The 57,671-nt window shown below is 66.2% G+C and carries 51 protein-coding genes and 2 pseudogenes (1 of these 53 running past the window's edge); 37 read left to right on the top strand and 16 right to left on the bottom strand.

Going from position 1 to position 57,671, the window contains the following annotated elements; all coding sequences use genetic code 11:
• The 7 genes from ACWDTI_RS00265 to ACWDTI_RS00235 all read left to right on the top strand — a co-directional run.
• On the top strand, window positions 1–1,424 hold the 3' portion of the coding sequence (locus ACWDTI_RS00265) for a patatin-like phospholipase family protein (protein ID WP_449736028.1). 1,063 nt of this gene lie to the left of the window's left edge; the window shows 1,424 of its 2,487 coding nt (coding positions 1,064–2,487); its start codon lies beyond the left edge, outside the window; the stop codon is at window positions 1,422–1,424.
• Entirely contained in the window at window positions 1,345–2,787 is a 1,443-nt protein-coding gene (locus tag ACWDTI_RS00260) for a DUF3376 domain-containing protein (protein ID WP_449736027.1), read from the top strand. Before ACWDTI_RS00265 ends, ACWDTI_RS00260 begins: the two co-directional genes overlap by 80 nt.
• A gap of 802 nt (window positions 2,788–3,589) precedes the next feature.
• Window positions 3,590–4,543 carry an SMP-30/gluconolactonase/LRE family protein gene (locus tag ACWDTI_RS00255; RefSeq protein ID WP_449736026.1) on the top strand — a complete coding sequence of 318 codons (954 nt, stop codon included), beginning with the start codon at window positions 3,590–3,592 and terminating at the stop codon, window positions 4,541–4,543.
• 28 nt (window positions 4,544–4,571) lie between these two features.
• A complete protein-coding gene (locus ACWDTI_RS00250) occupies window positions 4,572–5,477 on the top strand; it encodes an SDR family NAD(P)-dependent oxidoreductase (RefSeq protein ID WP_449736025.1) in 906 nt (301 codons plus the stop codon).
• Between the two features lie 34 nt (window positions 5,478–5,511).
• On the top strand, window positions 5,512–6,762 hold the full coding sequence (locus tag ACWDTI_RS00245) for a cytochrome P450 (RefSeq protein ID WP_449736024.1): 1,251 nt from the start codon (window positions 5,512–5,514) through the stop codon (window positions 6,760–6,762).
• 9 nt (window positions 6,763–6,771) lie between these two features.
• Complete coding sequence (locus ACWDTI_RS00240) at window positions 6,772–7,092, top strand: 2Fe-2S iron-sulfur cluster-binding protein (protein WP_449736023.1); 321 nt, start codon at window positions 6,772–6,774, stop codon at window positions 7,090–7,092.
• A 5-nt stretch (window positions 7,093–7,097) separates the two neighbouring features.
• Complete coding sequence (locus ACWDTI_RS00235; RefSeq protein ID WP_449736022.1) at window positions 7,098–8,381, top strand: NAD(P)/FAD-dependent oxidoreductase; 1,284 nt, start codon at window positions 7,098–7,100, stop codon at window positions 8,379–8,381.
• 36 nt (window positions 8,382–8,417) lie between these two features.
• Here the strand turns inward: ACWDTI_RS00235 and ACWDTI_RS00230 are convergent, their stop codons facing one another.
• The 7 genes from ACWDTI_RS00230 to ACWDTI_RS00200 all read right to left on the bottom strand — a co-directional run bounded on the left by ACWDTI_RS00230 (window position 8,418) and on the right by ACWDTI_RS00200 (window position 15,893).
• Window positions 8,418–9,434, bottom strand: a complete 1,017-nt coding sequence (locus ACWDTI_RS00230; RefSeq protein ID WP_449736021.1) for a MarR family winged helix-turn-helix transcriptional regulator — start codon at window positions 9,432–9,434, stop codon at window positions 8,418–8,420.
• Between the two features lie 86 nt (window positions 9,435–9,520).
• Window positions 9,521–10,423: an alpha/beta hydrolase gene (locus ACWDTI_RS00225; RefSeq protein ID WP_449736483.1), complete on the bottom strand. Its 903-nt coding sequence runs from the start codon at window positions 10,421–10,423 to the stop codon at window positions 9,521–9,523.
• A gap of 446 nt (window positions 10,424–10,869) precedes the next feature.
• Window positions 10,870–11,556 carry a GntR family transcriptional regulator gene (locus ACWDTI_RS00220; RefSeq protein WP_449736020.1) on the bottom strand — a complete coding sequence of 229 codons (687 nt, stop codon included), beginning with the start codon at window positions 11,554–11,556 and terminating at the stop codon, window positions 10,870–10,872.
• Window positions 11,557–11,567: 11 nt separating this feature from the next.
• Window positions 11,568–12,845, bottom strand: a complete 1,278-nt coding sequence (locus tag ACWDTI_RS00215; RefSeq protein ID WP_449736019.1) for a CaiB/BaiF CoA transferase family protein — start codon at window positions 12,843–12,845, stop codon at window positions 11,568–11,570.
• Entirely contained in the window at window positions 12,842–13,942 is a 1,101-nt protein-coding gene (locus ACWDTI_RS00210) for an acyl-CoA dehydrogenase family protein (protein WP_449736018.1), read from the bottom strand. Before ACWDTI_RS00210 ends, ACWDTI_RS00215 begins: the two co-directional genes overlap by 4 nt.
• The gene (locus tag ACWDTI_RS00205; RefSeq protein ID WP_449736017.1) at window positions 13,939–15,093 is read right to left on the bottom strand and encodes an acyl-CoA dehydrogenase family protein; all 1,155 of its coding nucleotides are present in this window, start codon (window positions 15,091–15,093) and stop codon (window positions 13,939–13,941) included. Before ACWDTI_RS00205 ends, ACWDTI_RS00210 begins: the two co-directional genes overlap by 4 nt.
• Window positions 15,090–15,893 (bottom strand): enoyl-CoA hydratase-related protein, encoded by an 804-nt coding sequence (locus tag ACWDTI_RS00200; RefSeq protein WP_449736016.1) that lies wholly within the window; start codon window positions 15,891–15,893, stop codon window positions 15,090–15,092. Before ACWDTI_RS00200 ends, ACWDTI_RS00205 begins: the two co-directional genes overlap by 4 nt.
• A 128-nt stretch (window positions 15,894–16,021) precedes the next feature.
• Between ACWDTI_RS00200 and ACWDTI_RS00195 the strand changes: the two genes are divergently transcribed.
• From ACWDTI_RS00195 to ACWDTI_RS00185, 3 genes are all read left to right on the top strand, one after another.
• Entirely contained in the window at window positions 16,022–16,780 is a 759-nt protein-coding gene (locus tag ACWDTI_RS00195) for an SDR family NAD(P)-dependent oxidoreductase (RefSeq protein WP_449736015.1), read from the top strand.
• Between the two features lie 26 nt (window positions 16,781–16,806).
• Window positions 16,807–17,178, top strand: coding sequence for a VOC family protein (locus ACWDTI_RS00190; protein ID WP_449736014.1), 372 nt, complete (start codon window positions 16,807–16,809; stop codon window positions 17,176–17,178).
• A gap of 176 nt (window positions 17,179–17,354) precedes the next feature.
• Window positions 17,355–18,920, top strand: a complete 1,566-nt coding sequence (locus ACWDTI_RS00185) for an FAD-dependent oxidoreductase (protein ID WP_449736013.1) — start codon at window positions 17,355–17,357, stop codon at window positions 18,918–18,920.
• 69 nt (window positions 18,921–18,989) lie between these two features.
• Here the strand turns inward: ACWDTI_RS00185 and ACWDTI_RS00180 are convergent.
• A pseudogene (locus ACWDTI_RS00180) lies at window positions 18,990–19,786 on the bottom strand (SDR family NAD(P)-dependent oxidoreductase).
• A 123-nt stretch (window positions 19,787–19,909) separates the two neighbouring features.
• Window positions 19,910–20,695 carry an IclR family transcriptional regulator gene (locus ACWDTI_RS00175; protein WP_449736012.1) on the bottom strand — a complete coding sequence of 262 codons (786 nt, stop codon included), beginning with the start codon at window positions 20,693–20,695 and terminating at the stop codon, window positions 19,910–19,912.
• A gap of 309 nt (window positions 20,696–21,004) precedes the next feature.
• On the opposite strand from ACWDTI_RS00175, the gene ACWDTI_RS00170 reads away from it, so the two are divergent.
• The 10 genes from ACWDTI_RS00170 to ACWDTI_RS00125 all read left to right on the top strand — a co-directional run bounded on the left by ACWDTI_RS00170 (window position 21,005) and on the right by ACWDTI_RS00125 (window position 34,361).
• The gene (locus ACWDTI_RS00170) at window positions 21,005–22,045 is read left to right on the top strand and encodes a 2Fe-2S iron-sulfur cluster-binding protein (protein ID WP_449736482.1); all 1,041 of its coding nucleotides are present in this window, start codon (window positions 21,005–21,007) and stop codon (window positions 22,043–22,045) included.
• A 146-nt stretch (window positions 22,046–22,191) separates the two neighbouring features.
• Entirely contained in the window at window positions 22,192–23,403 is a 1,212-nt protein-coding gene (locus tag ACWDTI_RS00165; protein ID WP_449736011.1) for a Rieske 2Fe-2S domain-containing protein, read from the top strand.
• A 42-nt stretch (window positions 23,404–23,445) separates the two neighbouring features.
• The gene (locus ACWDTI_RS00160; protein ID WP_449736010.1) at window positions 23,446–24,630 is read left to right on the top strand and encodes an acyl-CoA dehydrogenase family protein; all 1,185 of its coding nucleotides are present in this window, start codon (window positions 23,446–23,448) and stop codon (window positions 24,628–24,630) included.
• Between the two features lie 30 nt (window positions 24,631–24,660).
• Complete coding sequence (locus tag ACWDTI_RS00155) at window positions 24,661–25,635, top strand: VOC family protein (protein WP_449736009.1); 975 nt, start codon at window positions 24,661–24,663, stop codon at window positions 25,633–25,635.
• Window positions 25,636–25,755: 120 nt separating this feature from the next.
• Window positions 25,756–27,357, top strand: a complete 1,602-nt coding sequence (locus tag ACWDTI_RS00150) for a flavin-containing monooxygenase (protein ID WP_449736481.1) — start codon at window positions 25,756–25,758, stop codon at window positions 27,355–27,357.
• The gene (locus ACWDTI_RS00145; protein ID WP_449736008.1) at window positions 27,357–28,322 is read left to right on the top strand and encodes an alpha/beta hydrolase; all 966 of its coding nucleotides are present in this window, start codon (window positions 27,357–27,359) and stop codon (window positions 28,320–28,322) included. The genes ACWDTI_RS00150 and ACWDTI_RS00145 overlap by 1 nt, the downstream gene beginning before the upstream one ends.
• Window positions 28,323–28,890: 568 nt before the next feature.
• The gene (locus tag ACWDTI_RS00140) at window positions 28,891–29,778 is read left to right on the top strand and encodes an SDR family NAD(P)-dependent oxidoreductase (protein WP_449736007.1); all 888 of its coding nucleotides are present in this window, start codon (window positions 28,891–28,893) and stop codon (window positions 29,776–29,778) included.
• A 25-nt stretch (window positions 29,779–29,803) separates the two neighbouring features.
• Complete coding sequence (locus ACWDTI_RS00135; protein WP_449736006.1) at window positions 29,804–30,685, top strand: SDR family NAD(P)-dependent oxidoreductase; 882 nt, start codon at window positions 29,804–29,806, stop codon at window positions 30,683–30,685.
• Entirely contained in the window at window positions 30,682–32,676 is a 1,995-nt protein-coding gene (locus ACWDTI_RS00130) for a flavin-containing monooxygenase (protein WP_449736005.1), read from the top strand. Before ACWDTI_RS00135 ends, ACWDTI_RS00130 begins: the two co-directional genes overlap by 4 nt.
• Window positions 32,676–34,361, top strand: coding sequence for a 3-ketosteroid-delta-1-dehydrogenase (locus ACWDTI_RS00125; protein WP_449736004.1), 1,686 nt, complete (start codon window positions 32,676–32,678; stop codon window positions 34,359–34,361). Before ACWDTI_RS00130 ends, ACWDTI_RS00125 begins: the two co-directional genes overlap by 1 nt.
• 168 nt (window positions 34,362–34,529) lie before the next feature.
• Here the strand turns inward: ACWDTI_RS00125 and ACWDTI_RS00120 are convergent, their stop codons facing one another.
• Window positions 34,530–35,345 carry a mycofactocin-coupled SDR family oxidoreductase gene (locus tag ACWDTI_RS00120; RefSeq protein ID WP_449736003.1) on the bottom strand — a complete coding sequence of 272 codons (816 nt, stop codon included), beginning with the start codon at window positions 35,343–35,345 and terminating at the stop codon, window positions 34,530–34,532.
• Window positions 35,346–35,376: 31 nt separating this feature from the next.
• A complete protein-coding gene (locus ACWDTI_RS00115) occupies window positions 35,377–36,615 on the bottom strand; it encodes an NADH:flavin oxidoreductase (protein WP_449736002.1) in 1,239 nt (412 codons plus the stop codon).
• A gap of 228 nt (window positions 36,616–36,843) precedes the next feature.
• Here ACWDTI_RS00115 and ACWDTI_RS00110 point away from each other — a divergent pair, with 228 nt between their 5' ends.
• The 3 genes from ACWDTI_RS00110 (at window position 36,844) to ACWDTI_RS00100 (ending at window position 38,624) form a co-directional block, all read left to right on the top strand.
• A complete protein-coding gene (locus ACWDTI_RS00110; protein ID WP_449736001.1) occupies window positions 36,844–37,407 on the top strand; it encodes a flavin reductase family protein in 564 nt (187 codons plus the stop codon).
• Window positions 37,404–37,664, top strand: a complete 261-nt coding sequence (locus ACWDTI_RS00105; RefSeq protein WP_449736000.1) for a hypothetical protein — start codon at window positions 37,404–37,406, stop codon at window positions 37,662–37,664. The genes ACWDTI_RS00110 and ACWDTI_RS00105 overlap by 4 nt, the downstream gene beginning before the upstream one ends.
• Window positions 37,665–37,754: 90 nt before the next feature.
• The gene (locus ACWDTI_RS00100) at window positions 37,755–38,624 is read left to right on the top strand and encodes an alpha/beta fold hydrolase (RefSeq protein ID WP_449735999.1); all 870 of its coding nucleotides are present in this window, start codon (window positions 37,755–37,757) and stop codon (window positions 38,622–38,624) included.
• 47 nt (window positions 38,625–38,671) lie between these two features.
• On the opposite strand, the gene ACWDTI_RS00095 is transcribed toward ACWDTI_RS00100, so the two are convergent.
• Both ACWDTI_RS00095 and ACWDTI_RS00090 read right to left on the bottom strand, forming a co-directional pair.
• Complete coding sequence (locus ACWDTI_RS00095; RefSeq protein WP_449735998.1) at window positions 38,672–39,361, bottom strand: Dabb family protein; 690 nt, start codon at window positions 39,359–39,361, stop codon at window positions 38,672–38,674.
• Window positions 39,354–39,701 carry a hypothetical protein gene (locus tag ACWDTI_RS00090; protein WP_449735997.1) on the bottom strand — a complete coding sequence of 116 codons (348 nt, stop codon included), beginning with the start codon at window positions 39,699–39,701 and terminating at the stop codon, window positions 39,354–39,356. Before ACWDTI_RS00090 ends, ACWDTI_RS00095 begins: the two co-directional genes overlap by 8 nt.
• Window positions 39,702–39,812: 111 nt before the next feature.
• Between ACWDTI_RS00090 and ACWDTI_RS00085 the strand changes: the two genes are divergently transcribed.
• Complete coding sequence (locus tag ACWDTI_RS00085; protein ID WP_449735996.1) at window positions 39,813–40,484, top strand: PadR family transcriptional regulator; 672 nt, start codon at window positions 39,813–39,815, stop codon at window positions 40,482–40,484.
• Between the two features lie 48 nt (window positions 40,485–40,532).
• On the opposite strand, the gene ACWDTI_RS00080 is transcribed toward ACWDTI_RS00085, so the two are convergent.
• Both ACWDTI_RS00080 and ACWDTI_RS00075 read right to left on the bottom strand, forming a co-directional pair.
• Window positions 40,533–41,309: an IclR family transcriptional regulator gene (locus tag ACWDTI_RS00080; protein WP_449735995.1), complete on the bottom strand. Its 777-nt coding sequence runs from the start codon at window positions 41,307–41,309 to the stop codon at window positions 40,533–40,535.
• A 133-nt stretch (window positions 41,310–41,442) separates the two neighbouring features.
• Entirely contained in the window at window positions 41,443–42,123 is a 681-nt protein-coding gene (locus tag ACWDTI_RS00075; protein ID WP_449735994.1) for a TetR/AcrR family transcriptional regulator, read from the bottom strand.
• Window positions 42,124–42,210: 87 nt separating this feature from the next.
• Between ACWDTI_RS00075 and ACWDTI_RS00070 the strand changes: the two genes are divergently transcribed.
• The 8 genes and pseudogenes from ACWDTI_RS00070 to ACWDTI_RS00035 all read left to right on the top strand — a co-directional run bounded on the left by ACWDTI_RS00070 (window position 42,211) and on the right by ACWDTI_RS00035 (window position 51,053).
• Window positions 42,211–43,065, top strand: coding sequence for an SDR family oxidoreductase (locus ACWDTI_RS00070; RefSeq protein WP_449736480.1), 855 nt, complete (start codon window positions 42,211–42,213; stop codon window positions 43,063–43,065).
• 150 nt (window positions 43,066–43,215) lie between these two features.
• Window positions 43,216–43,359 carry a hypothetical protein gene (locus tag ACWDTI_RS00065; RefSeq protein WP_449735993.1) on the top strand — a complete coding sequence of 48 codons (144 nt, stop codon included), beginning with the start codon at window positions 43,216–43,218 and terminating at the stop codon, window positions 43,357–43,359.
• A gap of 4 nt (window positions 43,360–43,363) precedes the next feature.
• A pseudogene (locus ACWDTI_RS00060) lies at window positions 43,364–44,060 on the top strand (LLM class F420-dependent oxidoreductase); the annotation flags it as partial.
• Between the two features lie 25 nt (window positions 44,061–44,085).
• Complete coding sequence (locus ACWDTI_RS00055) at window positions 44,086–44,322, top strand: nuclear transport factor 2 family protein (protein ID WP_449735992.1); 237 nt, start codon at window positions 44,086–44,088, stop codon at window positions 44,320–44,322.
• A 287-nt stretch (window positions 44,323–44,609) separates the two neighbouring features.
• Complete coding sequence (locus ACWDTI_RS00050; protein WP_449735991.1) at window positions 44,610–45,869, top strand: ABC transporter substrate-binding protein; 1,260 nt, start codon at window positions 44,610–44,612, stop codon at window positions 45,867–45,869.
• A 39-nt stretch (window positions 45,870–45,908) separates the two neighbouring features.
• On the top strand, window positions 45,909–48,734 hold the full coding sequence (locus ACWDTI_RS00045; RefSeq protein WP_449735990.1) for an ABC transporter permease subunit: 2,826 nt from the start codon (window positions 45,909–45,911) through the stop codon (window positions 48,732–48,734).
• Window positions 48,731–49,450: an ABC transporter ATP-binding protein gene (locus tag ACWDTI_RS00040; RefSeq protein WP_449735989.1), complete on the top strand. Its 720-nt coding sequence runs from the start codon at window positions 48,731–48,733 to the stop codon at window positions 49,448–49,450. Before ACWDTI_RS00045 ends, ACWDTI_RS00040 begins: the two co-directional genes overlap by 4 nt.
• A gap of 121 nt (window positions 49,451–49,571) precedes the next feature.
• On the top strand, window positions 49,572–51,053 hold the full coding sequence (locus ACWDTI_RS00035; RefSeq protein WP_449735988.1) for an FAD-dependent oxidoreductase: 1,482 nt from the start codon (window positions 49,572–49,574) through the stop codon (window positions 51,051–51,053).
• An 87-nt stretch (window positions 51,054–51,140) separates the two neighbouring features.
• Here the strand turns inward: ACWDTI_RS00035 and ACWDTI_RS00030 are convergent, their stop codons facing one another.
• Window positions 51,141–52,175, bottom strand: a complete 1,035-nt coding sequence (locus ACWDTI_RS00030) for a LacI family DNA-binding transcriptional regulator (RefSeq protein WP_449735987.1) — start codon at window positions 52,173–52,175, stop codon at window positions 51,141–51,143.
• Between the two features lie 209 nt (window positions 52,176–52,384).
• On the opposite strand from ACWDTI_RS00030, the gene ACWDTI_RS00025 reads away from it, so the two are divergent.
• The 5 genes from ACWDTI_RS00025 to ACWDTI_RS00005 form a co-directional block, all read left to right on the top strand.
• Window positions 52,385–53,551 carry a Gfo/Idh/MocA family protein gene (locus ACWDTI_RS00025; protein WP_449735986.1) on the top strand — a complete coding sequence of 389 codons (1,167 nt, stop codon included), beginning with the start codon at window positions 52,385–52,387 and terminating at the stop codon, window positions 53,549–53,551.
• A gap of 418 nt (window positions 53,552–53,969) precedes the next feature.
• The gene (locus ACWDTI_RS00020; protein WP_449735985.1) at window positions 53,970–54,923 is read left to right on the top strand and encodes a sugar phosphate isomerase/epimerase family protein; all 954 of its coding nucleotides are present in this window, start codon (window positions 53,970–53,972) and stop codon (window positions 54,921–54,923) included.
• Window positions 54,924–55,087: 164 nt separating this feature from the next.
• The gene (locus tag ACWDTI_RS00015; protein ID WP_449735984.1) at window positions 55,088–56,104 is read left to right on the top strand and encodes a substrate-binding domain-containing protein; all 1,017 of its coding nucleotides are present in this window, start codon (window positions 55,088–55,090) and stop codon (window positions 56,102–56,104) included.
• A gap of 24 nt (window positions 56,105–56,128) precedes the next feature.
• Window positions 56,129–57,187: an ABC transporter permease gene (locus tag ACWDTI_RS00010; protein ID WP_449735983.1), complete on the top strand. Its 1,059-nt coding sequence runs from the start codon at window positions 56,129–56,131 to the stop codon at window positions 57,185–57,187.
• Window positions 57,188–57,192: 5 nt separating this feature from the next.
• On the top strand, window positions 57,193–57,671 hold a 479-nt coding region (locus tag ACWDTI_RS00005), incomplete at its 3' end, for an ATP-binding cassette domain-containing protein (protein WP_449735982.1).

Below are 57,671 nucleotides of genomic sequence, written 5' to 3'. Positions count from 1 at the left end.
ACAAGACCGAACGGCGACTGGTCTACCTGGACCCGGAGCCGCCGGCCATGATCCGTCCACGCCTGCTGCCCGTCGACGTGAAGATCGAGGCCGGAGGGCCGGTGGCGTCCTCGGATAGAGCGGCCAGCCGCAGACGGTTGAGTCGCCTTGCGCAACAGGGAGGCTGGTCGCAGGTGATCGCTGCCAGCATCGGGCTCAAGATGCGGGAGGAGACCGCGGCCGACGAGATCGCGGCCATCCGCGAACACAACGAGTGTTCCCTGGAGGTTGCCGGCCGACTGGAGGGGCTTGCCGGACTTCTTCCCGGAAACGGGGTGATCCCAGAGGTCGACATCACGCGCTACATCGAGGCACGCAAGGCCGTCGACATCGAACGGCTCGGGTCATTGGCCGCGGCGCCCGGTATGGAAATGAACATCCGCCCGCACAGCGCAAGGCCATACCACGGGGTCAGTGCAGTGCAGGCCTTGAGCGTCAAGAACGCCGTCGACGCGGTATACGAGATGATCGTCCGTACGCCCGATCCGCAGCCTGACGTCAGTTCTGAGCAGTGCGCGTGCTGGGTGTTCCGGTGCGGCGACGTTGGTGCGGCCCTGGACACCGCGCAGATTCTGATCTCCTGGACCCAACAATTACAGCGACTCACGCCGACGGCGGTGGATTCCGTTATGCCCCTCGGGACCATCAAGAGCGGCCTGTACCGGTGTCTTACCGTGCTCGTCGAGGCTCGTCGAAAGACCGTGGACACGGCCATGGTTGAGCAGGTGCGTCGTCGAAAGACCCGGATCGAGCGGGTGGTCGATGGACTGGCCCGGCAACGACGATTGCAGATGCACTCGGCCACCGATCTGCTCTGTCCCGGGTCCGGCGTGGATGACGCGGCGTTCTACACCACCCTGTGGCCGGTATCGAAAGATGATGCGCTGTCACTCATCCCGAAAGACGACACTCCACCCGAAACCAGCTTCCTCTCGCTTATCCGGACAATCCTCGACGTACCTGCATTGTCTGCAGCGCGTGGCCGTCAGTACACAGATGCTCGACGATGTCACCCGACGAGACTGGGAGGAGTCGATATTCGCCAGACTGACGCCCGGCGGCCGTCCCGACGGGGTCGCCGAGTCCGACAGCTTCAGGCTGGTCCGGTTGCTCTCCGCCACCGGTGTCCCGGGGACCGCGTCGTCGATCGGGTTTCACGAGATCACCGGCGACACCCGCCCCGCGGAGTTCAGCGACGATTCCAGGTTTGTTGTGCTGCGCCACAGAGCAATAGCTGGCCTGTTGCAGAATTGGATCAGTGGATCCATCTCACCGATGGACGACGAGGGGCGATCGGTCAAGGATGTGCGTACCGCGATCCGGCTCGAACGCTCGGATCTCAAATTGGCCGGCACACCGTTGGCGCGGTTCGGCGGATTCCTTGATGCGGGGTGGCGGGACAACGATTGGTATTGGGGTCGGATGGATGGTGCGGCCGGCGTCGTCGAGATTCTGACTGCGCCGGCCGGGTCCGAGGGGGCGGCACGGAACAGGTCGTCGTCGCCGCGGACCGACACAGCAACGATCGTCAATCCTGAGACATTTCCCAACGAGCGCGACCCTGCTGCGAGCGTCGGCCGTGATCGCAGTGCAGCCGCCAAGGCCGCACGGACCACGGCGCAGGAACTGGCCTTCCAGGAATCCCAGCGTGGCGGCACGGCGAGTCCGCTGGAAACGGTAGGGGCCGAGTCACTGGCCGACCTACCCGCCGGGTATCGGTACGGAATCGTTGCCCGAGTCGCGCCCCTCGCACTGCGAGCGGTGAATCCCCGGGACACCAAGAGTTTTCAGGTATCCCGCTGGCTGGTGAAGGCAGGACTTCTCCTTGCCCGGGTTGTTGTACCGCCGCTCGTGCTCGCGGTCGATCCGATGCGCGCGGCACTGGTCGGCGGTGTTGCCCTCGCGACCGCTGTGATGCTGGGTGTCGGCGCCGCCGACATGGGTTGGCAGATCGGATTCGCTGTGGTGCTGTTCCTTTCGGGGACGATCATGGCGCTGCGGGGGCTGGCCGTACCCCGGCGCTGGCAGCCGATCGGGGACTTTGCCGAGGCCTATCGACCGGATGGCGACCCGGTGTGTTGTGCGGGTGTCAACTGCGTGCGCGAGACCTATGACGTGTCGAGGGCTCGGGCCCGTATCTGGTGGACCACCCAACTCTTCGTCGGCCTTGCGGCGGCGATCGGTGGAATCGCGATGGTGTTCTGGGCAATCGGGCATCCGAGTGCCCGGCAATTCGGCTGGGAGGTCATTGTTCTTGCGCTCGCCGTCGTCGTAGCGGGTGGGGTGTGGCTCAACAGTCGGTGCTTGACGGTGAAGTCGATGCCGCCCGAGCAACGGAGTCGGTGGCGGCGACAGTCGCCCCTCCGGATCGTCGGCGCGATCGCTGTTGTGGTGCTTGTCATTCTCACGTGCCTCGCGACGTGGTGCCGGGTGGGCATGCACGTCCCGCACGGCATCGACTCCGGTGGTGTGTGGGCGGGTGTGGTCGCCGGCCTGGCGGTGGCGCTGATGACGGCAACCTCGCTGGCGAGCTGGACGTCGTGGGATGTGCTGATCGTCGTGGCGATCTGGTTCGGTGTCAGCGCGGGCGTGTTGCAGTTCTTGCTCGATCACGGCTCAGGATGGGCAGATCTGCTGCCCGTCGCCGTCTGGGCGGTCGCGGTCGGACTGATCCTGCCGGTGATTCCACCGATGAACACCTACGCGTGGCGGGTCTCTCAGTTGCCGGTGGGCACCTCATCGGAGTGAGCGCCGGATGCAAGTGCGGCTCCGACCTTGTCGCGGATCGAGTTGTGCAAGTTCACATGAACTCCTTCGAAATGCGGTGTGTTCGACGGTGTTGCGTCAACCGCGTGACGTCGGGTGATCGGCGGCGGCTGACGGCGGTCGGGCGGCCGAGAACCTGCCCGGGTGCTGGTTCTCGAAAGTGCCGGCCACAGTGGGTGGTACCTCGGCGATCGCCGGCGGCCGGTTTCATCTCGGCGGTGAGACGGCCGCGCAACAAGCGATCGGACAGTCCGATTCGGTCGCCGAAATGGAGAAGTACCTCACCGAGCTGGCTCTCGATCCCGAGCCGGAGAAGATCCATACGTACTCGCGGACAGCGTCGAGCGTTTCGCCTGGCTGGAGCGACTGGCCGAACTCGGGTCGAGGTATGGAACGAACACTTTGCGCGACAACTGATCACCGACGACGACACAAAGGTAACTGCCGGGCCGCCGCGCAGGACCGGGTGTCCGCTCAATGGGACGGCCCCGGGAACTCCGTCGGAACAGAATCTATTGTCCGTGTCAGAGCAGGATCGTGTGACTCAGTTCACGGGCAGTCCCGCCGAACCGGACCCGGCATCCGGAGGGCGGACGAGTGTCATCCGATCTAGTTGACAAAGAGCATATATAAGTTACTGTGATCGGCATCACGAGTAGTTCGTAAACGACTGGTACACAAGAACATACGAGTTTCTCGACGCGACACCCGAGTGTGCGTCGACGATGGCGTCCGCCCGTCGAACCCCAATCCCCAACCCGGTCAGCACCTGGAGGACCCGAAGATGACATACCCATCACCCGATGCCGCTGCCACCGCCGTCGCCGAAGCGGGTGCTCGCAACCTGGCCGGGCGCAAGATCGCCGACGGCTTCTCGTGGCCTGAATGCCCGCGCTGGCATGACGGCGCCTTCTGGTTCTCGGACATGTACACCGCGACGTTGAAGACACTCGACGCCGAGGGCAAAGCAACCGTCGTGGTCGATGCCACGGCCCGTCGGGCCAACACCGATGTGCCGATCGTGCTCGGTGGCTTCGGATGGCTGCCCGACGGTCGGCTGATCGTGGTTTCGATGCACGAGCGCCTCGTTCTGGTCCACGGCGGCACGAGTCCCGACGATCTCAGCGTCTACGCCGACATCTCCGAGCACTGCCTCGCCGCGGCCAACGACATGGTCGTCGACGCCGACGGCCGGGCCTACGTGACGCAGCTCGGTTTCGACATCTTCGCCGGCGAAGCACCTGTCCCGTCGCCGATCATCGTCGTCGAGCCCGACGCGACCACGCACACCGCCGACAAGGTCGGTCCGCTGATGTGCGCCAACGGCATCACCATCAGCTCCGACGGCTCCAAGGTCTACACCGCGGAGGTCATGGCCAACAAGATCACCGTCATCGACCGTGACTCTGAAGGGAATCTGTCGAATCCCCGCGAGTTCGCCGCCTGCCCGTTCCTGCCCGACGGCATCGGTCTCGACGAGCAGGGCGGTGTGTGGGCCGCGATGCCCGGAAGCGGTTATGTCGCAAGGTTCGTCGACGGCGGCACCATCACCGACGCGGTGGCGATCCCACTCGAGAACGGCACCGCATCGGCCTGCATGCTCGGTGGCCCCGACCGCTCGACGCTGTACATGACCGTCGGCGTGGAGGTCTTCGATTTCGAGAAGTCCGCGCGTGAGGCGCAGGCCACCATCTGGGTTGCCGACACCGGCTACCACGGTGGCGACACCCGTCCGTGACCTGACCGAATCCCCGAAGGAAACAACAATGACAACACTGGATTTCACTGACCGCGTGGTGATCGTCACCGGGGCCGGCCGCGGCATCGGACGCGCACACGCGAAGCTCCTCGCCGCGCGCGGCGCCTCGGTGGTCGTGGGAGACCTCGGCGCCCGGATCGACGGCTCGGGTGTCGAGTTGGTGAGCCCCGCCGATGAGGTCGTCGCGGAGATCGTCGCCGATGGCGGCAAGGCCGTCGCGTCCACCGCCGACATCTCCACCGACGAGGGAGCCCGTGCACTCGTCGAGACCGCCATCTCAGCCTTCGGCCACCTCGACGCCGTGATCAACAACGCCGGCATCGTGCGGACCGCTCCGTTCCGCGAGGTGCCCGACGAGGAGTATCAGCGCCATCTCGACGTGCACTATTTCGGGGCGCTACGCGTGCTGCGCGCCGCCTGGCCGTACCTGCTGGAGTCTCCCGCCCCCCGGGTGGTCAACACGATTTCCCAAGCGATGCTGGGCAATCCGGGAATGGCGCACTACGGCGGGTCGAAGGGCGCACTGTTCGGCCTGACCCGCAACCTGGCCCTCGAAGGTCTCGAGGCCGGCATCAAGGTCAACGCCATCGCCCCCGGTGCCGGAACCCGGATGGCCGAGGCGGCCGCCGACACGCTCTCGCCGGAGATCATGGAGTACATGCGCACGTCGCTGTTGCCGGAACACGTTGCGCCCGTTGCCGCATACCTCGTGCATCCGAACTGCGAGGTCACCGGTGAGGTCTTCAACGTCGCCGGCGGAATCGTCAACCGGCTCGCCCTGGTCAACACCGTGGGGATCCATGATCCGTCACTCACCATCGAAACCGTTGCGGAGCAATGGGATCAGATCATGGCCATCACGCCGGAGGCAATCCCGCAGATCGTCGCGCCGGCGCAGATGCCCGTCTCCTGACCCGCCCGTCCACACAGCCCCGGAGTTGTCCACGATGAGTACCGAAACCACGGCAAACCCGCAGGGAACCGCCGAACCCCTCACCCAGTATCCGTTCTCGCCCGTCTCACCTGCCGAGGCGTCGCTGCGCTACCAGGCGATCTGTGAGGATCGTCCGATGACCAAGGTGCCGATGCCATTCGGTGGCGACGCCTGGATCGTCCACCGCAACTCGACGGCGCGCGAGATGCTGGGGGACCCGCGGTTCGTGCGGGAACCCTTCCGTACCGGCGAACGCGTCGTTCCCTACTTCGTGGAGTTCCCGGACTTCCTCAAGACGACGCTGCAGTTCGAGGACCCGCCGCATCACACCAAGCTGCGCAAGCTTGTGCAGAAGTCGATCTCGCCCAAACGCGTGAAGGCGATGCGGGATTCGGCGGTCGAGTTCGCCAATGAACTGATCGACCAGATGGTCGCCAAGGGTGCACCCACCAACCTGGTGCACGACTATGCCGTGGCGCTGCCGATCCAGATGCTCGCGAACCTGCTCGGGGTTCCGCCGGAGGATCGGGAGAAGTTCCAGAAGTGGAGTTCCTCGACGCTCGCGGTGGCGAACATGCCCGATGAAGAGGTCGTGGCCAACATGACCGAGCTCGTGGTGTACATGATGGCGCTCATCGAGGAACGTCGGAAGAACCCGCAGGAGGATCTGCTCAGCGACCTGGCCAACGCGCGAGACCGCGACGAAACCCTGACCGATGGTGAGATCCTGCCGATCGCACTGGTTCTCATCATCGGTGGATTCGACAACACGGCGAACTTCATCTGTGCCGGGGTGCTGTCGTTGCTGCACAACCCCGATCAGCTGGAGATCCTGCTCTCCGACATCGACGGTGTCGTTCCGACCGCCGTCGAGGAGGTGCTGCGGCACGGACGATTCGAGCTGACCGGCAAGGTGGGGGGTGCGTCCGGACTGGTGCCGTTCGTGGCGACCGAAGACGTCGAGCTCGATGGTCAGCTGGTTGCCAAGGGGGATGCGATCATGGCGGACCCGTCGTCGGCGAATCATGATGCCGCAGCTGTCGACAACGTGGCTCAGTTCGACATCAAGCGGGAGAGCAACCCGCACCTCACGCTCAGCTACGGCATTCACCACTGCCTGGGTGCCCCGTTGGCGCGGATGGAGATGCAGGTGGCGATCTCCGAGCTCTTCCGTCGCCTACCGCAGCTCCAACTCGACGGCGATGCGGTCATCAACCACGACAATCTCACCCAGCCGGTGGTCGATCTGCCGGTCACCTGGTAGGGACCCGCGATGCCCAAGGTGTTCTACACACTGTCGGACGGTCAGGTGACCGTCATCGACGGTGCCGTCGGCGACTCGGTCATGTCGACGGCGGTTCGCAACGGCGTCAAAGGGATTGTCGGACAATGCGGTGGAACGCTGTCCTGCGCGACGTGCCACGTCTACCTCGATCCCGACGACGCGACGTACTTCGACGAACCGTCCGAGGACGAGGAAGACATGCTCGAGTGCACCGCCTCCGACCGTGAGGACACATCTCGGCTGTCGTGTCAGCTCACGCTCAGCGAAGGCATCGACCTCCACGTCCGGATACCCGACGAACAGGTGTGAGTGCAGTGTCCGAACACATCGGAGTCGGCGCCGGCGAAGGACCACCGGGACGAATCGTGGTGGTCGGCGCCTCACACGCCGCCGTTGCGCTCGCCGATCACCTTCGGTCCGGCGGCTACACCGGTGATCTGACGCTCATCGGTCACGAGACGCACCTCCCGTATCAGCGGCCTCCGCTGTCGAAGGCGTGGCTCAAAGGCGATGCCGACGTGGACACTCTGCTGCTGCGGGAGGCGTCGTACTACACCGACAACGGGATCGAACTGATCCTCGGGGCCCGCGTCACCGGCATCGATCGGCGCGATGCCGGTGGCGTCGTGCACGTCGACCACCTCGACGGTGGCTCGACGTCAGTCGGGTACGACCGACTCGTATTGGCCACCGGTGCCCGGCCCCGTCGACTGTCCATACCCGGCTCGGATCACCGGGATGTGTTGGTATTGCGTGGAATCGATCATGCGGAGCTGTTGGCGCAACGGGTCACCGCGGGGCCGGTCGTGGTCATCGGCGGCGGATTCGTCGGTCTCGAGGTGGCCGCAACGATGCGCGGCCTGGGCGCGGATGTCACCGTGATCGAAGCGGGCCGGCAGTTGATGGGCCGTGCCGTCGGGGTGGAGACAGCGGGCTTTCTGCTCGATGCCCATCGTGCGATGAGCGTCGAGGTCCTCCTCGACGTCCTGCCCACCGAGATCGTCATCTCCGACGACGCCATCCGCTCCGTCCGTCTGGCCGATGGCCGCGAGATCCCGGCATCGACGGTGTTGGTGGGTGTCGGCGCCGAGCCGCGGACCGAACTCGCCGAACAGCTGGGCCTGGCCGTCGACCGCGGTGTCGTCGTCGACGCTGCGTGCGTGACATCCGACGGCTCCACCGTCGCCATCGGTGACTGCACCGTCACCACGACCATCGACGGCGGACGGCTCCGACTGGAATCCGTCGACAACGCAATGGAACAGGCCGCGGCGGCGGCCGCGACGCTGTTGGGGAGCGAGCCCCCGAAGCGGCCGGATCCATGGTTCTGGTCCGATCAGGGCGATTGGAAACTACAGATTGTCGGCCAGATCGCCGGTCACACAACGGTTCTGGTGCGCACCGATCCCGCCAAGCCGAATCGTCGGGTGGCGCTGTACTTCGCGGCAGATCGGTTGATCGCGGCCGAATGTGTCAACGCGCCGGCCGATTTCGTGGCCATCCGTAACGCGCTCGCCAAGGGATACCGGTCGGGGCCGGAGGTCCTGGCCGACAACGACGTACCGTTGCGAAAGCTCTTGACCGCGGTGCGCATCTGAACTTACGTGGGCCGACCCGCCGGCAGAGCCGGACAGTCACTCGATCGCCGGCGGGATGGTCGAGATGTATCGTCGCGCCGCATTGTCACTGGTGGCCATCAGTTCGTCGAGGTAGCGCTCGGTGAGCGTGGCATACTTCGCCCGCATCGCATCCGGTAGATCGTCAAAAGCGCTGCGCAGCAATCCGAGTCGTTTTTCCCGGACATCGTCGAGAGCTGCCGCGCCTTGCTCGGACAGCACGAGGCGTCGTTCGCGCCCGTCCCCGCCGATCTGTTTGCGCAGCATCCCGTCGTCGGTCAGCGCGGTGACGGTCCGAGATGCCCGGGACTGCTCGATGTCGAGCCGGGCCGCCAGCTCGGAGATGGTGGTGGGTCCGAACAGGCCGACGTCCTGCACCACGAAGAAGCGCTGACGATCGATGTCGACACCCGAATCACGCAGGAACGCATCGAAATCCTCGCGACCGAAGAGATAGACGAGGTCGCCGATGACGCGCAGGCAGTCGTCGACCACCGTGCGTCCGGTGAGCGGCGCGGTCAGGTCGGGGGAGTCGGTGGAACTCAGCAGCGGCACGGCCGGGTCGTCGGCGATCGTCGGGCCGAGGCGCTCGAGCACCAACGACATCCAGCGGGTGAAGGTGGCGATCGTGGTGTCGCGCCAGCCGTCGAGCGGGCGGCGCATCTCGATGAGCCAGGACGTCTGCCATCGGCGCACCACACTGCGGCCGTGATCAGTCAACTCCAATACGACGAGCCGGCCGTCGGCGTCGGACCGGCCTTTGGCGACGAGCCCGGCCCGCACGAGACGCGCGACCTGCCGGCTGGATTGGGTGAGGTCGATGCGCAGGACCGCCGAGAGCTGTTTGGCGGTGTGCGGGCGCCGGGCCAGGATGTCGAGGGTCTCGATGCCCGACCGGGGCACCAGAAGTCCCGTCGCGGTCTCGAAACGGCGGCGTTTGGCGTTGCTGTGCGAGGCGAAGGCCAGCAGATCCACGAACCGCAGCAGCGCCACCGCCATGTCCTGGGTGGCATCTGACGCTTCGCTGGTGGACACGCGGCCCATCGTATCGGCTGCCCGGCCGGTCACGGAGAATTCGCGCCGGTCACCACGAGCCCACGATGTGGTGATCCCGGCGCATGTCAGACGGGATGGGCGAACCGCGCGGCCACCAGGGCGCCGACCTCGGCCACCGCCGCCCGCGCCCGCGCCACGGTTGCGGTCTGCATGACGAAACCGTGGCCGACGCCCGGATAGCGCAGCAACGCCGTCTGCACACCGGCTTCCCGTAGCCGGTGGCCGTAGTCCTCGACGCCGTCGCGGATCGGGTCGCCGTGGCCCACCGCGATGACCGCCAGCGGTAGACCGCGCAGATCGCTTGCCAGAGAAGGGATTCCGTACTCGTCGTCCGAGTCCGGATCGTCGCCGAGGTACAAGTTCTTCATCCAGTCGATGTCCTCGGCCCGCAGGAAGGGACTGTTCCCGAACTCCCGCATCGACGGGCGGTCGGTGCGGCGCTCGACGCCGGGATAGAACATCACCTGTTGGGCCAGGGCCGGTCCCCGGTCGTTGCGGGCGCGCAGCGCGGTGGCGGCGGCCAGCCCGCCGCCGGCGCTGTCGCCCCCGACGCCGATGCGCGACGTCGCGACACCGAAGCCCCCGGCGTTCGCGTGCAGCCACAGCAGCGCCGTGTACGCGTCGTCATTGCCTGCGGGATAACGGTGTTCGGGGGCGAGGCGGTAGTCGACGTTCACCAGCACGGCGCCGGTCGCCTCGGCGATGTCCCGCGCGACCCGATCAAACGAGTGCAGCGAGCCCATCACCATGCCGCCGCCGTGATACCAGACCAGGGCGGGCGCATCGGTCTGCGGTGCGCGCAACGGGCGGTAGACCCGTACCGGTACCGACACCCTGCCGCGCACCTCGGCGGTCGCGTCGACGACCGACCGCATCTCGGGACCCGGCGGGCGCACGATGGCTTCGAGGTTCCGGCGGGTCACTTCGATGCCCGTCTCCTGCATCGAGGCGATCCCCGCGGCGGTCATCCGGTCGACGATGGCCTGCACGTCGGGATCCCAGGGAGTGCCCGCGGGGGTCTCGATGCGCTCGCTCGTTCCTAGCGGGCTTACTCGACCGGCGGGTGGGGTGGCCGCGGGGGTCTCGATGCGCTCGCTCGTTCCTCGCGGGCTTACTCGACCGGCGGAGGGGGGCTCGCTCGTTCCTCGCGGGCTGGTGTGGAGCGTCTCGTCGTCTCGTTGATCGAGTAAGGCTCCGAGCTTGCGAGGAGCCGCATCGAGATCGTCTGGGCGGCTGGTGGTCTCGATGCGCTCGCTCGTTCCTCGCGGGCTTACTCGACCGGCGAAGGGGAGCTCGCTCGTTCCTCGCGGGCTTACTCGACCGGCGGAGGGGGGCTCGCTCGTTCCTCGTGGACTTACTCGACCTGCGGGTGGGCGGGTGTCGGGTGTGGGGGAGTCGGTGGTCATCTGCACGCTCAGTTCGGTCGGTGGCCGCCCAGCATGACGCCGGTGCTGGCCTCACCGCCGTGGCGGTGCTCGTTCATCAACTCGATCAACTGCTGGTTGTCGCCTGCGCGGAGGGCGTCGATCATCGCGTCATGCTCCGCACAGACGCGGCGGCGGACTTCGGCGTCGTACAGGTACGCGGCGTGATAGGGCGCCGCGAGGTTCCACAGGCGCCGTAACTCGGCGGTCACCAGCCGCAGCGGCGAACGCTCGAACATCGCGAAGTGGAAGTCCTGGTTACGCATTCGCATCTCCAGGATGTCGCCGCGAACCGCGGCCTCGCGTACCGACTCGCCGATCTCGACGATCTCGCCGAGCACCGCGTCGTTGAGTCGCGGGATGGACGCGAGCACCTCCTTCTCCAGCGCGCCGCGCATCAGATAGATCTGGTCGAACTCGGACTGGTTGAGCCGTGCAACGCGGTACCCCACGTTGTGCTCGTGCTCCACGAGTCCCTGAGAGGTGAGCTGCCGCAACCCCTCCCGGATCGGAAGTCGGCTCACTCCGAGACGCTCGGCCATCAGCTCCTGACGGATCGCCTGGCCGGGCAGCAACTCGCCGGTCACGATCATGCGTTCGAGTTCCTCGACGACCCGCGTCGAAGCACGGGCCGAACCGGGATTCACCGCGGCCTTCGTCGATGACCGATCAGCCATGTCGACTCCTCTCACGGTTCGCCGAGCACTCCGGCTGTGCGCATCTCCGCGATCCGCTCGGGCCGGTAGCCCATCGCACCGAGCACCACGTCGGTGTGCGTGCCGCGGGGCACGGCCGGGCGCGGTGTGCGGTGGCCGGAGCGGCTCAGCGAAATCGGTACGCCGATCCCACGATAGTCGTCGGTCTCCAGGAAGAGGTCACGATGACGAGTCTGCGGAGCCTGGAGTGCCTCGTCGACAGTATTGACCGAGCTGGCAGGCACCCCGACACGTTCGAGCCGGTCGGCGAGGTCCGCGCGGTCAAACCGGGCGATGGGGTCGCCGAGCAGGTCGGCCAGTTCCTCGCGGTGTGCGTGGCGTTGCGCGTTGTCGACGAATCGGGGGTCGTCGGCGAGTTCGGGCAGGCCGAGTGTCTCGACGAGGGAACGGAACTGACGGTTGTTCGCCGCGCTGACGAAGAAATCACCGTCGCGCGCCGAGAACACCTGATACGGGGCGACGGTCGTATGAAGATCACCGGTACGGTGGGGCACCGTGCCACTGGTGATCCAGTTGGCGGAATGTGGGTGCAGGATGGAGACGACCGAGTCGAGCAGGGTGATGTCGACCAGTTGACCGCGACCACTCCGCTCGCGGTCGAACAACGCGAGCATGATGCCGCTGACGGCAAGATTCGCCGCGACGAGGTCGACGATCGGCACGCCGATACGCAGGGGACCACGGTCGGCGTAGCCGTTGACGCTCATCAGACCGCCGAAGGATTGCAGCACCGCGTCGTAGCCGGGGAGCCCGCCCATCGGCCCGTCGACCCCGAACCCCGTGATCCGGCAGTACACCAATCGCGGATCGGCTTGTGCGAGTACGGTTTCGTAGTCGAAGCCCCACCGCGACATGGTGCCGGCCTTGAAGTTCTCGATGACCACATCCGCTCCGGCGAGGAGATGCCCGAGGACCTCCTTCCCCTCACCGGTTCTCAGGTCGAGGCAGATGTTCTCCTTGCTGTGATTCAGTCCGGCGAAATACGCGCTGCTGCGTCCCTCCTCGATGAACGGCGGCCCCCATCCGCGGGTCTCGTCCCCCGAGGGAGCCTCCACCTTGATCACCTCGGCGCCGTGATCGGCGAGGCTCTGGGCGGTGTAGGGACCGGCGAGCACGCGGCTGAGATCGAGGACCCGCAGACCGGTCAGGACCCCATTGCCCTCGGCGGTGTCGGCAGCGCGCCAGGCCGCACGACCGTCGATGGCCGGCGGCTCGGTTTCGGCTGCGGGGCGAGTCGTGATGACGCTCATGGGTTTTCCCGTTCGGCTGGTTCATCGGTCAGGGACGAGGGAAGGGAGTCGCCGGCCGGGAGTCCGACGACGACATCCCACAGATCGACACCGTCGTCGAGGATCTGACCGGCGAGGACCTCAGCCCAATCACGTTCGGTGCCATGGCGGTCGCGCCATGTCCACAGCGACGTGGTGAAGCGGCCCAGCGCATGTTCGGAGGTGAACCCGATGGCGCCGTGCAACTGGTGGGCCGCCGCGGCCACCTCGTGCGCATGGCGCGAGCACACCACCTTGGCGGCGGCGACGGCGCCACGGGCCGTCTGCGGATCGGTGCCGATCGCGTCGATGGCGGCTTGGGTGGCGGTGTGCATCATCGTGGTCTGGGCGGCCATCACCGCCAGACGCTGCTGGATCGCCTGGAATTTCGTGAGCGGACGACCGAATTGGTTGCGTTCGGTGGTGTAGCGCAGGGTCGCATCGCGAGCGGCTTCGGCCGCGGCGGACAGGGCGACCGCGTACGCCAGCGCGCCGCGCTGCCGCACCTCGTCGCCGTCCATCGGTGACTTGGCGTGGAAAATTGTTGCTGCACCGTCGAATGCGACTTCCGACACCGACGCGCCGAGTAGATCGGTGCCCCGGCGCACCACCACACCGCTCCCAGAAAGGTCGACCACGGCCACGACCGGTTCCGGCAGGAGTAGCACGAGCGTGTCGGCGAGGTCGGTGTGGACGACCTCGGACACGACGCCGTCCAGGATCAGACGGTCGCCGTCGGTCCGTGCCGTACACCGCTCGTCGGCGATGGCGATCGTCGCGGTCCGGCCGTCGAGGTCGAAACCGGCCCGCCCGGCCAGGTGTGCGGCGAGTATCCCATGCTCCACCAGGGGCGTGACGGCGCCGCTGCGGGCAACCATCGCCAGCACCGCGAGTGCGTCGTCGGTGCCGGCGCCGCTGCCGCCGAACTCCTCGGGCACATCGATGCCGACGAATCCCGCCTCCAGAAGAGCGGACCACAGCGCGGTGTCGGCACCCGTTGCCGGGGTGGCGGTGTCGACGCCGACCCGATCGATGATCGACGCCGTGGTGTCGACGAGGTCGGCGGTCAGGTCGCTCATCGGATCCCCAATCCCCGTGCGACGATGCCGCGCAGGATCTCGTTGGTGCCACCCCGGAGGGTGAACGCCGGTATGTGCAGCACGCTTTGCGCCAGCAACAGCGCGAACGGGTCCGCGCCGTCGCGTTTGGCCACGACGCCGCTCGACGAACGCACCGCCGACACGAGGTCGCCCTCGAACAGCGAGCCGAGGTCCTTGACCATCGCGGCCAGCACATCCGGTTTGTTGCCCCGCGACAGTTCATCGGCCACCTGCAGCGACATTCGCCGCAATGCGCACGCCTGCGCGGTCAGGGCGCCCAGCGTGACCCGCTGTTCGGGGGTGGCGCCGGTGCGACGCAACTCATCGGACCAGGCACGCAGCAGCGGCATGGTCGAGAGATAGCGCTCGGGTCCGGACCGTTCGAAAGCCAACTCGCTCATCACCTGAGCCCAACCGCGCCCACGGTCGCCGAGTAACGCCGACTTGGGCACCACGGCGTCGTGGAAGATCACCTCGTTGAAGTGCGCTTGGCCGTCGATACTGCGCAACGGCCGGATCTCGATGTCGGGGTGCGGCAGATCGACCAGTAACTGGGAGAGTCCGTCGTGCCGATCCTCGGGCCGACCGTCGGTGCGGGCCAACAACACCATCGCATGCGCCAGATGTGCACCCGTGGTCCACACCTTGGTGCCGGTGATCGTCCAGCTGTCGCCGTTGTCGACGGCCCGGGTGCGCACGCTCGCCAGATCGGAGCCCGAATCCGGTTCGCTCATTCCGATCGCAAAGAATGTTGTACCGGAGGCAATTCCAGGGATGTAGCGCTGCTTCTGCGTCTCGGTTCCGTGAGCCAGGATACCCGGAGCCATCTGGCGGTCCGCGATCCAATGCGCCGCCACCGGTGCGCCGTGCGCCAGCATCTCCTCGGTGACGACGAACCGTTCGACCGGGCTGCGGCCTCCTCCGCCGTACTCGGCCGGCATCGTCATGCCGAGCCAGCCGTGGGCGCCGAGCCGAGCGCTGAAATCGGGATCGAATCCGGTCATCCAGCTGTCGGAGTCCGGGACGAAGCCGCCCGAGGCGATCTCGGACCGCAGAAACCTGCGGACCTCGGAGCGGAGGTCGTTGAGCGTCGATTCGGTCACCGGCCGGGTGCCGGTGGCGGCGGTCAATTGCGTTCCGGACCGCGAGATGACCACGCCTGCTGCCCTTTACGGGACATCGACCACATCTGTACGCCGCGCTCGATCTCGAGGGCGGACGACCAGCTGACCGCCGGCGGCCCCAGCTCGAGTCGTGCGCTGCCCATGATGCGCCGGGTGAGCTCGGGGTCGGCGGCGGCGGGCGCCGTCAGCCCGTCGACGATGGCGGCCAGCTCCGGCTTGGGCGCGGCCGCGTAGGCGAGTCCGCGGGCGACCGCCTGCTCGCCGGTGAACGACTGGCCGCACGCGGCGAGTGCGATGGTGTTCGACCACCCGACGGCCCGCCCGAGCAGGGCGATGTGTCCACCGCCCGGATGGATGCTGCGCGCAAGAAAACCGCTGTCCAGCAACGCATCCGGGGTGGTGACGAGTATGTCGGCAGCCATGGCCAGATTGAGCCCGGCGCCGACCGCGCCGCCGATCACCACCGAGATGGTCGGCACCGGCAGGCTGCCGACACGCACGAATGCGCCGTAGACGGCAGAGGTGCGTTTGACGGCGTCGGGCGATGCCGGGTCCGACGACGAGGAGGCCAGGTCTCGGGTGTCGGCGCCGCTGCAGAAATAGGCACCGGCCGCATCGATCACCGCGGCGCCGATCGTCGCGTCGGATTCGACTCGGTCGCAGAACTTTTCGATCTCGGCAGCCATCGCCAGGCTGATGGCGTTCTTACGCCGCGGGTTGTTCAGGGTCAGGCGGGCAACGCCGCCGTCGAAGCTCGTGCGCACCGTCGGCACGTCGGTGTCGGCGATGGTTGTGTCGGGGCTCATGACGGCGAGGCTAGCAAGATTGGATACAAAATGCTATCCCAAAATCATTGACAGGACGCATGTACTTGCGGTGAACTGGCGGTACGTGATCGCAGCCCCTGTCGGGTGGCCGCAGAAGGAGAATCCTCGTGTTCAGTTTGGCAGGCCGTATCGCCTTGGTCAGTGGGGCCGGGCAGAGCGTCGGCGAAGGAATCGCCACCGTGCTCGCACGACAGGGAGCGTCGGTCATCGTGAACGATCTCCACAGCGACCGCGCCGAGAAGGTGGCCGCGGCGATCGCCGAAGAGGGCAACCGTGCGATCGCCTCCGCCTTCGACGTCACCGATTTCGCGGCGGTCGAAGAGCACGTCCGTGCAGCGGAAGCCGAACTCGGTGGCCCGGTGAACATCGTGGTCAACAACGCCGGCATCGCCGAAGGGCGCGTGATCAAGCCGTTCCGGGAGCTGAACCCCGAGGACTGGCGGGCGCCCATCGACCTCAACATCTTCGGCGCGATGAACTGCATCAAGGTGGCGCTCGACGGGATGTGCGATGCAGGGTGGGGTCGCATCGTCCAGATCTCCTCGGGCTCCGCGCGGACCGGGCAGAACATCAACCAGAGCATGTATGCCACCGGCAAGAGCGGTATCGAGGGATTCATCCGTCACCTCGCGGCCGAGACCGGGCAGTACGGGGTCACCGCCAACATCGTCGCGCTGGGGCTGCAGCAGAATCTCGTCGACAAGATGACCCCCGAGATGATCGAGTCCCTGCTGAAGGGCGTCCCGATCGGACGACTCGGTGATCCGATCGAGGTCGGCGCCTTCTGCGCGTACCTCGCCTCCGACGAAGCGGGCGGAATGACCGGCCAGACATTGGACTTCAACGGCGGATCGCAGACTCGATGAACGGTGCGGCCGGAGGCGGCCCGACCATGATGTCGCTCACCGCGATCCGGGTGACCGATCTGTCCGCGTCCGCCGAGTTCTATTCCGCCGGTTGCGGCTTCGTGCAGGAACGCGAGTTCTCCACCGCGGACTTCGACGCGGTGATCCTGCGCGCGGGTGCCGCGGGGGTGGAGCTGATCCGGGCAACGGGCGACGGAGCCCGACGTGTGTCCGACCACGGCAACATGCTTGTGAAGCTGGTGCTCAACGTGTCCGACGTCGCCGACCGCATCGAGCGGGCCTGCGCGGCCGGCGGCACGCAGGTCACCGCGGCCACCGATATGCCGCAGTACGGCATGACCATCGGCGTGGTGGACGACCCGGACGGATACCGCATCGAGTTCGTCGGCCGATCCTGACGCACCGTGCCCTGTCGAGGGGACGGCGCCGTGCGTGATCGGGATGACCGATCACGGGGACGACCACTGAGCGGGACGACGGTGGTACGCGCGCTCTCACCGTCCTAGGGTGGCGCAGACGACTCGATCCCGGACGGATCGGGAATGGGTTGAGACGACACGGAGTGGACGCAGCAATGGCTTGGGACAACAGTTTTGACGTGGTGGTGGTCGGATCGGGTGGCGCCGCACTGGCCGGCGCGCTGGCCGCGGTCGAACGTGGGTTGACGACCTGTGTGGTGGAGAAGACCGATCGATTCGGCGGCACCTCGGCGTACTCCGGCGGCAGTGTCTGGCTACCGGGAAATCATGTGCTCGCCCGCGACGGGGTGGACGACTCTGTGGAGAAGGGACTCAGGTACTTCCGCGAGGTCGTCGGAGATCGCGCGGACACCGACGTCGCACGTGCGTACCTCGAGAGTGGCCCGGCCGTCGCCGAGTTTCTGGAGAACACCGTCGGCATTCCGCTCGAACATCGTCCATTCCCCGACTATTTCGCGGCACCCGGACGAAGTGCCATGGGCCGCAGCATCTTCGCCAAGCCGATCACCGCCGACGAGGTCGGCGACCGGCTCGACGACGTGCGCCCCATGGTACCCACCGACCAGTTCGGGGTCGCCATGGATCGATCGGTTCTGGACGGAGGCCAGGCCTGGATCGCCCGGATGGTGCTCGCGTTGGACGCATCCGACACCGCCGATCTGCGCCTCGGTGTGGCGGCCGAGCATCTCGTGACCGACGGGTCGGGTCGCGTCGTCGGACTCGTCGTCCGGACACCGGAGGGGGAGCAGCGCATCGAAGCACGCGCCGGAGTGCTGGTGGCCGCGGGCGGATTCGAACGGTCCGCCGCGCTGCGCGCCACCCATCAGCACATGCCGACCGCCGACTGGTCGTCGTCGCATCCGAACACCGGTGGCGGCGATGCGCTCCGAATGCTCACCGAAGTCGGTGCGGCCGTGGATCTTCTGGACCAATCCTGGTGGTGCCCGGCGACGCTGTTCCCCAACGGGCATGCCGCCTTCACCCTGGGAGTCCGATCCGGCATCTTCGTCGACGACACCGCTCGCCGCTTCGCCAACGAGATGCTGCCGTACGACCAGATGGGCCGCGCGATGAAGTCGCGGATGGATGACGGGTACGGCGAGCATTTCTGGTACATCTTCGACGACCGGGCCGGCGACGAACTGCCGGCCATCTGCATGCCCGCACCGACCCGGGATGCGTTGAGCGAAGCCGGGCTGTGGCACACGGCGTCCTCGATCGCGGACCTCGCCGCCGCCATCGGCCTCGATCCGCAGGCGCTCACGGAGACCGTGGCGCGGTTCAACTCATGTGCCGACAGCGGGGTCGACGCCGACTTCGCGCGGGGCGAGGACCCGTACGGCCGGTTCTTTGTCGGCGCGAAAGACGCCTCCGAGTGTCTGAAACCGATTGCCGGACAGCGCTACCACGCGGTCCGCCTGGTCCTCGGTGACCTCGGGACCAAAGGTGGCGCGGTCATCGACCGCGATGGCGGCGTGTGCCGGGCCGACGGCACCCGGATCGCCGGGCTGTACGCGGCGGGCAACTCGTCGGCGTCGATCGCCGGCACCGCCTATCCCGGACCCGGTGTGCCACTGGGGTCGGGCATGGTCATGGCGTATCGTGCCGCCGGCGACATGGCGACGCATCTGGCCGACGCATCGGTGCCCGCGCCGTCCTGACCGGTCTGCGGTAGACCTCCGAGTTGCGGTGGAAGCGTTTGTCGCCCACCGCAACCCGGAAACCACCGATCACATGTGGCTGCCGCCGTCGATGCGGACCTCGGTGCCGCTGATGAACGCACCGTCGTCGGAGGCGAGCATCGCGACCACGCCGGCCACCTTGTCCGGCCCGGCCATGCCGGGGATCTTGATGTCGTCGGAGGTCGACGGAGCGATGGCCACCGCCGGCTGCAACTTCGTGAACAGGGTGAAATCGGCGTCGTCGGGCAGTCCGGGCGCGGCGGTCATTCCGCTGGAAATGCTTCCTGGCGCAACCGAAACCGCGCGGACACCGTACTTGGCGAACTCGAGGGCGATGGTGTGGGTCATCGACTGGATGCCGCCCTTGCTCGCCGCGTAGGCGGCCATGTACGGGTGGGCGAAGGAGGCCGATGTCGAGCTGAAGTTGACGATCACGCCGTGCCCGGATTCGATGAGCGCGGGCAACGATTCCCGGATCATCAGGAACGTCCCGGTCAGGTTGATCCGGATGATCTGGTTCCAGTCGTCGAGTGACGTGTCTTCGGTGTGGCCGCTGCGCAGGATACCTGCAGCGTTCACCAGGACGTCGAGTCCTCCGAGCCTCTCGACGGCGAACGTGACGCCCTCGCGCACGGACCGTTCGGCGCCGATGTCGATGGTGCGGGTGATCAACTGGTCGGGTTTGGCGATGTCTGCGGCCAGCTGAGCCGTCCGGACCAGTCCGTCGGCCACGACATCCCGGCGACGACGGTCGCGCCCTCCGACAGCAGGCGAAGGACGGTTGCCTGTCCGATACCGGACGCGGCGCCGGTGATCAGAGCCCGTTTTCCGTCGAATCGATGCACGTTCTCACTCCTCGTCACAGGGCCCGGACACCTCGGCACCGGGCGTACCACCCGATCGTCGGCCGCTCCCCGCCGACCGGCATCCGCTCATCCCACTCGGTGGACAGGTTTGTCGACGACGGGTCAGTGTGTGGCGAGATCGGCGGCGACGCAACGGTCCCAGATCTCGCGGGCGGCGATCCGCACCGGACCGAGGAGTTTGCGATAGTCGAGTGCGCCGACCGGTCCGCACACCGAGAGTCCCGCCAGGTTGCCGTAGATGTGGTCGGCCGGGCCGATCGAGACCCCGACGCACCCGATGCCGGGGAACGCCTCCCCCCGATCGAATGCGCCACCACGATCACGGATCTGCGCGAGCTCCTCCTCGAACCGTGGGGAGGTGAGGATGCCGTCGTCCGGCTGCCCGTCCTCGTCGTGACGCAGTCCGCGTGGCGACGGGTGCGGTGCCACCTGTTGATAGGCAAGGACGACCTTGCCGAGGGCGGTCAGATGTGCAGGCACGCGCTGGCCGACGGCGGTGGGCGTGGGCCCGGACAGTCGGCCGTTCACCTTGGCCAGGTAGACGGTGTCGCCGCGATCGACCACCCCGAGTTGGATCGTGTAGCCGGTGCGCTGGACGAAGGTGTGCATCACCGGACGCGCACCCTGCAGCAGGCGGTTCTGATTGAGGGCGGCCTGACCCATCTCGTATGCCTTGACCCCCAACTCATAGGTCTGGTCGGGCGACCGGGCCAACCACCCCGCGCTCGCGAGCTGCTCCAGCAGCCGGTGGACCGACGACCGCGGCAGCTTGGTCCTCGAGGTGACCTGGGCGAGCGTCATCGTCCCGGTTCCGTTGAACGCCTCGAGCACCAGCGACACCCGCTCGACGACGGAAACCGGATTGTCCCCTGTTTGCGATGTCCGCACCTGTCCTCCTGATGTGACAACGGTCACCGTACTCCTGGTCCGCGGCCGGCGACAAACAGCGCCGGCAGGCCGGTCAGGACTGTGTCATGACTGCAGGTGTCGGGCCGATCCCGCCTCCCGATCAGCGAGACACCCGCCGTCCTGCATGCATCCGCGCGCATAGTCTGCCGCACAACGCCGCCGGCTGACGCATCGCCGCGACCCGGCGGAATACCCACCCCGCGAGAACCAGAGAAATGAGCCCCGATGTCCAGCAACGTGGTCGCCGACGACGCCTCGGCAACGGAATCGCACGCGTCGGTGTCGGCGATGACTGCCGCGTCGCGTGGCCGGCGCGTTCGCGTCGCCGACGTCATCGACGAGACGCGGGACGCCCGCTCGATCATCGTGCAACCGGCCCCCGAGGACGCGGTGGACTTCACCTACTCGCCCGGACAGTTCCTGACCGTCCGGGTCCCGGACGTCGGCAGCGGGTCGGCGCGCTGCTACTCGCTGGCGAGCTCGCCGCACAGCGACACCGCGCCGAAGTTCACGGTCAAACGCGTCGCCGGTGGTCACGGATCGAACTGGATCTGCGACTCGGTGCGTGTCGGTGACGAACTCGAGGTGCTGCCACCGGCCGGTACGTTCGTCCCGTCCTCGCTGTCGGATCCGGTGGTCCTCATCGCCGGCGGCAGCGGTATCACGCCGGTCATCTCGATCGCCAAGTCGATCTTGTTCGAGGGCTCGGGTGACGTCTTCCTCGTCTACGCCAACCGCGACGAGAACTCGGTCATCTTCGCCGCTGAACTCCGTGAGCTCACCGAGCGCTTCGCCGACCGCTTCACCGTCGTGCACATGCTCGAATCGGTACAGGGCTATCCGACGCGCGAGGGCCTCTCGGCGCTGCTTCGACCGCTTCACGATCGCGCTCTGTATGTCTGCGGTCCGACTCCGTTGATGGACATGACGGTGTTGGTGTGTACCGAGGTCGGTTTCGACCATTCGCGTGTGCATGTCGAGCGGTTCGGATCGCTGCACGGAAATCCGTTCGCCACCAATGACATCGATGCCCAGGCGCCGCTCGCGGAGGACGAGGTGGTGTGCGAGGTACAGGTGGAACTCGACGGCGAGCGGCATACCGTCGCCTGGTCGGCGCGGCAGAAGCTGTTGGACGCTTTGCTCAGAGCCGGCGTCGACGCCCCGTACTCGTGCCGGGAAGGCGCCTGCAGTGCGTGTGTCTGCACGCTCAAGAGCGGCCGGGTACGCATGGCGCACAACGAGATCCTCACCGAGGAAGACATCGCGGACGGCTACATCCTGGCGTGCCAGGCCGAGCCGGTCAGCGACGAGATCGCCGTCGAGTACTGATCTTCCGGTTCAATCCTGGCGAGGCCGGGCGTCCGAAGTTGCCTTCCCATTCGGTGGGAGATGTGCGTCACAGGGCCACCGCAAGTTGCCAAGCTGGTCATAGTGCGACGAAACACGGGTCGCGACAGTCCGATCAGGAGGCCTGAGTGAATCCCACCGCCGACACCGCCGACGAAGTGCGGGTCATCGACACCGGTACACCGCCGGAACGCTATGCGCGCGGCTGGCATTGCCTCGGTCTCGCCCGCGATCTCGGCGATGGTCAGCCGCACCAGGTATCGGCGTTCGGCACCGAGCTGGTGGTGTTCGCCGGCGAGGACGGCGCCATCAACGTGCTCGACGCCTTCTGCCGCCACATGGGTGGCAATCTGGCCCAGGGCACGATCAAGGGCAACGCCATCGCCTGCCCCTTCCACGACTGGCGGTGGCGCGGCGACGGCAAGTGCGCGGGCATTCCCTACGCGAAGCGTGTTCCGCCGCTGGCTCGTACACGGTCGTGGACGGCGACGGTGGTCAGCGGTCAGCTCTTCGTGTGGCACGACCCCCAGGGTGGTAGGCCGCCGGCGGAGCTGGCCATCCCGGAGATCCCTTGGTACGGCGACGAGGGGTGGACCGACTGGGTGTGGAACTCGATCGAGGTCACCGGATCGCACTGCCGGGAGATCGTCGACAACGTCGTGGACATGGCGCACTTCTTCTACGTGCACTACGGCATGCCGACTTACTTCCGCAACGTCTTCGAAGGGCACACCGCGAACCAGACGATGCGGTCGTTGCCGCGGGCCGATGCGCAGGGTGTCAGTCAGAACACCAACTACGGCACCGAAAGTCGTTCGGATGCCACGTATTTCGGCCCGTCCTACATGATCGACAAATTGTGGAGCGGAGGCCGCGACCAGGCGGCCGGCCCCAACATCTACCTGATCAACTGCCACTACCCGATCTCGGCGACCTCGTTCAGATTGCAGTACGGCGTGATGGTGGAGAAGCCCGAGGGGATGCCCGCCGAGCAGGCCGACCAGATCGCACAGGCGGTGGCCAAGGGGGTGGCCATCGGCTTCGAACAGGACGTCCAGATCTGGAAGAACAAGTCGCGCATCGACAATCCGCTCCTCTGCGAGGAGGACGGCCCGGTGTACCAGTTGCGTCGGTGGTACGAGCAGTTCTACGTCGACGTCGAGGACGTCACCCCGGAGATGACCAACCGGTTCGAGTACGAGATCGACACCGAACGCGCACTCCGGAGTTGGCGGGCCGAGGTCGAGGAGAACCTCACCGCCGGACGTAGTGCCATCGCCCCGAACCTGACGAGCGCCCGGGAAGCCGGCGCAGCGGTGACCGCCGACTCGTCGTCCTGATCGCCGCCCCTCACACCCATCCATGACCACCAGGAGACAACCATGAGCTACGAAGTGCTCGACAGGATCGTCGCCATGTCCGACGAGATCCGGGCCGGCGCCGACGAATCGGATCGGCTCGGCCGGCTGAGCGACGACATGGCCAAAGGCCTCAAGACTGCCGGGATCATCCGGTTGTTGCAGCGCAAGAAGTACGACGGTTACGAGGCGCACCCGCGTGAGTTCGCCGAAACGGTGATGAAGACCGCCGGGCTCTACGGTTCGGCCGGGTGGGTCGGCGGGATCGTCGGGGTCCATCCGTGGCAGCTCGCCTTCGCCGATCCGAAGGTGCAGGACGAGGTACTCGGCTCCGACTCGGACACCTGGCAGGCGTCGCCGTACATGCCCGGCGGCATCGCCATCCCGGTCGAGGGTGGATACCGGATGACCGGACGCTGGCAATTCTCCTCCGGCACCGATCACTGTGACTGGATCTTCCTGGGCGCCATGGTGGGTGGTGACGACGGGGCACCGCTCATGCCGCCGGTCGGTCTGCACGTGATCCTCCCGCGGTCGGACTACCAGATCATCGAGGATTCCTGGGATGTCGTCGGACTGCGTGGCACGGGCAGCAAGGACATCGTCGTCACGGACGCATTCATCCCGGCCTATCGGGTGATGAGGTCGCAGGATGTCATCGACGGCATCGCCGCCAAGGAATACGGCGTCACCGAGACCCTCTACAAAATGCCGTGGTCGACGATGTTCCCGCTCGGGATCACCGCGGCGACCATCGGCATCTGCGAAGGCGCCCTCGCCGCCGGCATCGACTACCAGCGCGAGCGTGTCGGCGCCGCGGGCACCAAGATCAAAGACGACCCTTACGTGCTCCATGCGCTCGCCGAATCGGCGTCGGAGATCGACGCGGCCCGGCAACAGTTGCTCGCCAACGTCGATCGCATCTGGGATCTGGTCGACGCGGGCAAGGAGGTCGACTTCGAGACCCGCGCCGCCGGACGACGCAACCAGGTCCGGTCCGCGTGGCGCGCGGTCCGGGCGGCCGACGACATCTTCGACCGATCCGGCGGCAACGCGCTGCGGATGGACAACCCGTTGCAGCGGTTCTGGCGTGACGCCCATGCCGGCATCCACCACGCCATCCACGTCAGCAGCACCACCTATCACGCATCGGCGTTGTCGTCGCTCGGCGTCGACGTACCCGCCGGGCCGCTGCGCGTGATGATCTGACGGCCCGGCGACTCTTCGAAGGACACACACATGACCGAGATCAAAGGCCTTGGCTACGTTCGGGTCAAGGCCACCGACATGGATCGCTGGCGCGAGTTGGGGTTCGAGGTCCTGGGGTTCGCCCCGGGCATCGGCGACGAACTCGACGCACTGCATTTTCGTCTCGATGAGCGGCAGGCGCGGATCACCGTCGAACGTGCCGATGTCAACCGGGTCACCGCGGTCGGCTGGGAGGTGCGTGACCACCTGGCGTTGCGACGATTGGCGGAGACCCTTAACACCCGAGGCGTTGCGTACGAACAGATGTCGCAGGAACTGTGCGATCTGCGCAAGGTCGAGGCGGGTATCTGTATGAAGGATCCCGGTGGCACCCCGCTGGAGTTCTTCTTCGGTCCGGTCCTCGAACACAGCCCGGTCATCACAAAATACGGACAGCGTTTCATCACCGGTGCCCAGGGGCTCGGACATGTGGTGATGCCCACCACCAACTTCGAGGAGTCCTTCCGGTTCTACACGGAGACATTGGGTTTCCTGCCGCGTGGCGCATTCCGGATGGGCCCCGGGCCCGACGGCGCGCCGATGCGCATCCGGTTTCTCGGTGTCAACCAGCGTCACCACAGCCTCGCGATCATGCCCAGCCTCGAGGGCCGTGACCCGGGTCTGATCCACGTCATGGTGGAGGTCGATTCACTCGACGCGGTCGGCCGCGCCTACGACCAGGTGCTGTCCCGGAACTTCCCGGTGTCCTCGACGCTGGGCCGTCACACCAACGACAAGATGATCTCCTTCTATGTCCGGGTGCCGGGAGGCTGGGATATCGAGTACGGCACGGGTGGCCAACTCGTCGACGAAACGTACTACACCGCAGAGGAAATCACCGCCGACAGCTACTGGGGTCACGAGTGGATGTGGGCTCGCGAGATGAAGGAAGCGCGGCGTAAGGCTGCCGAAGAGACCGCGGTCGTGGAGCAGGCCGCGGCGGAACCGGTCGACGTCGACGCCTGATCGCTCCCCGTTCGCCGTCCGCCGGGCGGGCTACGAATCTTGAACAACGCTGTGCTCGACGTACATTCGCGTCAGGCACGAAACCACCGACAAGGATGTGACACGGTGAGCAATGATGGCATGAAGAGGGCGGCAACCGAGCACGACGTCGTCGTGATCGGTGCCGGCATCTCCGGGCTTTACGCAGTCCACAAACTGCGTGCACAAGGGTTGCGGGTGCACGGCTTCGAATCCGCGGAGGACGTCGGCGGTACCTGGTACCACAATCGGTACCCCGGCGCCCGCTGCGACGTCGAGAGCGTCGACTACTCATATTCGTTCGACGAAGCGCTGCAACAGGAATGGACCTGGACCGAGCGATTCGCCACGCAAGAAGAGATTCTCGCCTACCTCGAGCACGTGGCCGATCGATTCGATCTGCGCAGCGCCTACGAATTCCTCAACCGGGTGACCGCGACCATCTATGACGAGCCCTCGGGCACATGGACCATCACCACCGACACGGGCATCACCACGACCGCTCGGTTCGTGATCATGGCGACCGGCGTTCTGTCGGCCACGAACCGGCCGGACATCCCGGGCCGTGACTCGTTCGCGGGGGAGAGCTACCACACCGGTGAATGGCCGCACGAGCCAGTCGATTTCGCTGGGAAGCGAATCGGTGTCATCGGCACGGGATCGTCGGGCATCCAGTCGATCCCGGTCATCGCGGAGACCGCCGAGCAGGTTGTCGTGTTCCAGCGCAGCCCCAACTATTCGATCCCGGCGGGCAACCGGCCGCTGAGTGCGGAGTTCATCACCGACGTCAAGGCGAATTATCCGGAGCGACGCCGGAAGTCGTTCGCCAGCGGTGGCGGAACGCCCAACGAGGCGTACCCGAAGAATGCGATGGATGTCGACGCGGACGAGCGGACCCGGGTCTACGACGAGTGGTGGCGGCGTGGCGGCTACCTGTTCGCGAAGGCCTTCCCCGATCAGACCGTGAGCATCGAGGCCAACGACACCGCCCGCGAATACGTCGAGACCAAGATCCGTGAGATCGTGACGGACCCGGCCGTCGCCGATGACCTGATCCCCACCGATCACCCCATCGGGACCAAGCGCATCGTCACCGACAGTGGCTATTTCGGGACCTTCAATCGTGACAATGTCACCCTGGTGAACCTGCGCAAGACCCCGATCGACGAGATCACCGAGACCGGAGTGCGGACGAGCGACCGTGAGTTCCAGCTCGACATGATCGTCTTTGCCACCGGTTTCGATGCGATGACGGGATCGTTGTCGCGCATCGACATTCGGGGCCGGGGTGGTCGCACGCTCGTCGACGAATGGTCCGCCGGACCGCGCACCTATCTGGGTCTTGCCGTCCACGGATTCCCCAACATGTTCATCACCACCGGCGCCGGCAGTCCGAGCGTGCTCGCCAACATGGTGCTCGGCGCCGAACAGCACGTCAACTGGATCGCCGACTGCATCACCTATCTCGACGAGCACAACGGGACCGCGATCGAGGCGACCGCCGACGCCGTCGACGACTGGGTGACCGAATGCAACGCGAAGGCGCAGGCCACGCTCTTCCCGACCGCGAACTCGTGGTACATGGGAGCCAACATCGAAGGCAAACCGCGGGTGTTCATGCCTTACATCGGCGGGTTCGGCAACTACGGTCGGATCTGCGCCGAGGTTGCCGAGGCCGGTTACAAGGGATTCGAGATCTCCTGATGGCCGGGAACACGGACGACGGGGTGCAGCGGCGAAGCGATCTACACCCGGATGTCGAGACCATGCTCGCAGCATTCGAGGCAGGTTTCCCCGATGTCACCGAGCACGATCCGGCCGAGTTGCGGGCCATCATCGTGTCGCGTCGCGCTCCGCTGACCCGCCTGCCCGACATGGCCGCGGTCGAGGACGTGGTCATCGACGGGCCCGGTGGGGATCTGGCGCTGCGGATCTACATACCCCATCACGCCGACGAGGCGCTCCCGGCGGTGGTGTTCGCGCACGGCGGTGGATTCGTCTTCTGTGACCTGGACAGTCACGACGAGTTCTGCCGATCGATGGCCGACGCCGTCGGCGCGATCGTGGCGTCGGTCGATTACCGGCTCGCGCCCGAGCATCGCGCTCCGGATGCGTTGGAGGACATGTACGCTGCGCTCTGCTGGACTGCCGAGAACATCGGAGCCCGTGGTGGCGATCCACAGCGGATCGTCGTCGCCGGGGACAGTGCCGGTGGCAATCTCGCGGCCGCCGTGTCGCTGGCGGCACGGGATCGAGGGGGCCCGCCCATCGCCGCGCAGGTGTTGCTGTACCCCGTGATCGACGACGACTTCGACACCGAGTCGTATCAGCGGTACGGCGTGGGCTACTACAACACCACCAAGGCCATGCGCTGGTATTGGGACCAGTACGCCCCCGAGCCCGCCGATCGGCAGAGCGAGCTGGTCGTGCCCACTCGGGCCGACTCGCTGGCCGGCCTCCCGAAGGCTGTGGTGGCAACCGCCGAACTCGATCCGCCGTGTTCGTCGGGTGAGTCCTACGCCGCGCGCCTCGTCGAGGACGGCGTCCCGGTGATAACCCACCGCTTCGACGGATTGTTCCACGGATTCCTGACCTTTCCGCAGTTGTCGCTGACACCGGCCGCGCGTGAAACGGTGTGGCAGATGATGCGGAAAGTCCTGTCGCTCTGACCCTCTCGCCGGCTGAGCCCCTCGCTGGTTGAGCCGTGAGGAGCGCTAGCGACGAGCGAGTCGAAACCATGGTGAGGCCCCCGCCCGCTGGTTGAGCCGTGAGGCATCTCCCCGCTGGTTGAGCCGTGAGGAGCGCTAGCGACGAGCGTGTCGAAACCTCGTGAGGCGCCTACCCGCTGGCTGAGCCGTGAGGAGCGCCAGCGACGAGCGAGTCGAAACCTCGTTCTGCTCCCGATCGATCGCGTTGTGGCTGTGGTGGTTTCGACTCGGGCCTCCGCTATCGCTCCGGCCCGGCTCAACCAGCGGTGGGCGGCTCGACCGGCGGTGGGGCACTCCGGCCCGGCTCAACCAGCGGTGGGGGCCGGCTCAACCAGCGGTGGGGCCGACTCGACCAGCGGTGGCGCGGCTCAACCAGTGGCGGGGCACTCCCGCCCGGCTCAACCAGCAGCGGACGGTACGAGATCGGCTGTTCCATTGAGTGGACGCACGAGTCCTGAAGTGCCCGTGCACACCTGACGATGGACACAAGGGTGTGAGCCCGAACACGACGACGGCGCAGAGGGTGGAGATGACACAGCGTTTGGCGGGCAGGACGGCGTTGGTGACCGGCAGCAGCCGGGGAATCGGCCGGGCGATCGCCCAGCGCTTGGCGGCCGAGGGAGCAACCGTGGTGGTGACGGCGCGGTCGACGACGCCGTCCCCATCGACCCGCAACGGGCAGACGCAGGTGCTTTCCGGATCGCTCGACGAAACGGTTTCGGCGATCGAGGAACTCGGCGGGACGGCAATCGCCATCCCGGCCGACCTGGAGGATTCCGAACAGCGCGCAGCGCTGGTGGATGACGTGGTGGAGCGCGCCGGCGGCATCGACATCCTCGTCAACAACGCGGGTTTCGCCGACTACAGCCCGATCGAGACGATGAGCGAAGCGACCTTCGACCGCACCCTCGAGCACTATCTCAAAGTTCCGTTTCTGCTGTCGCAGAGAGCGATCCCACATATGCGCAAGGAGGGGGCGGGGTGGATCGTGAACATCGGCTCGTCGACGGGCATGAGCCCGATCCGTCCCTTCCGGGAGTACAACAAGACCTCCGGCGACGTGATCTACGCGTCGGCGAAGGCAGCGCAGCACCGATTCACCCAGGGCCTGGCGGCCGAGGTGCTCGACGACAACATCGCGGTGAACGCGGTGGGTCCGTCCACGGCGATCATGACACCGGGCGCGCAGTCGTTGCTGCCCGAGGGATACGAGACCGAGCCCGTCGAATACCTGGCCCAGACGGTGCTGGAGATGTGTACTATGCCGGCCGCCGAACGGACGGGACTCGTCGCGTTCAGCCTGCACTATCCGTGGGCCACCGGCACCCCGGTGATGTCGCTGGACGGCACCACCGAGTTGCCGCGTCGCGAGCCGCCCGCATGGGCCAACCCACACATCTCGCCGACCGGACTGTGACCAACCCGAAGAGAGGAGGCCAGCGATGACTGTTGCACACGAACGATTTTCGTCGGGCACGGCCGTCGTCACCGGCGCCGCAGCCGGCATCGGCGAGGGCCTTGCCCGGCATCTCGCCGGTCTGGGGATGACGGTGGTCATCGCCGACATCGACGCCGAGCGCGCGAAGTCGGTGGCCGCCGACATCGAGGACAAGGGTGGCCGGGCCGACAGCCTCGGACTCGACGTCAGCCAGAGCGACGCGGTGCAGGCGGCGGCCGCAGAGATCTTCGACCGCTACGACAGCGTCGAACTGCTGATCAACAACGCCGGTGTCGAATCGGCCGGCCTGCTGTGGGAGATCGACACCGACCGCTGGCGGCGGCTGATGCAGATCAACGTCGACGGGGTGTTCTATTGCCTGAAGGCCTTCGTGCCCAGGATGATCGAGGCGGGCACCCCGTCGTGCATCGCGAACCTGTCGTCCGTCGGCGGGCTCAACACGGTCGCCGTGCAGGCCCCGTACATCGTCAGCAAGCATGCGGTTCTCGCGATGACCGAATGCCTCTACCAGGACCTGCTGATCGTCGGCGCACCGATCCAGGTCAGCGCCGTCATCCCGCACTCGATCCGCAGCGAGATCTTCTTGTCCGCGCAGCGCGACGCACCGACGCGCAACGAAACCGCCAACGCCGTGTTCGCCGCGATGCAGCGGGACAACGTCGAGAAGGGTCTCGACCCGTTGATCGCTGCCGAACACATGATCGACCAGATCGCCCGCGGTGAGTTCTGGATTCACTCCGACGACGAATTATGCACTGCGGCAGCCCATCGGCGCGGACAGCAACTCCTGGATCTGCGCCCCCCATCGAATCCGCGCGACATGCTCACGCGCATGGGCGTGCCCCTTCCGGAAGGCAGGCAATGACCGAAATCATCTCCGCAGAAAGCAGATCGGACCTGACCGACGTGGACGAAACGCATCTGCGCGACGCCATCGCCGGATGCGATCCGGCCCCGCTGCTCATGGCCCTGGTCCATCTGACCGGCGACACCGGACTCCTCGACGAGTTCGGTGCCCGGCTGGAGATCTCCCGTCCCGGCACGCATTACGCCGCCGCGGCGAAGAACACCCTGCCGGCCGGCCAGTATCCGCCCGATGTCGTCGACGACATCCGTTCGCGCGCCATGGAATTACTCGGCAGTGAACTCGAGCCGGCGATCGGTGTGCCCGACACCGAACTGTTCCTGCGCATGGCGAAGGTGGCAACCTCGCAGGAGGTCGACGCAGAGTTCGCGCCGATCCTGCTCGAGCAGGCCGGGTTCGTGACCGACCAACGTCACGTCCCGGTGACCGTCACACCGCCCACCACCTTCGAGGTGGCGATCGTCGGTGCCGGCATCGTCGGGATCAACGCGGCGATCAAACTGCAGGAGGCCGGATTCCCCTACGCCGTCTTCGAGGCGCGTGACGAGATCGGTGGCACATGGTCGCGAAACACCTATCCCGGTGCCGCCGTGGACACTCCGAGTCACTACTACTCCTACTCCTTCGAACTGAACCCGCACTGGACGCGGTACTACCCGACCGGGCCCGAGTACCAGCAGTACCTGCTCGACGTCGTCGACAAGTACGGCCTGCGCGACAACATCCGCTTCGAGACGCGAGTGAGCGCGGCGCGGTGGTCAGAGGACGAGCAGATCTGGGACGTCGAGACACGAGATGCGTCCGGCGCGGTCGAACACCACCGCGCCAAGGCGGTCATCACCGCCCTCGGCATGCTGAACTCGGAGAACATTCCGGACGTACCCGGCCTGGACACCTTCGCGGGCCGGGTGATCCACACCGCCGCATGGGACGAGACGCTCGATCTGACCGGTAAGCGGGTCGTGGTCCTCGGCACCGGATGCACCTCGGTGCAGGTGGTGTCCGCGATCGTCGACCAGGTCGCCGCACTCGACGTCGTCGTGCGGACGCCGCACTGGCTCGTCCCGGAACGTACTGTGGTGCAGAATGTTCCGGAGTCGGAGCGATGGGCGTTGGAGCACATCCCCTACTACCACGAGTGGTTTCGGCTGCGGTCGTATTGGTTCGCGTCGGACAATCTCTACCGGCTGCCGCGGGTCGACAAGGAATGGGAAGCGACCCACGAGCTGTCCGCCTCGGCCGAGAACGACATGGTGCTGCAGAACGCGCAGCGCTACCTGCGCGACAGTCTCGGCGACCGTCCCGACCTGATGGAGCAGCTCACCCCCGACTTCCGCCCGTACGCGAAGCGCATCGTCAAGGACCCCGGCTTCTACCGGGCGCTCAAGCGCGATCACGTTGCGTTGCATCGTGCGTCGTTCGAGCGAGTGACCCCGGATGGCGTGTACACCACCGAGGGCGAGTACATCGAGGCCGACGTCATCATCCTGGCCACGGGATTCAAGCTCGAGTTCACCACCTCGATCGACATCGTCGGCCGAGACGGCCGATCGCTCGCCGATGTGTGGTCCGGTGGCGACGACCCGCGCGCCTACATGGGTATCCAGGTGGCCGGGTTCCCCAACCTGTTCGTCACCGCCGGCCCGAACTCGGCCCCGAATCATGGAGCCGGACACAATATCCTGAGTGAGGAACACGTCCATTACGTGCTGGAGTGCCTGCAGTACCTGCTCGAGCACGACTACGCCTCCATGGATGTCCGCCCGGAGGTCCTTGACGCCTACAACGTCAAGGTCGAGGAGGCGCTCGACGAGACCGTCTGGGTGCATCCGGGCAAGAATGTCACCGGCTACTACCGCAACAGCGCGGGTCGCGCGATCGTGCCGTGCCCATGGCGCCTCGTCGACTACTGGACGATGCTGCGCGAGCCACATCCGGAGGACCTGACGTTTGTTCCCAACGCGGGAACCAATGCCGAGAAGGGCAACTGATGACAGACAACGCCACAACCACCGAGCACACGGTCGACCTGCTCGTCGTCGGGTCCGGAACCGGTTTGGCGGCGGCGCTGACCGCGCATGAACTCGGACTGTCCACCCTGGTGGTGGAGAAGAGCGAATACGTCGGCGGATCCACTGCACGTTCCGGCGGGGCGTTCTGGGTACCGGGCAATCCCGTGCTGCGTGAACTGCAGCCGGAGGATTCACCGCAGGCGGCCGCCGACTACGTGAGTGCGGTGGTCGGTGACAGCGCACCGGCCGATCGCGGTGCCGCCTTCCTGAGCAACGGCCCGGCGGCCATCGCCATGCTGTCGCGCACCACGCCGATGAAGTTCATGTGGGCCCAGGGCTATTCGGACTATCACCCGGAGGAGGCGGGCGGCTCCGCGGTCGGCCGCACCTGCGAATGCAAACCGTTCGACGCGTCCCGGTTGGGGGAGGAGCGCAAACGTCTGCGTCCGGGCCTGATGGAATCGTCGTTCCCGATGCCGGTGACCGGCGCGGACTACAAGTGGTTCAACCTGATGACCAGCACTCCGCGAAAGTCTCTGCCGCGCATCATGAAATCGCTGGCGATAGGCGTCGGTGGGATGGTCGTGAAGCGCGAGTACATCGCGGGTGGGCAAGCGCTCGCGGCCGGCCTGTTCAAGGGCGCGATCGATGCCGGCATCCCGATCTGGACGAGCGCGCCGATGGTCGAGCTCATCAGTGAGAACGATCGGGTGATCGGCGCGGTCGTCGAACGTCGGGGGGTGATGACCCGCGTGATCGCGCGCAAGGGAGTCATTCTCTCCGCGGGTGGTTTCGATCACGACGGGGAGATGCGTCGAAAGTTCCAGTCGGAGAGCTTGACCGACGACCTCAGCCTGGGCTGTGAGGCCAACACCGGGGATGCGATCAAACTCGGCCAGGAACTCGGTGCGGGTGTCGAGTCCATGGAGCAGGCCTGGTGGTTCCCTGCGGTGATGCCGGTTCCCGGCGGCGCACCGTCGGTTCTGCTCGCCGAGCGTTCGTTGCCGGGCTCGTTCATCGTCGACGGTGGAGGTCGTCGGTTCATCAACGAGGCCGTCGACTACATGACGTTCGGTCAGGCGGTGCTCGAACGCGAACGCAACGGTGACCCGGTGGGCTCCATGTGGTTGGTCTTCGACCAGAAGAACCGCAACAGTTACGTGATGGCCGGTGGCCTGATGCCGCGCCAAGAGCTGCCGGCCGCCTGGTACGAGAGCGGAGTGGCCGCCAAGGCGGACAACCCGGTGGACCTTGCCGACGCGATGGGCGTCGACATCGAGACCTTCACCGGCACATTCGCCCGGTTCAACGCGGCGGCGCAACTCGGCGCCGATCACGAATTCGGGCGCGGGACAAGCGCATACGACCGCTACTACGGTGACCCGACGGTGACGCCCAATCCCAACCTGCGTGCACTGAACGTCGGACCCCTGTACGCGGTCCGAGTGGTCCTGAGTGATCTCGGCACCTGCGGGGGTCTCCGTGCCGATGCGCGGGCGCGGGTGCTCCGTGAGGACGGCACCGCGATCGACGGTCTGTATGCCATCGGCAACACCGCCGGCAATGCCTTCGGGGCCACCTATCCGGGAGCCGGCGCCACGATCGGCCAGGGGCTGGTCTATGGCTACATAGCGGCCCGCGCGGCCGCAGGTGTGGACGGCTGACCGTCCGCCCACACCCGGGGGTCTCGACCATCCGCCCACGCCCGTCACCGGGCGTGGGCGGATGTCGCAGTGCGACAATGGCTTTGCGTTCGGCACCCGTCGCTGTGGGAGCACAACGGATCGAGCCCCGCACCGGGCGAATCGGTGCGGGGCTCGTGTGGGATGTCCTCAGCGGGCGTTGAATCCGGCGTCGACCGGGAACGTGACGCCGGTGACATACCTCGCGGCATCGCTGACCAGGAACGCGATGGCGTTCGACACGTCGATCGGATCTATGAACGGTACCGGCATCAGGTTGCGGATCGCGTCGAAGTCGGCGTTGGGATCGCTGTAGAACTGCTCGACGATCGGATTCTGGATCATCGGGGTCGCGACACCCGTCGGGTGAATCGTGTTGACACGGATGTTCTTCGGACTCAGCCAGTTCGCGTAGTTGCGCACCAGGCCGACGACACCGTGCTTGGCGGCGGTGTATGCGGCGTTCACGCCGCCCATCCCGCCGGTGCCCTTCAGGCCCTGGCTCGAACTCGTGATCACGATCGATCCGCCCTCGTTGGCCAGCAGGCTGGGCACCGCGGCCTCGACCGTGTTGTGCACGCCGTTGAGGTTCACGTCGATGACATCGAGGAACGCCTGATGTGAGGTGATGGTGAAACCCAGTGGCATGATGCCAGCATTGGCCAGCACGATGTCGGTGCGGCGTCCGAGCTCCGACTCACTGGCGGTCAGTGCTGCGGCGATCGCGTCGGGATCGCGAACATCGGCCTGTGTCGCAACGATTCTCCGGTCGAGGGCCTCGACCTCTTTGACGGTAAGTGCGAGGTCGTCGGGTGTCGACATGTCGTACTCGACGGTGGGGATCTGTCGGCAGATGTCGATGGCGATGATGTCGGCGCCTTCGCTCGCGAGCTTGATCGCGTGACTGCGGCCCTGTCCTCGTGCCGCGCCGGTGATGAACGCGACCTTTCCCTCCAAAGTGCCCATATTGGTTGTCCTTTCGATCGGGGCGGTCGGGTCAGTGCTCGACCAGTTCGACGGCCGGCGCCGCACCCGACGTGGATGCCGACGCGGATGAGAATGAGGGTGGAGCAAGCACGCAATGCGTGCCGTGGAAGATGGTCGGCATGCACTTGTTGCAGTGGATACACAGCGATTCGGTGCGTTCGTCCGCGGTGATCTTGTTGATCAGATCCGGTTCGCGTAGCAGTGCCCGGGCCATGGCCACGTACTCGAACCCCTCGGCCATCGCGGTGTCCATGTCCCGCTTGTTGGTGACCCCGCCGAGAAGGACGAGGGGCATCTCCACGTTGGCGCGGATCTGACGTGCGGCCTCGAGCATGAACAGGTTCTCGTAGGGATAGCTGTGCAGAAAATGCTTGCCAAATGCCTTGATACCCAACTTCATCACCGGCGGCATGATTCCTGCGAACTCGGTCAGCGGAGCGTCACCCTTGAACAGGTACATCGGATTGAGCAGTGAACTGCCGATGGTCAATTCGATGGCGTCCAGATTACCGTCGTCCTCGAGCCATTTCGCGACCTGGATGGCCTCGTCGAGCCAGAAGCCTCCCGGCACACCGTCGTCCATGTTCAGTTTCGCGATGACCGCGATCGAGTTGCCCGCCGCCTTGCGCACCTCGGCGGCGGTCTCCCGGACGAGACGTGCCCTCTTCTCCACGGTGCCGCCGTAGGCGTCGTCACGGTGGTTGAGTACCGGACTCAGAAATGAACTCGCAAAGTAGTTGTGCCCGAAGTGGATTTCCACCGCATCGAACCCGGACTCGATGGCCAGTCGGGTGGCCTGGCCGTGCGCGAGGCGAACGCGCTCGATGTCGGCGAGGGTGGCGGCTCGCACCATCCGCATGCCGAGCGGGGTGAACCGGCGGGATGCACTGATGGCGGGGTAGCCGGTCGACTTCTCGTTGGCGACCGGGCCGGCATGGCCGATCTGGGCGGATATCGCGGCGCCCTCAGCGTGGACGGCATCGGTCAGTCGACGCAGCCCGGGCACCGCCTCGTCGCGCATCCAGAGTTGGTCGGCCTCCGTGCGGCCTTCGGGGGCGACTGCGCAGTACGCGACCGTGGTCATACCGACCCCGCCGGCGCCGAGTTGGCGATGGAACTCGATGAGTTCGTCGCTGACCAGTGCGCCGGGCGTCATGTGTTCGAACGTCGCCGACTTGATGACGCGATTGCGCAGGGACACCGGTCCCAGGCGCGCCGGCGCCAGGGGATCGGGAACGGAATGTGACACACGGGGCTCCTTGGAACGAGGGCTGAGCTGAGCTGTGCTGCACACGGTATGTGGCCGGAGCCACAGCAGGTCCCGGATTTCCTACTGAGTGGACGGTTTCGTTCGTCGCCGAACGATCGCCGATCGGTACCGAAGTGCGTGTCCCGGCCAACGGGAGATGACCCACCCGGCACCACACGGCGGGGGTTATCGTTCCCGTCACATCCTTCCGGCGACGAGGAGCAGGCGATGACAGCGACCACGCACCAGGGTTCGGTGCTCGGTGGCGTCCCGGCCGCCGACGAACTCCCGGGGATCGACGGTGCGCAATTGCGCAGTGTGCTGGGTCGTTTCGCGACGGGGGTGGTCGCGATCATCGGCATGGACCCGAAGTCCGACACCCCCGCCGGCCTCGCGGCGAACTCATTCACGTCGGTGTCGCTCGACCCACCACTGGTGGCGTTCTGCGTCGCGCGAACGAGCACGTCGTGGCCGGCGATACGCACCGCGCGCCGATTCACGATCAACATCCTGTCCGGGTCCCAAGAACAGATCTGCCGTCAACTGGCCGCGCGCGGCACCGACAAATTCCGCGGCGTGGCCTGGGTGTCGTCACCGTCAGGGGCTCCTGTTCTCGTGGATTCCCTGGCCTGGATCGAAGCAGAGGTCGCAGCCGAGCACGAGGCGGGCGACCACACCATCGTCGTCGCACGCGTTCGGCACCTACATGCCACCGACCTCGAGCCGTTGGTGTTCTTTCGTGGTCGCTACGGTCGGGTCAGTGCACAACCGGAGGCAGGGGATCAGCGATGACGATGAGACCGCTCGAATGTGAGCAGTGTGGCCGTCGGGTGCAGGTGGAGAAGTTCAGTGCCGTGCACACGTCGATCCAGTGGATGTCGGATGCGGCCGAGTGCCCATTGATCGCCGCCGGACATCATGGGCTCGGCGACGCTGCGCGTGAGTGTCCGGCGCTGCGCCGCAGCATCGATCACGCGGTACGGGACGAGCTGTTGCCGGATTCGCGGATCGAGCTGCCCGTCGGCGCGCGGATTCCGCGCCTGCACTGAGTCGGCACGCGCCGGGCAGTCCCCGAGAACCAGTGCCGCTCAACGGGAACAGCGGCAGGCCACGGCATGAACCGATGGCATTCTCGTCGCATGACGACGCACATCGACACTCATACCGTGCCCGAGCTCCGCGAGCTGCCGACGCCGCACGGCACCCTGCGTTACCGCGAAAGCGGTGAGGGGCCGCCCCTGCTGCTGCTGCACGGATCGGGGCCGGGGGTGACCGGCTGGCGTAACTTTCGGGGCAACCTGCCGGCGCTGGCCGAGCACTATCGCACGCTGATCCTGGAGTTCCCGGGGTTCGGCGTCAGCGACAGTTTCGGAGCACCGCATCCGATGGTCTCCGCGCGGTCCGCGGTCACCGCATTCCTCGATGGACTCGGTCTCGATCGTGTTCGACTGATCGGTAATTCGATGGGCGGCTTCGTCGCCACCGATTTCGCGTTGTCGGCTCCCGGCCGCGTGGAAAAGCTCGTCACCGTCGGTGGCGCGGGAACCAATCTGTTCGGTCCGCAACCCGGTGAGGGCATCATCCGGCTGAGCGAGTTCGTGGAGAATCCGACTCGGGAGACTCTGATCGCGTGGCTGCACTCGATGGTGTACGACAAGGCTCTGGTCACCGACGAGATGATCGAGGAGCGGTGGGAGCAGGCGACCGATCCGGAGACCCTGGCGGGTTCGCGCGCCATGTACGGCACTGCCGCACTCGAGCGGATGACCGCGGCGATGCGCGACTCCGATGCCACGCCGGGATGGGCCAATCTGCGGAAGTTGTCTGTGCCCACGCTGATCACCTGGGGCCGGGACGATCGGGTCAGTCCGGTGGACATGTCGATCATCCCGATGCGCACGCTGCCGTTCGGCGAGGTGCACATCTTCCCGAACTGCGGTCACTGGGTGATGATCGAGCAGAAGGCGGCCTGGGAGGCCACGGTGCTCGGATTCCTCGGGCGGCGTTAGACATCGGTGCCGCTCGGTGTGATCACACGCCGGGAGGCGCCGGCGCATCAGTGTTCTCGGACCGATGACAATCGGGTCGGCCCCATGTCCAACAGTGGCGCGTCGAGTCGGCAGAAGCTATGGCACACGCGGTCTTTCACGATGCAGTTCGGATTCTCCGGATCGAACCACTGGTCGACGTGTGCCCAGTGCACGGGATGGTTCATGTACTGGCCCATCAGTCCGTCGAGATCGGTGAACTCCTGTTCCCACACATGGGTCCACGGTGAAGCGCCCGTGGCGACGGTGACCGGGCTCAACTGCCAGGCGATCATCGTGTCCATGTGGTGCGGCATGCGCAGCAGCGAGCGTTCGAAGTCGGCCACGTGTTCTGGCGATGCCGAATCGTCGACGCGCAACAGCAGCGTGCGGTACACGGTGCCCGCGAAGGCATCACGTCGACGACCACACCATGTCCGTGGGCCGGCGTGGTACTCGACGCCGTCGACATGGGCGATCAACGGACCGGTGCCGGCGGCGTCGACACCGTCGCGGCGCAGTTGCCAGTCCGCGGGACTGTCGAACTGCAGGTGGACGATCAGGTCGCCGCCGTTTCGGACCCCGGGCAGGGTGCGCTCGACGAGCATGCGGTCGGGTGCCGCCGCCGTGGCGGCCGCCGTCAGGCGTTTGGTGACGATCGTGGCCGCTGCGTCGTCGGCGGGATCGCCCAGTCCGATGAGACGTGTGACCTCATACATCGCAGAGTCCTTCCACATCCGCGGCTGCGGCCGCCATGGAACGACTGCGTCGAACGATCAACGGCGCCACCGACTCCCACCATTGCACGGTGCTCAGGTCGTGGCGTCCCCTGATCGCGGCGTGCCACCACGCGGCGGGCCCGGCCACCGTCCACAGGGCGGTCACGGTGGTGGGCTCGTCGTCGAGCCACACCGGGGGGCTCACGAGAACGCGGTCGAGGGTCAGTCCACGGTCGACGGCGCCAGGTGCGTACTCACTCAGGTAGGCGTCGATGAACTCACGGCCTTTTCCGGGTTGCAGCACGACCTGATCCACGACATAGATGGTGCGGTCGTTCATGATGCTCACGCTATCGGGGGGCGAGCCCATCCGGGTCCGGTGATTCCCGGTGGCCGGGAGAGCTGTCGGGTTCCGCGAATCGTGAAGAATCCGTTGGTAATGTGCCGGGACATGGATGCCGAATCCGATGCCTATCCGACCCTGCCGGCCACCAGTTGGGCGGTGCTCGGCATGCTGGCATTCGGTGAAGAACTGACCGGCAACGATCTGAAGAAGTGGGCCGACTGGAGTATCGGATTCTTCTACTGGAGCCCGTCGGTGAGCCAGGTCTACGCCGAGCTCAAGAAGCTCGAGGACCAATCACTCGTGACGTCACGGGTGATCAACGACGAAGGTGTGCGGGGCCGCCGGGTCTACCGCATCACCGATACCGGCATCGGCGCGCTCCGCAACTGGTCACGCCAATCCGAAGTCGACCTTCCGGTGCTCAAACACGGTGTGATGCTTCGACTGTGGATGGGCCATGTGCAGGAACCGGACGATCTCAAACGAATCGTGCACGCGCACATCGAGAATCTCCGGGACAGCGCCCGTCGCGCCGGGCTGCACGCCGATCATTCCGATGCGGAGCCGGGCTGGGCGTTCTCGCAGATGAGTCTGCGCTGGGCTCAACGGTATTACGACGCCGAGGTCGCGCTGGCGGAACAGCTGCTCGACGACATCGACGCGGCGGCCGAACGGTATCGCGGTAGCGCCGAGCATGACAGCAGGGGCATGCCGGTGCCGCGTCATCCGGGCGTCTGGCGCGCACTACCCGACGACGCGGCCTCGGACCCTGAATGATCCCGCGGTCGCGGCCGGGTGGGCGAGCAGGGAGCACGGTGCGGTGGCTCAGCCCTCCGCCCGTACCCGGGCGGCTGTGGGCAGTGAGCGCAACATGTTTCGGCGCTGCAGCGTGGGCGTGACGCGGACACCGCCGGACATCGTCCGCCAGATGGCACCGGCGGTCAGACGCACCGGTGCGATCATCGCCGAGTCAAAGGTCATGTCCCGCAGCGGTCCGCAGATCGATACCGCCGTCGTGGCCTCGCCGATCGGACCGATCGGCGAGGCGATGCAGCCGAAGCCGCTGAGGGACGTGTTGCGCTCACACGCGACACCGCGTTCTCGTATCAGGTCGTCGCCGGGCTCTTGCCCGCCGCTGTAGGCCAGCAGGGCCTTGCCGAGCGCAGACTGGACCGCAGGCCGGCGTCCGCCGATCCGGGTCGGGACGTGCGCGGCCAGCTGGCCGCCGATCTTGTCCAGGTAGACGACGTCCGTGCCGTCGAGCACGGCGAGATGCACGACCATGCCGGTGGCGCGGTACAGATGTTGCAGATGCTCGACGGATGCGGCGTGGACGCGATCCTGATGCACCGCCAGCGACCCCAACTCGACCAGTCGGATGCCCAGGCTGTAGTTGCGACCCTCGCGACTCAGCCACCTGAGGGCCACCAGACGATCGAGCATCCGATGGGCCGACGATCGGGGCAGTCCGGTGCGCAACACCACCTCGGCAAGGCTCAGACTCCCGCGCCCGTCAAACGCGTCGAGGATCAGTGACAGCCGATCCAGGATCGCGCTCGGGGCGGACTGCGCATCGAGGGCGAGTTCTTGCGTGGCGGTCATGTCGGTGCTCCTGTTCTGGGGCTGTATCGCTCTGACATGGCTATTTCAATTAGGAATTGTGTCATATGACGTGCTCGTTGTGAAGCGGGTCACCAGAACACGAGGGCGGTGGCAGGTCGACGGTGAGCCGCGGTCATCGGCTTTCCGGGCTGCCAAACCTCGTGGGTCGGGTGCCGTCACGTTCCGGGTCTGTGGGCATGGCCTGGGGAAGTCCGACGGGCATCCATCTCAGCATCTCGTCGACAGCGTCGGCGGAGTCGCCGACGGCACCCGCGTCGGCCCACTCGGTGAGCGCGGCAAAGGCGACGGCCTGGTAGGCCGTGGCGAGTGCGCGGCAGACGGCTTGTGGGACCTCGGGAATCCGCTGGGCGATGTACTCCGCGATCGTGTCGATCCACGGTTGGTACGCATGCTGTGCGCGCGCAGCGAGTTCCGGCTCGTCGGAGATCAGGCGTAGCCACTTGTGGCCGACGCGGCGAACCTGCGGATGTCGTGATGTGGACTCGACGACGGCCTCGCGAAGGGCCGTCGACAGCGGCGTGTGCGGGGGAGTGGCCCGCAGCGCATCGCGAAGCCGTGTGGTGGCCGAGTCGACGCCGACCCAGGCGATATCGGCCTTGGTGGGGAAGTGTCGGATGAGTGTCCGCGTGCTGATTCCGGTTCTCTTCGAGAGATCCGACCAGCTCGTGGAGGCGAAGCCCTGTTCCGACCACGCCTCGATCGCGGCCTCGGACACGGCCGCGGCATCCAGGATGCTGGGCCGGCCGCGCCCGCGTCGCGCAGGGGATGTGTTCCCCGTCGGATCGCTGGGCATGTGTTCAGGACAACATTTTTGGCGTAGTGTGTCAAATATCGATCGGCAACGGGTTGCCGATCTTCGTGGATTGCAGAGGTGGGGATGGTGGGTGTCTACGCGGTGACCGGATCGGCGTCCGGCATGGGCCGTGAGGTTGCGGAAAAGCTTCGTGGCCAGGGGAATACGGTCATCGGGGTCGATCTCGGGGACGCCGAGGTGATCGCTGACCTGTCCACCGCGGACGGCCGCCGGGCCGCCGTCGAAACAGTGCTGGAGCGCTCCGGTGGGCACCTCGACGGGGCCGTGTTGGCGGCGGGGTTGGGGCCGACTCCCGGCAAGGATCGGCCCCGGTTGATCGCGGAAGTGAACTACTTCGGGGTGGTCGAGCTGTTGGAGGCGTGGCGGCCGGCCCTGGCCGCAGCGACCGACGCGAAGGTGGTGGTGTTCTCGAGCAACTCGACCACCACCACACCGGCGGTACCCCGCCGCGCCCTGAGGTCGTTCCATCGTGGCGATGTCGACGGCGTGCTCAAGGCTGTGCGGATCTTCGGACGTAACGCACCGGCGATCACCTACGCGGCGTCGAAGATCGCGGTGAGTCAGTGGGTGCGGCGTCATGCGGTGACTCGCGACTGGGCGGGTGCTGGCATCCGACTCAACGCTCTCGCCCCGGGTGCGATCATGACCCCGTTGCTCGAGAAGCAATTGTCGACTCCCGCAGAGGCGAAGGCGATCAGGAGCTTCCCGGTGCCCATCGGCGGCTTCGGAGATGCCGGCCAGTTGGCCGACTGGGTTGTGTTCATGCTGTCCGATTCGGCCCAATTTCTCTGTGGCAGTGTTCTCTTCGTTGACGGCGGCTCCGACGCCTACTTCCGGTCCGACGATTGGCCGCGGTCGGTTCCGCTGCACCGGATCGTCGGCTACCTGCGGCGGTTCCGCGGTTTCGCACCATTTCGGTAGGGGATGTCCGTCCGAAGGTGCCCACCATCCTCCCGTTCGACGACTGGTGATCGCGCCGATATTCCCGTCCCATTCACCGGGACTCTCGGCACACCACCACGGTCGCGACGACCACCATCCCAATGACCACCACTGGAGGGGATGCGATCCGTGACCGACCTGAAGCACTACGTCCCCCGGTGTCGCGAAACGTTCCGGGCCAACCGTGCCGAACTGCTTCTCGAATCCTACGCGGCGATGCAGAGACTCTTCGCCAAGCGCGACACCGAACTCGTCGACACCCGACGCGGCTGAACCGATGCGCATCGGCATCACGAGTCCGATCGTCACCCGGTTCCCGGGCGCCCACGCCGCCTGGGAGGCCGATGCCGGGATCGCCGAGCTGGCCGAGATCGCCACGACCGCAGATGAACTCGGATTCGAGTATCTCACCTGCAGCGAGCATGTCGCGGTACCGAACGAGATCGCCGCGCAACGCGGCGGCACCTATTGGGATCCGTTGGTCACCTTCGGTTTTCTGGCCGCGCGTACTCGGCGCATCAGATTGCTCACGCAGGTGCTGGTCCTCGGTTATCACCACCCACTCGAGATCGCCAAACGCTTTGGGACGTTGGATCTGGTCAGCGGTGGACGACTGACAATCGGCGTGGGGTCGGCTCGTTGCGGGAGGAGTTCGAGCTGCTCGGCGTACCGTTCGACGACCGCGGTCCCGCGCCGACGACGCGATGCGTGCGCTGAGGTGCGCGCTCTCGACGAGCACACCCGACTATCGCGGCGAGTACCACTCGTTCGGCGACGTCATCGTCGACCCCCATGCGGTCCAGGACCGGGTGCCGTTGTGGGTCGGCGGGCGTACCGCTCGATCACTTCGGCGGGCGACGGAACTCGGCGACGGGTGGGTGCCGTTCGGACTGTCGCACAGCCGGCTGCGCTCGATGCTCGACGCGATCGAGGTGCCACCGGGCTTCGAGGTCGTGCTCTCGGCCGGATCCCTCGATGTGCGAACCGATCCAGGGTCCGGTGCACACCACCGTCGACGGTGACACCGCCACGGCGGCAAGCTATTCGCTGTTGATCCTGCATCGGCCGGACGGATTCTTCGTCGAGCGGGCGACGGCGCATCACTGGGAACTCGTGCGCACCGAATCCGGCTGGCGGGTCAACCGCCGCACCAGCCGAGCGCTCGACGGCGCGGAGGACGCACACCGCCTGCTCGCTGCCGCGGTACGCGGTCAGCCATTCGCGCCGTCGCGCTGACACCCTCCGCGGCGTACCGTGACCGGTCTCTGACGGCACCACTGGCCGTGTCAGGGACTGTTTTCGTTTGTCAGGCAAAGGGTTCGACGATCGCTCGCCGTCGATCTGCGATCTCTCGCGCGAGTCTCCCGGTGAACGGGAAACGGTCACCGGATGCCGCTCCGGTGTCCGCAGACTGACCATTGCTGCCACCTTCAGGTGATGTGCATCACGCGAGGTATTCGATGTGACCGGCACCGTGTCGATCACGCGGCGCTCGCTGTTCTTCATGTAAGGAGTCCTACGAAATGAAACTCGGCGGTCTGGTTCGCCATCGGCGAACCGTTGCCAGTGTCAGTGCACTGGCGCTATTCGGCACGCTCGGTGCGACAGCATGCAGCAGCAGCTCATCGGACGAAGGCAGCAGTGCCGCGTCCGCACCCACCACAACGCTGCCGGCCAACGCGGCCAAGGGTACCCCGATCAAGATCGGGTTCCTGTCCAGCGAGGGCGGCGCCGCGGTCTCTCTGCCCGAGTACCGGGAGGGCGCCGAAGCCGCAGTCAAGTACGTGAACAACAACGGCGGCGGGCTCGCCGGGCATCCCGTCGACCTCGTCGTCTGCAAGCAGCAGGAAGACCCGACGTCGGCGACCGCCTGTGCCAACCAGTTCGTCGAGGACAAGGTCGCGGCCGTGTTGACCGGGGGCACGTCGATGGGGCCCGCCGTGGTTCCGATCATCACCGGCGCAGGCATCCCATACGTCACGCTCAACGGCACCTCTGCTGTCGAGTTGACCTCGCCGGACGTGGCCGCACTCTCGGCGGGACTTCCGGGCACTCTCACCTCCGTGGCCACAGCCTCCAAGGAGAACGGCATCAACTCCGTCACGATCTTCGCGAGTGACGGCGGCGGAATGGGCAACATCATCAGCCAGATGGGTGCGCCGATCTTCAAGGGCTTCGGTGTCGATCTGAAGGTGGTCCCGATCCCGCTCGGCGTGCCCGACCCCACCCCGTTGGTCACCAGCGGCCTGTCGTCCAAGCCCGGCGGCATCAACATCATCGCCGACCCGGCCACGTGTGCATCGGTGCTCAAGGCGGTACAGACCACCGACCCGACCGTGAAGAAGATGCTCATCCCGCCGTGCCTCGACCCTTCGGTCACCAAGGTGGTCGGGATGGACACCGTCAAGGGGCAGATCGGACTCACCGCCACCGATTACCTTTCGGACAAGCCGGATTCGGTCCTGTACCGGTCGGTGATGGCGCAGTATGCCCCGGACCTCTCGGTGACCGGTCCCGGCTCGTCGGGCTACCAGACGCTGCTCGGATTCGTCCGCGCGACGAACAGCGTGACCGGTGATCCCACGCCCGCCGCCCTCAAGGCGGCCCTGAAGTCGTCCAAGAACGTCGAGATGCCCGCCGGTGGCGGAATCACGTTCACCTGCAACGGCACTGCCGTCCCGCAGATGCCGTCGATCTGCTCGAGCCAGATGCTCTACGGCACCATCAACGACCAGGGTGTGCCGGTCGATCTGAAGCTGACGGGCCAGGCGCCGGCCGCCTAGTCCCTCAGTCCGAGGCCACCGTTTAAGGAAATCACCACCATGACAGACCATCTCGCTTATCTCGTGCTCGGTCTCGGCAATGGCGCCGTGTACGCGGCGCTCGGGCTCGCGCTCGTGATGACGTTCAAGAGTTCCGGCGTCGTGAACTTCGCGACCGGCGCCGTCGCCCTGTACACCGCGTACACCTATGTCCTGCTGAGGACGGGAGAGCTGATGGTCCCGATCCCGGGCCTCCCCAAGACGGTTGACCTCGGTCAGCCGCTTGGGGTGGCACCGGCCATGGCGATATCCCTCGTCATCGCGGCGATTCTCGGAATACTCTGCTACGCACTGATCTTCCGGCCCATGCGAACCTCGTCGGTGGTCGCCAAGGCGGTGGCCTCGATCGGGTTGATGATCGTGCTGCAAGCCGTGATCGCCCAGCGCGTGGGGACGCAGCTCCCGCTTGTCGAACCGATCTTCCCTCTCAAGACCATTACGATCGGGGACAGCCCGGCACCCACCGACCGCATCTGGCTCGCCGTCGCGATCGTCGCGATCGCCGTCGCGGCAGGACTCATGTTCCGGTTCACCCGATTCGGCGTCGCCACCGAGGCCGCCGCGGAATCGGAGAAAGGCGCCTACCTCACCGGTCTGTCGCCGGACAGGATAGCGTTCAGCAACTGGGCGTTGTCGTCGGTGGTCGCCGGGCTCGGCGGCATCCTCATCGCCCCGTTGGTCTCCCTCAATCCCGTTGCCTACACGATGTTCATCGTGCCGGCGCTGGCCGCAACCCTGGTCGGCAACTTCTCGTCGATCGCGCTGACCGTCACCGCGGGCATCGTCATCGGCAGCCTGCAGGCCGAGGTCACCAATCTGCAGGGAACATTCGACTGGTTTCCCAAAACCGGTATGTCCGAGGCAATCCCACTGGTCCTGATCCTCGGGTTTCTGGTGTTCAAGGGGCGTCCGCTGCCCGACCGGGGTAGCGTCGTCCGGCAGGCGCTGGGCCGTGCGCCCCGACCGGCACACGTGTTCCTGCCCACCGTGATCGCGGCGGGGGTCGCCGTCGTCGCCCTGCTCGTCACCTCGGGCAGCTACCGGGCCGCCATCGTCACCAGCATCATCTTCGGCGTGCTGGCCCTGTCCCAGGTGATCGTCACCGGCTATGCCGGTCAGGTGTCGCTGGCGCAGTTGACGCTCGCGGGGGTATCGGCATACGCGCTCAGCGCGATCAACACCCATCTGGGGATTCCGTTTCCGTTCGCGCCCATCCTCGCCGCGCTCGTCGCCACGGCGATCGGCGTCATCGTCGGTCTCCCCGCACTGCGGGTGCGCGGGCTCCCGTTGACCGTCGTCACACTCGCACTGGCGGTGTTCCTCGAGGCGTTCTGGTTCCGCAATCCGTCGTTCAACGGCGGCGTGAACGGTTCGCCGATCGACGCGCCGAGTATCTTCGGCATCAACCTCGGCATCGGTGCGGGGGAGAACTATCCACGAATCGCGTTCGGACTGCTGTGTCTGGTCACGCTCATCATCGTGGGTCTCGGTACCGCGTGGCTGCGTCGCAGCACGCTCGGTACCGACATGCTCGCCGTTCGGGCCAATGAACGCTCGGCCGCCGCCACCGGCATCAACGTCGCGCGAACCAAGTTGGCGGCCTTCGCAATCGGGGCGTTCGTCGCCGGACTTGCCGGGTCCTTGATGGGTTACCAGCAGACGTTGGCCACCCCCGAACCGTTCACGGTGTTCGTGGGCATCACGCTGTTCGCGGCCATGTACATCGCCGGCATCACCTCGATCACCGGCGGCATCCTCGCGGGTGTGCTGGCCCCGGGCGGTGTGCTCTACCTCCTGGTGGACCGATTCCTGCATCTCGGTGAGTACTACGCGATGATCAGCGGCATCCTGCTGATCGTCACCGTGGTGGCCAACCCCGACGGCGTCGCGTCCAAACTGCCGGCGGTGCCGTGGCCGTCGATCCCGAACCCGTTCCGTACCAAGCATTCCGGTACGGCCGACGCGGCGGTGCCGATCCCGGCCCCGGCGGCCGGCGAGTCCGGCGTCGACGAGTCGGCGGAGCCCTGTCTGCAGATCCGCAACATCGGTGTGCGATACGGAGCAGTGCAAGCGGCCGAGGATGTTTCGTTCGATGTCCGCCCCGGCGAGATCATCGGTCTGATCGGACCCAACGGTGCGGGCAAGACGACGGTCATCGACGCCATCACCGGTTTTGCCCGTGCGTCCGGCGAGGTCATCCTCGGCGGCGAGGACATCAGTTCGCTGCTGCCGCATCAGCGGGCGCGTCGCGGACTGGGCCGCAGCTTCCAGGACGTCGAACTCTACGACGACCTGTCGGTCGCCGAGAACGTCACCGTGGGTGCGAGTCGGTCGTCCTCGACTGAGGATGTGGCACAACGGGTTCACCGGGTGCTGTCGATGGTGGGGCTCGACGACGCCGCGGAGGCGGAGGTGGCGACCCTGTCGCAGGGACAACGCCAGCTGGTGTCGGTGGCCCGGGTGCTTGCGGCGACGCCGAGGGTCGCGTTGCTCGACGAGCCGGCAGCCGGACTGGACAGCACCGAGAGCCAATGGCTCGGTGAGCGTCTGCGCATGGCCCGCGACGCCGGCATCTCGATCCTGATGGTCGACCACGACATGGATCTGGTGCTCTCGATCTGTGACCGGGTGGTGGTCCTCGACCTGGGCAAGGTCATCGCATCCGGGACCCCGGCCGAGATCCGATCCGACGAGAACGTCGTCCGCGCCTACCTCGGAATGCCCACCGGGGATATCGATCTCGACCACGAGGCGATCCCGGAGCTGGCGGCACCGGAATCCGATCCCGTCACTGCGCCGGCCGATACCGAGGAGGTCATGTCGTGAACGCCCTGGATTGTCGCGGTTTGAGCACCGGCTACTTCAAGCAACGTCCCTGTGTGCGCGAGGTCGACTTGGCCGTCGCTCCCGGCGAGATCACCTGTCTGCTCGGCCCGAACGGTGCCGGGAAGACCACGCTGCTCCTGTCGCTGGCCGGACTCCTGCCGCGCTTCGGAGGGACCGTCGAGGTGGACGGCGTCTCCGTCGGTTCCGGTCATCCCCGAGACGCAGTACGCGCCGGGATGGTGCTCGTGCCCGACGACCGGGCACTGTTCCGGCAACTGTCCACGGTCCAGAATCTCCGTCTGGCCGTGCCGCAGCGTGCGCGTCGCGCCGACGCCGTGGATCAGGTGGTCGACCTGTTCCCGGCATTGGAGAAACGCCTGAAGGTCGACGCCGGCCGGCTCTCCGGCGGCGAGCAGCAGATGCTCGCCATCGGACGCGCGATCGTGCAGCGACCCAAGGTGTTGCTGATCGACGAACTCAGCATGGGTCTCGCGCCGGTGATCGTCGACGAGATCCTCGGCGTGCTGCGTCGCCTCGCCGCCGACGACGGATTGGCCGTGGTTCTGGTCGAACAGCATGTACATCTTGCGCTCGGAATCGCCGACCGGGCAACGGTATTGGTCCATGGTTCGGTCGTTGTCGACGACACCGCGGCCTCGCTGCGCGCCGACCCCCATCGAATCGAGCGAGCCTACCTGACCGAGGCCGTGGCGTGAACCCGGTTCTCCTCACATCGATTCCGGGCTTCCCGCTCTCCGGGAGACACCCTTGCGGTGTGCCCGGCCCGGTCGGCAGAGTCGGCCGGGTCCGCTAACCGATTCGGTGGAGGCCCATCCCATGTCGACGTCAACATCACTTCGACCCGTTCCCGCCGAACAGATCACCGTCTGGGACCACGAGGCCGATGTGGTCGTCGCCGGATACGGGGTGGCCGGTGCCGCGGCCGCAGTCGGCGCAGCCCAGAGCGGGGCGGATGTCCTGGTGCTGGAACGAACCGGGGGATGGGGCGGTGCAGCCGCGATGGCCGGCGGTTTCATCTACCTCGGTGGCGGTACGCCCCTGCAGAAGGCATGCGGATTCGACGACACGGTCGACGCCATGAAGGCGTTCATGAAGGCGGCACTCGGGCCCGGTGTCGACGAGGCGAAGATCGACGCCTACTGCGAGGGCAGCGTCGAGCACTATCACTGGCTTGTCGACGAGTGCGGGGTGCCGTTCAAGGACGCATTCTGGGCAGAGCCGGGCTGGGAGCCGCCCGGCGACGAGGGGCTGATGTACTCGGGTGGGGAGAACGCGGCGCCGTTCGACGCGACCATTCCGCCCGCGCCACGCGGCCATGTTCCCCGGATGCCCGCGGCGGAGAAGCACACGAGCACATCCAGGGGCGGCGGCTACATGCTCATGAAGCCGCTCACCGACCTGGCCGCGTCTCTCGGTGTGCGTTCGGTGTACGACGTGCGCGCCCAGAGCCTCATCGTCGACTCGAGTGGTCGAGTGGTCGGCCTTCGGGCGACGCAGTACGGCCGGGAGATCGCGATCCGGGCCCGCAACGGAGTTGTCTTGGCCACCGGCAGTTTCGCGTACAACCAGACGATGCTCGAGTCCTTTGCGCCGCGGCTGATCAATCGGCCCGCCGCTTCGATCGAGGAACACGACGGGCAATCCATCCGCATGGCACAGGCACTCGGCGCCGACCTGGCACACATGGACGCCACCGAGGTCGCCATCTTCTGCAATCCGCAGCTGTTGGTCCGCGGAATCCTGGTCAACGGCAAGGGACAGCGATACATCAACGAGGACACCTACCCCGGCCGCATCGGACAGGCGACCCTGATCGAGAACGACAACCAGGCGTATTTGATCATCGACGAGGCGTCGTACGAAGAGGGCATCGCCCGCCCGTCGTCGAGTGCCGCGATCGCGGCGCCGCTCAAATGGGTGGGCGAGACGGTCGAGGAACTCGAAGCCGACATGGGACTGCCCGCGGGATCGCTGCAGGCGACCGTCGAGGTCTACAACCGTCATGCCCGCAACGGCGAGGATCCGTTGTTCGGCAAGCAGTCCGAATGGGTGAAGCCGCTCGGCTCACCGGTCGGTGCGATCGACCTGCGCGGGATGACCGGCGGCTTCACGCTGGGCGGCCTGCGCACGACCGTGGACTCGGCGGTGCTGCACGTCTCCGGCGACCCGATCCCCGGACTGTTCGCGGCCGGTCGCTGCACGGCCGGCGTCTGTGCCGGCGGATACGCATCCGGCACGTCACTCGGCGACGGAAGCTTCTTCGGTCGGCGGGCCGGCATCGCCGCGGCGCGGGGTTGAACCCCTCGATTCCAGTTCATCCCCCTGCTTTGCGAGAACCCTCCGCGAGCTCCTGGAGGGTCTTTGGAGATCAGGGGGAAGAACCATTCACCGCAGCGCCGAAGACGTCTTGCCCACCCGCAGCACCGGATCCAGTAGCGTGACCGTCCGCGACGAGTCCGGATCGGCGATCCGCGCCACAAGTCGTTGCACCGCAAGCTTTCCCATGTCGGTGTAGTTGTTGTCGATGGTCGTCAATCCGATGTAGCCGAGGCGGGCGAGGTAACTGTTGTCGTAGCCGACGACGCTGAGGTCGTCGGGGGTGCGCAGCCCGAGGGTTTCGGCGAACGACATGGCGATCACCGCGGCGTAGTCGTTGTTGGCGAGGATTGCGGTGGGTCGATGCTCTGCGCCGAGGAGCGCGGCGGCCGCCGACTGGTCCCCGGACTCCGAGCGATCGCTCACCTCGACCTGAATGAACTCGTCGAGGCCGTGGCGATGCATCTCCTCGCGATAACCGGCGGTGCGCAGGTCGGCGGCGCGGCCGGTGCCCGCCAGATGGGCGATCCGCCGGTGTCCCAGTGCCACAAGATGTTCCACCGCACGGGCCGCACCCGTGCGGTCGTCGCCGGTCACCACGTCGACATTCGGCAGGTCGGGCTCGCGCCCGGCGGCCACCACTGTCGGCAATTGCCGGGCCGTCGCGAGTAGATGCGCGGCCGGTGGAAGCGTTCCGAGACAGAGCAATCCGTCGACCCGCGCCTCCACGAACGCGTCGAGGACCGAGGCGTCGTCGTCGAGGCCGAAGTCCTCCGACAGGAACAAGCTGAGTCCCTGCCGCGTCAGCTCGGCGCGAACCGCGGCGAGCAGATCGATGAACCAGGGGTTACGGAGGTCCGACAGGACCGCACCCACGGTGTGGGTCCGTTGCTGAGCCAGTGCGCGGGCCGCGCCGTTGGCGCGGTATCCGAGCTCCTCGGCTGCGCGCAGCACGGCCGCCCGGTTGGCCTCGCTGGCACCGGGTTGACCGCGCATCACCAGCGACACGAGAGACTTCGAGACCCCCGCACGCGCGGCGACGTCGACGATCGTCGGACGGCCGCTCCGGGCGGCGGTGGTGGACGGGTCGCCGGATCTACTCACCGTGGCGCCTTTCTCTCAGTGGTTCTGGACATCAGCTTGGAGCGGTCCAAAACTATTTGTGCAGTTCATTGGCAAGTGTAGAGCAATTACACCCGGGCTATTGACGGAATGCTGTGGCCTAACTTACATTGAATGCCTGGAACGCTCCAAGTGTCCAAGTTTCGAAGCCAATCGAATACCGATCCCCACAGAAAGCCGAGGTCTCACCCATGTCTTCCCGTCGCACCCTCCGCGTGGCACTCGTCGGGGCCGGCGCCGCCGGCCAGGCCCACGCCTTCGGATTCCGCAACGTCTCCATGGCCGCCGGACTCGAGTCGGTCGACGTCGAACTGGTCGCGGTCGTCGATCCCAATGTCGAGTTGGCCCGTCGCACCGCTGATCGCTACGGCTATCGCGAGGCAACCGCAGATCTGCAGAGCGTGCTCGACGATCCCGCGATCGACGCGATCAGCGTGGCCCTGCCCAACAGCGTGCACGCCGAGGTGCTGCCGGCGATCCTGCGTTCGGGCAAGCACGTGCTCGCGGAGAAACCGATCGGCCGCAACGCCGCCGAGGCCGCCGAACTCGTCGAGTTGGCCGAGGCGTCCGACGCAGTGACCGGCGTGGGATTCTCCTTCCGCCGTCTTCCCGGGCTGGCCGCGGTCCACGACGCGATCGCCGACGGCGCCATCGGCTCGGTCCGCAGCTTCACCGCGTGGTACAACGCCGACTACGGCGCCGACCCGCAGGCCCCGTTCGCGTGGCGCTACACCAAGGAGGCTGCCGGCGCCGGCGCGCTGATCGACATCGGCACCCACGCGATGGACACCGTGCAGCATGTCGTCGGACCGATCCGCCGCATCGTGTCGGCGACCCTGCACACCGCCATCACCGAACGGCCGATTCCCGGCACCGACAAGACCGGCGTCGTCGACACCGACGACATCGCTCTGCTCACCGTCGAAACCGAAAGCGGCGCAATCGGACAGATCCACGTCAACCGCATCGCCATCGGCATCCCCAACTCGCTGGGCATCGAGGTGCACGGCGAAAACGGCCACGCCCGTTTCGATTCCATCTCCGCCGGCGAGTTCCACATCCACCTCAACGAGGGACCGGCAACCATCGCAGGCCCGCGTCGGGTGTTCACCGGCCCGCAGCACCCGTACTTCTCCGACGTCGCCGCCATGCCCGGTGGTGGAGTAGGTACCGGGTACGCCGAGGCATTCGTCGCCGAAATCCAGCACTTTGTCCGCTGCATCCTCGCCAACGAGCCGATGGACACCAGCTTCCCGTCCGCGCTGCGCGTCATGCGGGCCGTCGACGCGGCGCAGGAGGCGGCCGCCGGGGGCCGCGCGGTCGAGATCGACGCGCCGGTCGGCAGCCTTTCCCGCTGATCGAGTAAGCGAGGAGCGCCAGCGACGAGCGTATCGAGATCACCCGCCAGGCGATCTCGATACGCGGGCTCGCAAGCTCGCTCGCTTACTCGATCGGCGTGAGGCTCGCTTCGCTGCTGCGGCGCTTCCCATTTCGTTGATCGAGTAAGCGAGGAGCGCATCGAGATCCTGCCGTCCCCCCGTTGATCGAGTAAGGCTCCGAGCGAAGCGAGGCGCCGCATCGAGATCCACCGATACTTTCCGTTGATCGAGTAAGGCGAGGAGCGCATCGAGATCCGCTGACACTTTCCGTTGATCGAGTAAGGCGAGGAGCGGCATCGAGATCCGCTGACACTTACCGATGATCGAGTAAGGCTCCGAGCGAAGCGAGGCGCCGCATCGAGATCCACCGAACCCACCCCAACCGATTGGACCACAGATGAATTCACCGCTCACCGACACCACACCCGCCGTCGCCGACCCGACCTTCTCCCGGCTCAGCCTCGGCACCGCACCCGATTCGTGGGGCATCTGGTTTCCCGACGACCCCAAGCAACCGCACTGGAGCACCTTCCTCGACGAGGTCGTCGAAGCCGGCTACCGCACCATCGAACTCGGCCCGTTCGGCTACCTGCCGACCAATCCGGAACAGCTCAAGGACGAACTCGGCAAGCGGGGACTGTCGCTGACCGGCGGAACCGTCGGCACCGCATTGCATCGTGGCCCGGACGCGCTCGAGCAGGCTCGCAAGGATGCCTTCGATGTGTGTGACCTGTTGTCGGCCATGGATGTCCACCATCTCGTGACCCTGCCCGAGCAGTACACCGACCTGCACACCGGTGCACTGACCCAGGCGGCGGAACTCTCGGCCGACGAGTGGCGCAACCTGGTCGACGGGCACTCCGCACTCGGCCGCGCGGTGACCGAAACCTACAACGTGACACAGGGTTTCCATCCGCACGTGGACACCCACGTCGACACACAGCGGTTCATCGAGAAGTTTCTCGACGACACCGACCCGCAGGCCGTGTCGATGTGCCTCGACACCGGCCACGTCTCCTACTGCTCCGGCGACAACCGGGAACTGATCGCCCAGTACCCCGACCGCATCAGCTACATCCACCTCAAGCAGGTCGACCCGGGTGTCGCAGCCAAGGCACGCGAGGACCATGTCGGGTTCTACGAGGCCGTCCAGCGTGGCGCGATGGTCGAACCGCCCCTGGGGGTTCCGACGATGGAGCCGCTGCTCGCCGATCTGGCAGCCCTGAACAAGGATTTGCGCCTGATCATCGAACAGGACATGTACCCGGCCCCGCCGGGCAGTGCCAAGCAGATCGCCATCCGCACCCGCGACTATTTCGCCAGTATCGGGCTGCTGCCCGCCGATAGCTGAAAACCTGAATCCACCCATGTTCTTCGTCGATGCCAAACCGCTTGCCGCTGGTCGAGCAAGTGACGAGCGTAGCGAGGAACGCATCCAGTGGGTCGAGTAAGCCCGGCGACGTAGGAGCCGAGCGCATCCTAGACCGAGACCAACGCTCAACGAAGGAGCCGACGATGAGAACACCACAGCGACGCAACCGCGTCCTGACCGCCGCCGTCGCCATCACCGCGACGTCCCTGATCGCCCTGACCGGTTGCTCGAGCACCGGCGGCAAACCCGACAGCAGCGGCAGTGGCGGCGGGACCGGCGGTACCGTCAACACCCCGCGCTACACCGTCGCCATGATCACCCACGGAGTGCCGGGCAACGCATTCTGGGACCTGGTGCAGAAGGGCGCGGAAACCGCTGCGCAGAAGGACAATATCGAGCTCAAGTACTCGGCCGACCCGCAGGCCCCGAACCAGGCGAATCTGGTGCAAACGGCAATCGACTCCAAGGTCGACGGTATCGCGGTGACCCTCGCCAAGCCCGACGCGATGGCCCCTGCAGTGGCCAAGGCCCGAGAGGCGAATATCCCTGTCGTCGGACTGAACTCGGGCTTCGACCAGTGGAAGGCCATGGGCGTCCAGCAGTTCTTCGGGCAGGACGAGAACATCGCGGGTGAGGCAGCCGGCAAGCGCCTGGCCTCGGAGGGCGCCAAGAATGTCCTGTGCATCGTCCACGAGCAGGGCAACGTCTCCCTCGAGGCACGCTGCAGCGGAGTCGAAAAAGGCATGGCGGGAACCGGGTCCGTCGAGCGACTCAACGTGAACAGTGCCGACATGCCCTCGGTCAATGCCGCGCTGACCGCCAAGCTCCAGCAGGATCCGTCGATCGATCACATCATCGCCCTCGACGCGTCGATCGCCCAGACCGCGGTGGAGGCCAAGGGATCTGCCAACAGCAAAGCTGCGGTCGCGACCTTCGACACCAACGCCGCGCTCGTGGACCTGATCAAGAGCGGGCAGGTGGAGTGGGCCGTCGATCAGCAGCCGTACCTGCAGGGCTACCTTGCAGTGGACTCGCTGTGGCTCTACCTCACCAACGGCAACACCATCGGCGGCGGCGCTGCGGTACTGACCGGGCCGGCATTCATCGACAAGACCAATATCGACGCCGTCGCGAAGTACGCGAAGGCCGGCACTCGCTGATCGCCGGCGGGAAGGGACATTTCGATGAGTACACAGACAGATCTTGACCTCTCGACCCACAAGGTGGTCACTGATGAGCGGGTGAAGCGGCAGAAGCCGTTGCAGCGGTTGTTGGTTCGCCCGGAGGTGGGTGCGCTGTTCGGGGCGGTCGCGATCTTCATCTTCTTCTTGATCGTGGCCCCGCCGTTCCGCTCCCCGGAAGCCCTGGCCACGGTGCTCTACGCCAGTTCGACGATCGGGATCATGGCGTGTGGGGTGGCGGTGTTGATGATCGGCGGCGAGTTCGACTTGTCGACCGGTGTCGCGGTCACCTTCGCCTCCCTGGCGGCAAGCATGTTGGCCTACAACCTGCATTTGAATGTGTGGCTGGGTGCGGCGTTGGCGTTGGTGTTGTCGCTGAGTGTCGGGTTCTTCAACGGCTATCTGGTGATGAAGACCAAGATCCCGTCGTTCCTGATCACGCTGTCGACGTTTTTGATGATCACCGGTATCAACCTGGCGGTGACCAAGTTGGTGACCGGTCAGGTCGCGACCCCGTCGATCGCGGACATGCAAGGGTTTGATTCGGCGCAGAAGGTGTTCGCGTCCTCGTTCACCGTGTTCGGGGTGTCGGTGCGGATCACGGTGGTGTGGTGGTTGCTGTTCACCCTGTTCGCGACGTGGCTGTTGATGCGCACCCGGATCGGGAACTGGATCTTCGCCGTCGGCGGTAACCAGGACTCGGCACGGGCGGTGGGTGTGCCGGTGACCGCGGTCAAGATCGGCATGTTCATGTTCGTCGGGTTCTGCGCCTGGTTCGTCGGTATGCACCTGCTGTTCGCGTTCGACACGGTGCAATCGGGTCAGGGTGTGGGTAACGAGTTCTTCTACATCATCGCCGCGGTCGTCGGCGGCTGCTTGTTGACCGGCGGGTATGGGACGGCGATCGGTGCGGCGATCGGCGCGTTCATCTTCGGCATGGTCAATCAGGGCATCGTGTATGCCGGGTGGAACCCGGACTGGTTCAAGTTCTTCATGGGCGTGATGCTGCTGTTCGCGGTCGTCGCCAACAATGCTTTCCGTAACTACGCATCCAAGAGGTGACAGTGATGAGTTCTGCTATCGAAACCAAACCCGATTCCGACTCCGCCGGCGGCAAAGTGCCGTTGATCGAGTTGAAGGATGTGGGCAAATCGTATGGGGCGATCATCGCCTTGAAGGGGATCAACCTGCGCGTCAATGCCGGTGAGGTGACCTGTGTGCTCGGTGACAACGGTGCCGGCAAGTCCACCCTGATCAAGATCATGGCCGGGTTGCATCAGCAGACCGAGGGCCAACTGTTGATCGACGGCGAGGAGATCAAACTCGACTCCCCCAAACACGCCCTGGAAACCGGGATCGCCACGGTCTATCAGGATTTGGCGGTGGTGGGGTTGATGCCGGTGTGGCGTAACTTCTTCCTCGGCCAGGAACTGCGCAAGGGTCCGTTCAGATCGTTGGACATTCAGGCGATGCGCGCGACCACAAAGGAAGAACTGTTCAAGATGGGCATCGACCTGCCCGACGTGGATGCCCCGATCGGCAGTCT

Source organism: Gordonia sp. NPDC003424, from assembly GCF_053588655.1.
This window is presented reverse-complemented; position numbering and strand designations above follow the sequence as displayed.

What these genes read in the sequence shown, in the direction of transcription:
- ACWDTI_RS00255 (WP_449736026.1), top strand. Translation starts at nt 3,590, where the DNA reads ATGACATACCCATCACCCGATGCCGCTGCCACCGCCGTCGCCGAAGCG.
- ACWDTI_RS00250 (WP_449736025.1), top strand. Translation starts at nt 4,572, where the DNA reads ATGACAACACTGGATTTCACTGACCGCGTGGTGATCGTCACCGGGGCC.
- ACWDTI_RS00245 (WP_449736024.1), top strand. Translation starts at nt 5,512, where the DNA reads ATGAGTACCGAAACCACGGCAAACCCGCAGGGAACCGCCGAACCCCTC.
- ACWDTI_RS00240 (WP_449736023.1), top strand. Translation starts at nt 6,772, where the DNA reads ATGCCCAAGGTGTTCTACACACTGTCGGACGGTCAGGTGACCGTCATC.
- ACWDTI_RS00225 (WP_449736483.1), bottom strand. Translation starts at nt 10,423, where the DNA reads ATGACCGCCGCGGGGATCGCCTCGATGCAGGAGACGGGCATCGAAGTG.
- ACWDTI_RS00220 (WP_449736020.1), bottom strand. Translation starts at nt 11,556, where the DNA reads ATGGCTGATCGGTCATCGACGAAGGCCGCGGTGAATCCCGGTTCGGCC.
- ACWDTI_RS00215 (WP_449736019.1), bottom strand. Translation starts at nt 12,845, where the DNA reads ATGAGCGTCATCACGACTCGCCCCGCAGCCGAAACCGAGCCGCCGGCC.
- ACWDTI_RS00210 (WP_449736018.1), bottom strand. Translation starts at nt 13,942, where the DNA reads ATGAGCGACCTGACCGCCGACCTCGTCGACACCACGGCGTCGATCATC.
- ACWDTI_RS00200 (WP_449736016.1), bottom strand. Translation starts at nt 15,893, where the DNA reads ATGAGCCCCGACACAACCATCGCCGACACCGACGTGCCGACGGTGCGC.
- ACWDTI_RS00190 (WP_449736014.1), top strand. Translation starts at nt 16,807, where the DNA reads ATGATGTCGCTCACCGCGATCCGGGTGACCGATCTGTCCGCGTCCGCC.
- ACWDTI_RS00185 (WP_449736013.1), top strand. Translation starts at nt 17,355, where the DNA reads ATGGCTTGGGACAACAGTTTTGACGTGGTGGTGGTCGGATCGGGTGGC.
- ACWDTI_RS00170 (WP_449736482.1), top strand. Translation starts at nt 21,005, where the DNA reads ATGACTGCCGCGTCGCGTGGCCGGCGCGTTCGCGTCGCCGACGTCATC.
- ACWDTI_RS00160 (WP_449736010.1), top strand. Translation starts at nt 23,446, where the DNA reads ATGAGCTACGAAGTGCTCGACAGGATCGTCGCCATGTCCGACGAGATC.
- ACWDTI_RS00155 (WP_449736009.1), top strand. Translation starts at nt 24,661, where the DNA reads ATGACCGAGATCAAAGGCCTTGGCTACGTTCGGGTCAAGGCCACCGAC.
- ACWDTI_RS00150 (WP_449736481.1), top strand. Translation starts at nt 25,756, where the DNA reads ATGAAGAGGGCGGCAACCGAGCACGACGTCGTCGTGATCGGTGCCGGC.
- ACWDTI_RS00145 (WP_449736008.1), top strand. Translation starts at nt 27,357, where the DNA reads ATGGCCGGGAACACGGACGACGGGGTGCAGCGGCGAAGCGATCTACAC.
- ACWDTI_RS00140 (WP_449736007.1), top strand. Translation starts at nt 28,891, where the DNA reads ATGACACAGCGTTTGGCGGGCAGGACGGCGTTGGTGACCGGCAGCAGC.
- ACWDTI_RS00135 (WP_449736006.1), top strand. Translation starts at nt 29,804, where the DNA reads ATGACTGTTGCACACGAACGATTTTCGTCGGGCACGGCCGTCGTCACC.
- ACWDTI_RS00130 (WP_449736005.1), top strand. Translation starts at nt 30,682, where the DNA reads ATGACCGAAATCATCTCCGCAGAAAGCAGATCGGACCTGACCGACGTG.
- ACWDTI_RS00125 (WP_449736004.1), top strand. Translation starts at nt 32,676, where the DNA reads ATGACAGACAACGCCACAACCACCGAGCACACGGTCGACCTGCTCGTC.
- ACWDTI_RS00120 (WP_449736003.1), bottom strand. Translation starts at nt 35,345, where the DNA reads ATGGGCACTTTGGAGGGAAAGGTCGCGTTCATCACCGGCGCGGCACGA.
- ACWDTI_RS00110 (WP_449736001.1), top strand. Translation starts at nt 36,844, where the DNA reads ATGACAGCGACCACGCACCAGGGTTCGGTGCTCGGTGGCGTCCCGGCC.
- ACWDTI_RS00105 (WP_449736000.1), top strand. Translation starts at nt 37,404, where the DNA reads ATGACGATGAGACCGCTCGAATGTGAGCAGTGTGGCCGTCGGGTGCAG.
- ACWDTI_RS00100 (WP_449735999.1), top strand. Translation starts at nt 37,755, where the DNA reads ATGACGACGCACATCGACACTCATACCGTGCCCGAGCTCCGCGAGCTG.
- ACWDTI_RS00095 (WP_449735998.1), bottom strand. Translation starts at nt 39,361, where the DNA reads ATGTATGAGGTCACACGTCTCATCGGACTGGGCGATCCCGCCGACGAC.
- ACWDTI_RS00090 (WP_449735997.1), bottom strand. Translation starts at nt 39,701, where the DNA reads ATGAACGACCGCACCATCTATGTCGTGGATCAGGTCGTGCTGCAACCC.
- ACWDTI_RS00085 (WP_449735996.1), top strand. Translation starts at nt 39,813, where the DNA reads ATGGATGCCGAATCCGATGCCTATCCGACCCTGCCGGCCACCAGTTGG.
- ACWDTI_RS00080 (WP_449735995.1), bottom strand. Translation starts at nt 41,309, where the DNA reads ATGACCGCCACGCAAGAACTCGCCCTCGATGCGCAGTCCGCCCCGAGC.
- ACWDTI_RS00075 (WP_449735994.1), bottom strand. Translation starts at nt 42,123, where the DNA reads ATGCCCAGCGATCCGACGGGGAACACATCCCCTGCGCGACGCGGGCGC.
- ACWDTI_RS00050 (WP_449735991.1), top strand. Translation starts at nt 44,610, where the DNA reads ATGAAACTCGGCGGTCTGGTTCGCCATCGGCGAACCGTTGCCAGTGTC.
- ACWDTI_RS00045 (WP_449735990.1), top strand. Translation starts at nt 45,909, where the DNA reads ATGACAGACCATCTCGCTTATCTCGTGCTCGGTCTCGGCAATGGCGCC.
- ACWDTI_RS00035 (WP_449735988.1), top strand. Translation starts at nt 49,572, where the DNA reads ATGTCGACGTCAACATCACTTCGACCCGTTCCCGCCGAACAGATCACC.
- ACWDTI_RS00025 (WP_449735986.1), top strand. Translation starts at nt 52,385, where the DNA reads ATGTCTTCCCGTCGCACCCTCCGCGTGGCACTCGTCGGGGCCGGCGCC.
- ACWDTI_RS00020 (WP_449735985.1), top strand. Translation starts at nt 53,970, where the DNA reads ATGAATTCACCGCTCACCGACACCACACCCGCCGTCGCCGACCCGACC.
- ACWDTI_RS00015 (WP_449735984.1), top strand. Translation starts at nt 55,088, where the DNA reads ATGAGAACACCACAGCGACGCAACCGCGTCCTGACCGCCGCCGTCGCC.
- ACWDTI_RS00010 (WP_449735983.1), top strand. Translation starts at nt 56,129, where the DNA reads ATGAGTACACAGACAGATCTTGACCTCTCGACCCACAAGGTGGTCACT.